Source organism: Shewanella sp. SR44-4, from assembly GCF_014163715.1.
Lineage (GTDB): Bacteria > Pseudomonadota > Gammaproteobacteria > Enterobacterales > Shewanellaceae > Shewanella.
This window is the reverse complement of the sequence record NZ_JACJDU010000013.1, coordinates 1-57,671: the sequence shown is the minus strand read 5'-3', so window position 1 is coordinate 57,671 and position 57,671 is coordinate 1. Positions and strand designations below refer to the sequence as shown.

The window sequence follows — 57,671 nt, the reverse complement described above, 5'->3', positions numbered from 1 at the left end:
TATTACAACGTATTACCGCTAAGCAATTATTAGACAATGCGCATCTATTTGGCACCTTACTTGATGTCGGTGCCGGTCCTGGTACGAGTTTTCATGCCTTTGATGTTAAGCAGGTCGTTGCGGTTGATATCGCTCATGGCATGCTTAAGCAATTAACCAAACAACACCCTGATTATTTACCGATATGCAGCGACGCACAGGCGCTTGGATTACAGAGTGCTTCCATTGACAGTATCTATTCTAATTTAGCCTTGCAATGGTGCCAAACGTTACCACAAGCATTTGCTGAGTTTCATCGAGTATTGCGACAAAATGGTGAGTGTCATCTTAGTGTAGTTGTTGATGGCAGTTTGGCTGAATTACAAACATTAGGCTTTAGAGTTAACCCATTTTATTCCGTATCGGCACTTAATGCCGCATTGAGTGCATCTCATACGACTGTGGATGATTGGCACAGCATTGATATCCATGTTGAGAGTATTAGCGTGTATTTTGATGATTTGCGCAGCTTGCTGTACTCAATAAAGGGTGTGGGTGCGTCGTTTGCTCAACAAGACGAAAACAATGCAACACAACATCAGCCACTCACAAAGCAACAATGGCAGCAACGCATCGTACTTGCAGAAACAATGCGTACCGATAAAGGCTTGCCATTAACTTATCAAATTGCGTATATCCGCGCCAAGCGAGGTTGAAACGATGTTGTACTTTGTGACAGGAACCGATACCGACAGCGGTAAAACCTTAGTTTCGGCTGCATTATTATCCAAGGCTCAAGGCCATAAATGCGGCTTTAAACCGATAGCATCAGGATGTATATCCACCGACGTGGGCTTACGCAACAGTGATGCCTTAATGCTAATAGCTCAGTCGAATATGGATTTACCGTATCAAGTGGTGAATCCTATTTGTTTTGAACCCGCTATAGCGCCGCACATTGCTGCCAAACAAACTAATCAAACATTAACGGCTCAACGTGTACTTGATACTATGTACCATCCCGCGATGTTAGATGCAGATTTTGCCTTGATAGAAGGTGCTGGTGGCTGGCGTTTACCACTAGGTAATGGTGAGTATTTATCTGAGACTGTTAAATTATTGCACGCCAAGCTACAACAAATTCAGCTGGTTCAAGGTCAACAGGCGATATCTCAGGTTGAGGTTATTTTAGTTGTAGGCATGAAACTAGGCTGTTTAAACCATGCGTTATTAACTCAAGAGGCTGTGTTGGCCGACGGATTGTCGATAGCGGGGTGGGTTGCTAATCAAGTGGACCCTGATATGGCTTTTATTGACGATAACCTCAACAGTTTACAGCAGATGATGCAGGGACCATTTTTAGGTTATGTGCCTCATTTAGCCAATGCAACAGCTGAACATGCCGCGAGTTATCTGCAATTACCGAAGTAATTCGTAGTCGAAAATATTAAGCCCAACTTTGCCCGCAGTTAGCTTTTCAGTATGAGCAGGCAAAAGCGGGCGATCAATCAATTGATATTACCAGAATGATTAGTTTGCGATTGGCATCACTCTATTACGACCTAAGCGTTTTGCTTCGTACAGTAACTTATCGGTTACTTCAATTAATTGCGATACATTTTGCTTAGGTTTCCATTCAGCAACACCAAAAGATGCGGTTATCGAATCAATAACCTTGTCACTGCGTCTGTCTTTGACACTGAGTTTTTCGAGCGCTCTGCGAATGCCTTCAGCTAATTGTCTAGCAACTCTAAACTGACTACTTGGCACAATAATGGCGAACTCTTCACCACCAAAACGGTACAATTTAATTCCGTCACGGCAGGCTTCTTGGATCCGTTTCGCAACGGTTTTTAGGACTAAATCACCAAGTTGATGACCAAAATTATCGTTGAAGGTTTTAAAGTGATCAATATCAATTAAAATCATGCAGGTACCCGCAGGGGCTGAACTTATTTGCGCTTCAATGTCAGTGTTAAATGCACGGCGATTTAACACATTGGTTAGGGCGTCAAATAGCATGTCTTTTTCAGATTCAGCTAAACGAGTTTTGAGAGTATCAATCTCTGATTGAGCTTTTTGGAGTTGTTCGGTAAAACTCACGGTACTAGAACGGATGCTGGAAGATTCTTTAACGATATTTCTAATAATACCAATCACTTGCTCGAGAGAGAAACCTTGATTTTCAAGATCGCTTAATTTTTTAAAATCTTTATCAATTTGATTTTGAAATGTCTCAGTGTCCAAATTAGTATCTTTGAGTGACTGAGATAATTCACATACCATAGCATCAAGGTTCTTACGCATGTCGCGCACATCTAGCTCAACCGGATCAGCCACATGTTTACGATATAACAATTCGCTGGTCACTGGTGAACAGGTTTGATTTTGTTTTACTGCAGTATCTAACTCTTGATTAAGTAACGGGTTTTGTTCTCCCACGTAAGCATACCAAAGCGCGTAGTTTGTTGGTGTTGTGGGTATTCTATATTTTAACATTAACGGAACAGCTTTTTTCAAATTGGCTGCAGCGGTTTGCAGTAGAGTGTTCGACATTAAGTGCCTCATGATCCGGGCTAAGGAAAGACTTTAAAAAATCTACAATTGAAGTAAATATAACAATAATAGCAGAGTTTGTACCATGATATTATAGTGATACAAATAACAAAAAAGCATCCGAAGATGCTTTTTTAGTGACTTGAATCATATTAAAAAACGTAAGAGACAGCAAACATTGGGCCAGTAAAGCTGTAGTTTATATTGTAATCAAAAGTACGCTGTTCAATATTACCGACATTACGTGTTTTTTCGATTGTGACATCAACATCATAATAGTTGTAAGCCAGTTTTAATGACCAATTATCGCAAACCTTAGCTTCAACACCTAAACGGATATCGATAAGTGATCCATCTACATCATCATATTTGATAGCAAAATATTGGGCGTGAGCATCAAATGTCCAACCAGGATAAAATTCGTAAGAGCCGTAAAGGCCAATGTCTGGTAGAGGCGCCGTTAGAGTATCGTCTATCACTTCAGGTGTTGCTACTGCATCGTTGCATAAACTGGTTAAGGTTGAGTCTGGCACGCAAATACCGATAGTGCCTTTAAAAGCGGTTTCGATAAACATGGTATGTATACCAACGGATACTCCAACAGCGTAATGAGTTCCTTGCCATATGTCATAACCATAGCCAATTCGCAGAATATCAATATTGAGTTCGGTATTCAGCTTGGCGCCAGTTTCAATCAGGTAGTCTTTTCCATCAATATCTTCAAGAATAAAATCTTCTGATACCGTTTCAGTGTCTGCTTTGCGATCCAACGACTTCCAATCAATATAAATACTATGGCGTTGGTTGAAAGAGAATGTGAATTCAAAGTAGGGTAAGTATTGCTCTTCAGCAAGTAGCAGTTCATCTTCAAAGTCTACCGGGAATGTTCCGCCTGTTTTAGGGTTTGTAGCGATGAAGTTTGAATCTGAATTAGCATAAAACATACCGATATCAAGGGTATATTTGTCGGTAACTGTTGAGTTGTTAGTTGATAGCTCCGTTTCTGCCGCAGCAGTTCGAGTACCTAATATCAACAACACTATACAAATAAAAGATCTTATCATTGAAACTCCGCATTTATTATTTTTTCTATATCACAGGATATGCGTCTTCATATGATGCTTTTGTCGAATTTAATACCTAACCTATTCAGCGCTGATATCCCAAATAAGGATTATCAAAATGCGCAGCCATAAACATTAAGTTAAAATAAAAACGACAAACTGTTCAGTGCATATACTAGCATCTTGCTACTAAATGTGAAGTATTTGTATAGAATTATTGCGCTAAATCAAGTTTTCGTTAATAGCTTGAACTCAACGGTGTAAAAACAACCATTCCAGCGAAAAGTCAACACGGATAAAGGCGCCAGAGCATTGGCGTAGCTGCGGTGGGTGACAAAAATGTGACAGAACAAGAAAAGTAGAGCAGGATGTTGACTCTACTTTTACTACTCGTGTAACAAATATGTTACATGTGGCGACTTTAGCCGTTGAAAGATAGTTTATTCTGACTCATCGGTGTCAGAAGCATCTTCTTCTACATCGTCAAATTCAATTTCAACTTTAGAGCTTGCTGGCGCGTGAATTGTCCCAACAACAGCATAAAATGGTTTGCCTTTTGCTAGACGACAATATTTAGACCACAATAGCTCCATTGGTGTTGTTGCAGGTTTTTTACCCTGTAAAACGTTAACAAATTGGTCTTCGTCAACATGACAAGGTAACTGCGAGCCATCGGCTAAATTTTTCATTGCTTGACCGTGTTGTTCAAGCAACTCAGCTTCCTTATTGGTAAAATCACCACAACGTTTAAATCCTTTTGGGAAATTCACGTCATCATAGAAGCGTTTAGTAGATTGAAAACTGTTGCTATGACCATTGGTGTTAGCATCAATACCTTGTTTTGCATTGATAAATGATTGCTGAGACATGGCTAATACCTTCTAGATTATGAGATATAAAGATTTGCAACTGGAGTATTGGCTAGTATTATCATTTTTTAAATCAAAATATTTTGTCCTTAATGGTAAAGAATTTTTATGGATACAGATTTATTAAAAACCTTCTTAGAAGTGTCCCGTACTCGACACTTTGGTAAAGCGGCTGAAAATCTATACCTCACTCGAAGTGCTGTCAGTTTTAGGATAAAGCAATTAGAAAATATTCTGGGTATAGAGTTATTTGAACGCTTACGTAACAACATTCAACCAACTCCGGCAGGTGAAAGAATGCTCGGCCATGCTGAGGCCGTGCTTAACGCCTGGGAAAGAGCAAAACAAGATATTATTTTAAATCAGCAGCACAGTGCTCAGTTAGCGTTGTCGGCTGGCGATAATATTTGGGATGCTTTTTTACAAGGTTTTTTACAGCCATTACATTTAGGCTTGGAAGGAGTGGCTTTAAGAACGGATGTGTTACCTGCAGTAGTAATGACTCGTCAACTTATTGAACGAACCTTAGATATTGCGATTACGTTTGATCCTCCAAAGCTTGATGGCGTTATATTAGTTAAGCTTGCTGAAGTAAAATTGTATTTAGTCTGCAAACAAGCAGGCGTTAAGCTTACTCAAACACCTACTTTACCTTATATAAAAGTAGATTGGGGGACTGCCTTTAATATCACTCATGCTCAGGATTTTACCATGTTACCTTTGCCGGTATTACATACAAGTTCTGCTCGTATGGCGTTGGACTTTATACTTAATAACGGCGGATGTGCATTTTTGCCTGAGGCACTCATACAGCCTTATTTAGATAACGGGACTCTGTATGTTGTCGATGATGCAAAATGTATCCATCGGCATGTGTATGCTGCTTATTGGGCTGAAAATGAAAGACTTGCTTATATTGAACAAGCCATTTCAATTTTGACTACCGCTAAGCACACTAAATGATATTCGTCTGGCTGTTATTAAAACAGTAATGGCCAAATAACGATGCCCCAAGTGATGGCACATAATACTAAACTGATAAAGACTGCTGCAGAAGCAATGTCTTTTGCCTGACCACTGAGTGGATGGATCTCATCACCAATCCGATCAACTACCGCTTCAATAGCGGAGTTCAACAATTCTACAATCAATACAATTAACACAGTCATGATAAGCAAAATACGATCAGTACTACTGATATTGAGTAGTAGTGCAATAGGTAGCATTAGGCAAGCAAGCACGGTTTCTTGTCTGAATGCCGCTTCATTTTTCCACGCTGACTTTAGCCCTAGCATTGAAAATCCTGTCGCTCGAAATACGCGTTTTAGACCATGATTGTTCTCTGGTTTCATTTTGCTCATTATCTTTTTGATGTTCATTCCGTAGATTGTAACATTCTGTTCATATGCATCCAGCGGTTATTTCGGTCTTATGATGTGCTGTAGAGCAGAAAAAACATTTATCGTTGTGCTGATATCTGCCCTCATCATGCATCGATTTATATCAAAATAAGCCCGACCAATGAATGGATAATTCTTCTGTTTGTACTAGGCTCACTTAACATTACAGATAATCATTTTAAACAGGCGTAAGTCTTTCGTCACGAATGGCAGGTGTTATAACAGTGTTTTGAGCGGTATTGCTCGGAAGTGACTTGATGCCCAATACAGTAAACACTTGAGGCATTGAAATAAACTTTTGAACAAAAACGAAAAGACACTAAATGGATTTTATTATTAGCAAGGATTGCACATGCGTAAGCTACCTTATATTTTAATTTTGGTCATTAGTTCACTGCATTGCTTTACGATAAAGAGTGAAGTGTTATCAATTCCTCTTATTCAGTTAGCAACAAAGTATCAACAAGATATCGACGTCACTGAATACTTAATCAGCGAGAAACTCGATGGCGTTCGAGGCTATTGGGATGGCAGTAATATGCTGACTCGCAGTGGCCGAAAAGTGACTCTACCTGCGTCGTTTACCCTTGGTTTTCCTAATACTGCTATTGACGGTGAACTTTGGTTAGGTCGTAATCGTTTCGAAGATATTTCTGCATTGGTTCGACGTCAGCAAGTACCTGATAAAGAGTGGCTGGAAGTCAAGTTTATGATGTTTGATTTACCACGTCATTCCGGCCCTTTTATTGATCGCTATTTAGCAATGAAAATGTTGGTAGAACAAACGGCCTCCATACATTTACAGGTCATTAAGCAGGGTCCAGTGGTTTCAACGGAAGCTCTGTTTACACTGCTTGATTCCGTCGTTAATGCTGGCGGTGAAGGATTGATGTTACATTATCAGCAAGCGCATTATACTGTCGGCCGCAGTGAGTATATTGTTAAGCTCAAACCCAAATATGACGCTGAAGCTGTAGTGATTGGTCATACAGAAGGTAAAGGTAAATATAGAGGTAAGCTAGGTGCGTTAATCGTAAAAACACCTGCAGGGATCGTGTTTAATATAGGCAGTGGTTTAAGCGATAAACAACGAGAAAATCCACCTTTAGTTGGTTCGATAATTACTTATCAATATTTAGGCTTAACTCAAAAAGGGACACCAAGATTTGCTACTTTTCTACGCCAAAGGCCATCACAATAACGCTCAAACTTGCTGACATGTTGCGTGGTGTATTATTAAATAATAATGGTAAAACTAAATGTAGAACTACAATTAGTAATGATCATAACCCCGGTTAAGGTATCGGCAACATGATTAAGTGATGATATAAAACTGGAGATAATGGCGGTTATCAATGATCGATGATAAATATCTTTTAAATGTTCGCTCGGTGTTGTTTGTCTGTATGGGCAATATTTGCCGTTCGCCGACTGCAGAGGCAGTGTTTAGGCAACAAATGAAACGTCACTCGCTTCAACTTGATATCGATTCTGCAGGGACTATTGCTTATCATCAAGGGCATGCTCCGGATAGTCGCAGTATTATTGCTGGCAACAAGCGCGGACTTGATTTTTCAGGAATGACAGCTCGGCAGGTTATCGATGCTGATTTTGAACGATTTGATTTGATTTTAGCGGCAGACTTTGCCAATTTAGCTGATTTGAAACAAAGGTGTCCTGTCCATTTACGATATAAATTACAGTTGATATTAAGCTATGGTGATTCGTTAGTCGAAGAAGTACCTGACCCATATTATGGTGGTGAGCGAGGATTTGAGATGGTTATCGATTTACTTGAAGCCAGTTTAATGGCATTGGCGGTTAAGTTAGCTAAACGTTGAAATATAATCAATTAACTAAGAAGACTTAACTAAGGCTACTTATCTAGGTTAATTAATTATGGTTACTTAATTCAGGCTACTTAAGCATGGTTACTTCATTCAAACTACTTAAGCATGGCTGTTCACTCTGAATGATAAGTGCTAGGCCGGCATTGATGTTGACGACCTAGACTTTGTTCGGCTTAATCGTTATAACGTTTACCGGAGCGTTTAAGTTTCTCTTGCTCTATTTTCTGCTGTTTAATGAGTTCTTTCTCAGCTAATTTACGTGCAACTTCCTCTTTTTCTACTTCAGCCATCGCTGGAGTTTCAAGGCTTAATAGTCCGATTTTCCCTGAGCGGTATTCATGTAGTAAGAGTTCAGATACTTTATGGTAATCAACTCGTGCGCCAGGGCGAAGTGCTCCGCGGGAACGACTGATAGCTTCGAGTAATTCGATATCGCTGGCGGGTAGCGATTGAAGCTTATAACGTTCGCAAATTTCGTCGGGATAGGCTTTAAGGAAATAGCCAGCAGCAAACATTGCCACATCTTCGTATTCCATAGCGGTATCTTTAATTGCACCAGTGACAGCAAGGCGATAGCTACTGGCTTCATTGTCTACCTTTGGCCATAAAATGCCCGGAGTATCCGATAGTACGATTCCGTTACGTAAGTTAATACGTTGCTGACGTCTTGTGACTGCAGGTTCATTACCTGTTTTGGCTATAGTGCGACCCGCTAAGGTATTAATAATTGTAGATTTACCAACATTAGGAATACCCATGATCATGGTGCGGATGTCTTTTTCCATAATGTCACGGTGTGGCACCAGTTTACGGCAAAGATCAGGAATGCTTTTTACCATACTGGGTTGTAAACTTGTGATTGCTGATGCCTGAACGCCTTGTTCACGTTCTAGGTATTCAATCCATTGGGCGGTAACCTTAGGATCGGCTAAATCAGATTTATTCAGTAATTTAATGCAGGGTTTATCACCACGTAGTTGTGACACCATCGGATTTTCACTGCTGTATGGAATACGTGCATCGAGCACTTCAATAACGAGATCCACTTGAGGCATTGCCTCCTCGATCTCTTTACGTGCTTTGTGCATGTGTCCTGGATACCACTGAATTGCCATGATGTTGCCTTATAAACCGGAGAGTAAATACAATAAATACAAAAGTGATATTCTACCTCGTTAGCAGATTAAATGCATAAAAAAAGCGCCCGAAGGCGCTTAGTATCATTGCTAAATGAAGCATTAATGCTTAAATAACGCCTAATTCACGTAATCTTTCCTGTAAATAGCTGTCAGCGGTATAACGCTCTGATAACACGACTTCTGGATTCGGATGCAAAAACAGCGGTAATGAAATCCGTGATTTGGTTTTGTCTGCCCCTTCAGGGTTGATTACCCTATGTGATGTCGAAGGGAAATAGCCACCCGATGCTTCTTGCAACATGTCACCGATGTTAATAATGATGCTGCCAAAATCGCTAGGTACGTCAATCCATTCACCGGTTTTGGTTTTCACTTGTAATCCAGGTTCATTTGCTGCAGGTAATATAGTGATGAGGTTAATGTCCTCATGCGCTGCAGCGCGGATAGCGCCCATTTCTTCATCACCTTTCATTGGTGGATAATGTAAAATCCGCAACAAGGTTTGTTGGCTTTGTGCAATCATGTCTGGTAGTGGAATCGTATATTTTGCCGCAACATCTGCAGGTGTGTATTTTTCAATCCAACTGAGTAATTCCGCAGCTAGGGTGTTGGCATGTTCATAATATGCAAGAATATTGGATCTAAGTGAATCAGGAATACGGCCCCAAGGATACACATGATAATATTCTTTGATATCTTTTACATTGTTACCTTTGGCTGTTTCAGAAATCGATGCAGGAAAAAATCCATCGTGTGTTTCTGACTTGAACAAAAAGTCATGTTTTTGTTCAGATTGGAAAAAGTTGTACCACTCTTTATAAATGTCTTCGACAAGTTGCTTTTGAATAGGGTGATTCGATAGTACCCCAAAACCTGTTTGTTGAAGCGATTCAACAAAGCGCTCAGCGCTATCTGGTGCTAAGTAATCAATTGTATTTAGTTTCATTATATTTTCTTATTAGTGTGTTGACCCACTGCTAATGGTAACCTTAGTCACACTTTGTCGCAATTCTTTGCGTGTCTTCATGTTGTATTGGTTGAACTGATACTGCGGATCTCACGTATCCTTTGTTAATATTTGCGACAAACAACTCAATGAGAGCCGACAATGAATAATTTAACCGAATTTGAAAAATATGTAATTGAACAAAAAGGTACAGAACGGCCTTTCAGCGGTGAATATGTTGATCATGATGCGCAAGGCGTTTATTTATGTAAAAAGTGCCATGCACCTCTTTATAACAGTGAACATAAATTTAATGCACATTGTGGCTGGCCTGCATTTGATGATGAAATCGAGGGCGCAGTAGAACATACTCCTGATGCTGATGGTCATCGAACCGAAATCACCTGTGCACAATGTGGCGGTCATTTAGGTCATGTGTTTGAAGGCGAGCATTTAACGGATAATAATGTTCGTCATTGTGTTAATTCAGTATCGATGATTTTTAAATCCCGTGATGAGTTAGCGCAATCAAGTTCGGCGGTAGCTTCTTTCCAAAAGGCCACTTTTGGCGCTGGGTGTTTTTGGTGTGTTGAGGCTATTTTTGCTCAACTTAATGGCGTGCTAAGTGTTAAATCAGGTTATTGTGGCGGTGAAGCAAAAGATGCAAATTATGACGCAGTGTGTTCTGGTAAAACAGCTCATGCAGAAGTGGTTCATATTGAATTTGACCCTGCGGTTATTCAATTTGACATCTTACTTAGCGTACTATTTGAAAGCCACGATCCGACCACACTTAATCAACAGGGTAATGATAAAGGGCCACAGTATCGTTCAGCTATTTTTGCCCATAATAGTGAACAAGTAGATGCTGCAAACCGATTTATTCATGCGTTAACTGAACAACAACTTTGGCCTAGGCCGATAGTGACCGAAATCAGTGCGTTTGACACATTTTATCCTGCTGAAAATTATCATGATGACTACTTTGCAAAGCATGGTGAACAACCTTATTGCCAATTAGTGGTTAAGCCTAAATTTGATAAAGTCATGAGTAAGTTTGCAGATAAGCGTAAAGTGTAAACTAAAATTTTTGCTCTTGTATTAGGGCTAATCATAATAAAAAAGGGGTGATTGAATATTCAATCACCCCTTTTTTTATATCAATTCCATTAATTATGTGCTCAATCAGAGCCTCTCAGGTTTTCCAGTTTGAGGCGCATTGTTGAAAGAATGGTTGTTCCCTTGTAAAACAATGCAACAAAGAAATGGAAAGCCTGAGTAGCTCCCGCTGAATGACCAGATAATTATTGGCATTGGTATTATGTCCGTTTAGTCTAATTTATCGTCGGCCACTTTGTTGTGCAGATCTTCAATAAGGTAAATTTCAACCAAATCAAGTGCTTTAGGAGTAGGGCTTTACAATCTTGGCTTAAGTAACGTAAAGGCAGACGTTTCCCCGCAACCACATAACGTTTAGCTAAGGTATCGATAGCCTCTAACGCTGAATGATCTGCCACTCGTGAATTTTGAAAATCAATAATCACATCTTGGTTATCGTTTTCAGCATCAAATACTTCAAGGAAATTAACCTCTGAGCCAAAGAATAATGGCCCATTTAAGCGATATATTTTCCAGCCATTTGTGTCTTCACTTATGTCAATGTTGATGTGTTTTGCGTGTTGCCATGCAAACACCAAAGCAGATACGATAACACCAACAAACACAGCAAAAAGCCAGATCGGTAAATGCCCCTATACCTTGTTCAATCACTAATGACACCATGACTACTGCCATAGCACCTGTAGCGCCGGAAATCATACCTGATCGCCCGCCAATTAATGCGGTGATTAAACCCATAATGAAGGCAGCGTATATTCCTACCATAGGTTCAACATGGGCGACGAACGCAAAGGCAACTGCTTCTGGGATTAGGCTAACGCCACGGTTAATCCTGACAAAATATCGGCTTTACTACTACTTGTTTATGGCGAATGAGATCGAATATTTAACCTCTGGTTTTGTTTGTAAGTTAATAAAAAGGGGGATTATTTCAACAAAAAACACTTGATTTTTGAACTGTGATGATATCAATTCAATGAGGCTGTTTTTTGAGTTTTCTATTAATATTGTCAATAAAAAAGCCATGCTAAGCATGGCTTTATAAATAATGGGGGCTAGTTAGCCCCTTATTATCGTTACTCTCCAGGGCGAGTCATATCAGCAGATGCACTGTTATTCTTTGCTACTTTGGGAGTGTTGCTTTCAGTTGCTTGCGCTTCATAAGTACGCCCTTGAGGTACAGCTTTCTGCTCACGTACATCGACCGTAGGTTTAGTCGTGTCAGATGACACCATAGAACCAAAGCGACTTGTTTTTACAGGTGCTTTTATCGACGGTGCAACTTCAGCAGCAACCGTGGCTGCTATTGCCGCCGTGACGTCTTTTACCACTTCAGGTTTAGCTTGGCGCACAATTGCAGCAGGCTTAGCCATTGGCGCAGAGGAATTGGCCGCAACCGATTTATCTTGCTTGCTAGTTAACGCTGCGGTTTTTTCAGTTTCAATAGATGTTGTTTCAGTCACTGTCGCTACCGGTGCTTGTTTAGCTTCAACATCAACCGTTGTTTTAGCAACTTCTACTTCAGCTTTAAGTTCAGGGGCCTCAGGTGCTTTTACTGCTTGAGGTGCCACCTTTATTTCTACTGGCGTTTCAGTTGTTTCAACATTAACCGCTACAGCATCAGCTTTGTTAGCTTCTGTCTCTACGGCTTCAACTGGCTTAGTAACGGGTTCAACAGGTGTATTAACGACTTCAGCAATTGCTTCACCTTCAATATCTGGAGTCTTCGCTTGAGCTCTAGCTTGTTCAGCGTCTAATTGCTTTTCTAGCTCATCATTAGGTGTGAAAACGGCTGGTTGAGTAGAGCCCGTTTCATCATCACGACGACGGCGTTGACCTGCTGCACGTAAGTGGCGAGGGCTACGACGACTACGACGTTGACCTTCGCGGCCTTCAGCTTCGCTGTCTGTTGTAATATCTTCTGCGCTCGTGTTTGACTCATCAGTTTCAGCTGCAACGTCAGTGCTAGCAACTACCGTTTCAGTGACAGTATCAACATCTGCTTGAGTTGTTTCTGTTTTTACTTCAACCACGGCAGTAGCGTCAGTTTCAACTGGAGCAGCAGTACTGGTAACATTTGCTACTTCAGTAACTGGATCAGTTGTTTGCTCTGTTCCATTTTCTGCTGGTGCTTCAACCGCCTGTTCAGTCTTCTCTTTACGAGGTTGACGACGACTGCGTGGCGCTCTAGTTTCTGATGTTTTTTCTTCAGCTACTTTTGACTCTACCGCTTTAGGTTCTGATGTCATTACCTCAACTGATTGCTCAGTTGATTTATTATCATTAACATCGGTTGTTGGTAATGTTTCACTCTGTTCGCTTTCAATACGCACTTTACGACGTAAATTACGACGCTGGCGACGCTCACGAGCAGCTTCTTGTTTTGGAGATTTTTCCGTAGCAACTTTAGGCTCTGTTACTTTAACCTCTGTTGCTTTTGTTTCATTGACAGGCAATGGCTTGTCAACTTTCTCAGTTCTCGGTTTGTTTTTGGCGTTGTCATCTTGAACCGTATTTCTGCTATTACGTTCATTACGCTTATTCTGAGGACGAGCTTCTGTGCTGTCTTTTGATTTATCGCTGTCATTTCGCTGACGACGACTATCATTGCGTTTGTCATTACGGTTAGTGCTGTCGTTACGAGTGTCATTACGACGGGTATTACGACGGGTGTTAGTTTGAGCCGTTTCTTTCGTTGGTTCAGCTGCTTTGGTATCTTTAGCCTCAGCTTCATTACCTGAAAATAAGGCGCTAATTGCTGAGATCATTCGAGTGAAGAATCCTGGCTGATTAGACGTTGCCACCGGAGCGACATTTGCAGGTATTGCTTTTACTGTATCTTCAGCTGCTTTTTGTGGAGCAGTAAAGCCTTTTAATGCAGGCTCAGGAGACGCTGCACGCTCAAGCTTACGAGGCTCATACAATTTGGCGACGGGTTGTTCTACTCGTTTATAGCTAGATTCACTGACTTCATCATCACTCTTACGACGTACAACGCGGTAATCAGGTGTTTGCATGTGTGCATCTGGGATGATGTAAACTTCAACTTCGTGACGTTCTTCGGTAATACGAATTGCTTTACGTTTCTCGTTTAATAAGAACGCAGCAACATCAACCGGTACAATCGCTTCGATTTGTGTAGTGTTCTCTTTAATGGCTTCTTCTTCCATTAAACGTAAAATCGATAGCGCTAATGATTCAGTACTGCGAATAGTGCCTTGGCCATGACAACGTGGACACAAGTGAGCTGCTGATTCTTCTAACGATGGACGCAGACGCTGACGCGACATTTCCATTAAACCAAAGCGAGAAATACGACCCAATTGCACTCGTGCACGGTCGTGATGTACTGCATCACGTAAACGATTTTCAACTTCACGCTGATGACGAACAGGTGTCATATCGATAAAGTCGATAACCACTAAACCGCCTAAGTCACGTAGACGTAATTGACGAGCAATTTCATCCGCAGCTTCAAGGTTAGTGTTGAGTGCTGTTTCTTCAATATCGCCGCCTTTAGTTGCACGGGCTGAGTTGATATCGATCGACGTTAATGCTTCTGTCGGGTCAATAACAATTGATCCGCCTGAAGGCAAACGCACTTCACGTTGGAACGCTGACTCGATTTGAGACTCAATTTGAAAGTGAGTAAACAACGGTACTTCAGAATCATATAGTTTTACACGTTCTACAAAATCGGGGCGAACTAAACCAATGTGCAATTTAGCTTCTTCGAAAATACGTGGGTGATCGATAAGGATCTCACCCACATCGCGACGTAAGTAGTCACGAATAGCGCGAACAATCACGTTGCTTTCTTGATGAATTAAGAATGGCGCGGCTTTACTTTGAGCAGCTTCTTGAATAGCGTCCCAATGATGTTGTAGTACTTTTAAGTCCCACTTTAGCTCTGTTGATTCTTTGCCTACACCAGCAGTTCGCACAATCAAGCCCATACCATTCGGTACTTCTAGCTCAGCCATTGCTTCTTTGAGTTCGGTACGTTCATCACCTTCGATACGACGAGAAATACCGCCAGCACGAGGGTTATTTGGCATTAATACTAAATAAGAGCCAGCAAGACTAATAAAGGTAGTTAGTGCAGCGCCTTTGTTGCCACGTTCTTCTTTATCGATTTGAACGATGACTTCTTGGCCTTCTTGTACCACTTCTTTAATGTTTGGGCGGCCTTGGAATGAATAACCTTTAGGGAAGTATTCGCGACCAATTTCTTTGAGGGGTAAAAAACCATGACGATCTGCACCGTAATCAACGAATGCGGCTTCAAGTGACGGTTCTACTCGAGTGATTTTACCTTTATAGATATTTGATTTTTTCTGTTCGTGACCTGGACTTTCAATGTCTAAATCATACAGTTCTTGCCCATCAACTAGGGCTACGCGCAACTCTTCTGATTGAGTTGCATTAATTAACATACGTTTCATGATGACGTGATTCTTCTAAATGAGGTCATCAAACAACACGATTTTTTCTGCATTACGGGCCTGAATTAATCGGTATAACCTCACGGCTAGATCCAGGCAATTAGGTGCTCATTACTGTAAAACGCAGTCACTGCGTGTCGCATCCTATTTATGGCTTATTTTCTAATGTTTACAAAAACAAGGAATTGGTTGACTAACAACCAACCCCATAAATTATGGTATTTTAATCCGTTAATGCCCAAGTCGAATCGGTTTGTTTGATAACAAGCTAAAATGTTGTTCGAATTTGGGGCGATTTACTACAGTTAAATTGAAATCTTTATTCAAAACTTACGGTTTAATTGCACAAACGGTTTTTGTCGTTTTTTAATTAATACAATTTGCAAATCAATGAGTTGCTACCGATTAGGTTCATTTTTTTAACTGCTAGTGTTTCGCATTTGGTCAAAGTTGTGAACACTTTATCCACTGTTTACTCTCAACCTGTGGGCAAATATAGCAACAAACGTTATTTTCAGCAATCAAAAGCCTATATTCTTTCATGTATTTATTTCAAGTCTGATGCGGCAATAGCCAATCATTTGCAAGATAAGGTACACTATTGGGGTTACCACTATATGGCGCATCATGAATACTGAAACTACCCCCCAAGTTGAATACGTGACTATCGACGAAGATCATTTTGAACAACGAATCGATAATTTTCTGCTAACTAAATTAAAAGGTGTTCCTAAAAGCATGATCTATCGGATTGTGCGCAAAGGGGAAGTGCGGGTAAATAAAAAACGCATCAAGCCTGAATACAAATTACAAATTGGTGACATCGTAAGAGTACCGCCTGTTCGTGTTGCCGAAAAAGACAATCGCAAGGCACCATCTCCTAATTTATCCAGAGTGTCACAGCTTGAAGATCGTATTATCCATGAAGATAATCATCTTATCGTGTTAAACAAGCCTGCTGGTATTGCTGTACATGGTGGCAGCGGTGTCGATTATGGTGTGATTGAAGGATTACGCTCACTGCGACCACAGCAAAAGTTTTTAGAGCTAGTGCATCGATTAGATAAAGATACCTCGGGTGTGCTGCTTGTGGCTAAGAAGCGAAGTGCACTAAAGCATTTACATGAGCAATTGCGCAGTAAAACCATGCAAAAAGATTATTTAGCGTTGGTGCGTGGTGAATGGCAAGCAAGTGATAAAGTGGTTAAAGCACCGCTATTAAAAATTACCTTAAAGTCGGGCGAGAGAATCGTTCGGGTTAACAAAGAGGGTAAAGAGTCAGAAACCCGCTATAAGATCATGCAGCGTTACCAAGGGTGTACTTTAGTTAAGGCGAGTCCTGTTACAGGGCGAACCCATCAAATACGAGTACATTGTCAGTATGCAGGCCATGCAATTGCTTGTGATGATAAATACAGCGAGCAACAATTTGACGACAGCATGCGTGCTTTAGGGTTAGACCGTCTGTTTTTACACGCGGCTGAACTTAAATTCACTCATCCAGAAAATGATGAAATCATGCAAGTTAAAGCGCCTTTAGACCCAGTGTTATTGAGCACTCTTGATAAATTGAAAAGAGTATAACACCCACAGATATGTGCAAATGAAGTAGGGCATGATATTGAACATTAAAGATAAAGCTTATGAACTAGTCATTTTCGATTGGGATGGCACACTAATGGATACCGTAGGTAAAATAGTGTCTTGTATGCAAGATGTAGCACAAGAATTAATTTTACCTATACCCACTGAGCAACAAATTAGAGATGTCATAGGCTTATCTTTACCTAAAATCATGCCGATTTTATTTGCTGGTCACCAAAACCATCAACAGATTATTGATTGTTATCGACGTCATCATTTTGCCAATGAGCAGCCTACACCTCTATTTGAGGGGGTAGAGTCGCTCATTATTAATCTACATGCGGCTGGTTATCAATTAGCTGTGGCGACGGGTAAAGGACGAGATGGTCTAGACAAGGTATTAGCATTAACAGGCTTAGGACAGTATTTTCATGCGACGCGTTGCGCTGATGACGCTAAGAGCAAGCCAGATCCTGAGATGCTGCATTCATTATTGAGATATTTTGATGTTGCTGCCGATAGAGCCGTCATGATTGGTGATTCGATTCATGATTTAACCATGGCCAATAATGCTGGCATGGCGAGTATCGGTGTGAGTTACGGCGCACATAATGAAGCTAGATTGAAAACGTTAAATCCACGCGCAATTGTCGACCAACCATCGGCGATACATGACTATGTTTAATTATTGTGGGTGATGTATTGCCAGATGTGTAATGCAGCATCGAATATAAGTGTTCGATGCTGCATAGCATACGCTTTATATGTTGCTTAGCTTATCTCGGTGTTACACCTGTTATCGTTCCCACATTAAGCGCAAACACCATTACCTTCATCAATGCACCTTTTTAGATTCGGTATCGACCTTATATTCGATATTAGTATTCGATATTAATATTCGTTGATTGAGCATTCTGCTGCTGTACTAAGAACATCTACACCGTGTTGTGAGAGTAAATCAATCAGCTTAATTAATGGTAGTCCAATTAAGCTATTTGGGTCGTCACCTTCTAAACGGCTAAATAAGGCAATGCCTAACCCTTCGCATTTAAAACTCCCCGCGCAATATAGTGGCTGCTCTGCATCGACGTAATAGCGAATTTGCGCAGCAGATAAGTGTTTAAAATGAACCGTAAACGGTTCAACACAAGATATCATTTGTTGATTGGCACTATTGAATACAGCAAGACCTGTATAAAAAGTAATTGCTTGACCAGATGCTGAGCTTAATTGAGCTATCGCATTGTCTACAGTATAAGGCTTACCGATAATTTGACCGTTAATCAGCGCGACTTGATCGGAACCAATAATTAATTGCGGCACAGATGTTTGATCAATTAAGTTCGCGCCTGCTAATGCTTTTTGCTCGGCTAAGCGCTTAACCAATGCTAATGCTGTCTCATCTTTTAATGGGGTTTCATCAATATCTGGGTTAACACAACTAAAAGGCAGCATTAATTTTTGCATTAGTTGTTGACGAAAAGGTGAGGTTGACGCAAGTACAAGATTGAATTTCATTGGTTTTGTTTCATTATTTATTGGCTAATAACAGAATATTAGTCAGTTTACTGTATTCATCTATGCAAATGGATCATTTTTCTCGAGTAATGCTTGTGTGATGGGGTTGGGTTCGGTAAAATTTACCAACTTTCAAATTCAATGCCGGATTTAAAGAGTACCTAAAGTTCCTTGTTAGGTGAGGTTACCGTATTTTTACGGAAATTTTCTTTGACTCCAGCGTTTTCAAACTATAATATGCGCGCCTTATGCAAACAGTAAAGATACCGGTTTCAATTGATCCTATACGCGCTGCCTCTAGCGGCCTTCGATATGAAGGTACCATTTTAGGTAAGCAACTTAAGCGATTAAGCGAGTTATGTGCCGGCGACTGTTCCGACGTAGTTGTGTCGTTGGAATGTGGCGTCGATTTACAGGGGATAGTCTACCTTCGCGGGAAGGCTGTGACGGAGCTCACTCTGCTATGTCAACGTTGCATGACACAATTTACTACTGAGGTTACGGTCGACTTTTGTTTTAGTCCTTGTAAGACTGAGGCAGAAATCGATGAGCTCCCGGATGCGTATGATCCAATTGAGTGTAATGAGATTGGTGAAGTACGTCTGCATCAATTGATTGAAGATGAATTGATAGTCGCTATGCCTATCATCCCGATGCACGATGATAATAGTTGTAAGTCTGGATCGAAAGATATAGTTGTAGGCGAGATCGAACCCGCTCATGAGGAGCGTCCAAATCCGTTTGCAGTGTTAGAAAAACTGAAGAGCAAGTAATCGTAGGAGACAGGTCCAATGGCTGTACAACAGAATAAAAAATCACGTTCAAAGCGCGGCATGCGTCGTTCACATGATTCATTGAGCACTGCTCAATTATCAGTAGACGCAACTAGCGGTGAATTACATCTACGTCACAACGTGACTGCTGATGGTTTTTACCGCGGTAAAAAGGTTATCAACAAGTAATTTGTTGATTATCTGATGACAAATCTGACGCTTGCGTTAGATGCGATGGGGGGCGATCACGGTCCCCACGTGACAGTGCCTGCAGCGATGCAGGCACTGAAATTTCATACCTCTTTAAATATTATTTTGGTTGGTAATAAAACCGAAATAGAAAAATACCTCCCCCAAGCTCACTCAGCTGATTTATCCAGAATTGAAATAATCCACACTACTGAAGTCGTGACAATGTGCGATAGGCCCATTCATGCTTTGCGTTCGCGTAAAAACAGTTCTATGAGAATAGCGCTTGAACTGGTACGTGACGGAAAAGCCGAGGCCTGCGTTAGCGCTGGTAATACTGGTGCGTTGATGGCGATGGCTAAGGTGCTATTAAAAACATTACCGGGTATTGATAGACCCGCACTGGTTTCTTGTTTACCTGCAATGACTGGCAAGCCCGTTTATCTGCTGGATTTAGGGGCTAATGTATCTTGTGATTCCGAGACCTTATTCCAGTTTGCTATTATGGGGTCTGTCTTATGTGAAGCTGTCCATAAGAAATCCCGTCCCAAAGTCGCTTTGCTTAATGTCGGTATTGAAGCCATTAAAGGTAACGACCAGGTTCAACAGGCCGGACAAATTTTACAACACACCGAACAAGTTAATTATATCGGCTTTGTTGAAGGCGATGAAATTTACACTGGTAATGTGGATGTCATTGTTTGTGATGGCTTTGTCGGTAATATCACCTTAAAGACTTCTGAAGGCATCGCAAAACTGTTAGTACATCAATTAAAACGCGGCTTAAATGACGGTTTTTTTGTTCGTTTACTCTCCAAACTCATCGCTCCACGCATACAAGCAGTACTCAGTAAGATGAACCCCGACCACTATAACGGTGCAAGTCTGATAGGATTGCGCGGAATAGTAGTAAAGAGTCATGGTAACGCGGATGAAGCTGCATTTTTACAAGCATTAAATTTAGCAGCAACAGAAGCAAAACGTCGTCTTCCTGAAATGATTAAAGATCGTTTGGAGTCGATTCTTTTAGACATCAATAGCTGATCTCATATATGCACACAAAAATTCTCGGAACAGGTAGCTATCTACCTGTGCAAGTTCGTAGCAATCAAGATCTCGAAAAAATGGTTGAAACCAGTGACCAATGGATTGTTGACCGAACCGGTATTTCTGAGCGGCGCATTGCTGCATCAGATGAATCGGTTTCAACAATGGGTTATCAAGCGGCACTAAAAGCGCTTGAAATGGCAGGGATCGAAGCAAGCGATCTTGATATGATTGTTTGTGGAACCACCAGTGCATCAAACGCATTTCCTGCAGCTGCATGCGAAATTCAAGCCTTATTAGGCGTCAAAAATATCCCTGCCTTTGATATTGCTGCCGCGTGTTCTGGATTTATTTATGCACTATCGGTTGCGGATCAATTCGTAAAAACGGGTTCTGCTAAAAAAGTACTGGTTATAGGTTCTGACGTATTGTCACGGATGTGCGATCCTGCTGATCGCTCTACCGTCATTTTATTTGGCGATGGTGCCGGCGCCGCGATTATTGGTGTTAGTGATACTCCAGGTATCATTGCGACGCATATCTATGCTGATGGCAGCCAAGGGGATTTATTAAAATGCTCTTTCCCTCCTCGTGCTAATGAAAGTTCTGAAGCCGTTGGTTTTATGACGATGAAAGGCAACGATGTGTTTAAAGTTGCGGTTACGCAGTTGTCTAATGTGGTCACCGAAACTTTGCGTCTTAATAATGTCGATAAATCAGAAATTGATTGGCTAGTGCCGCATCAGGCTAATTTCCGCATTATTAATGCCACAGCTAAAAAGTTGCACATGAGTCTTGATAAAGTCGTGTTGACATTGGCTAAACACGGTAATACTTCAGCGGCCTCAGTGCCTATTGCATTAGATGAAGCGGTACGCGATGGTCGAATTCAGCGTGGACATTTATTACTACTCGAAGCATTTGGCGGTGGTTTTGCTTGGGGCAGTGCTTTAGTTCGTTTTTAATTTTCAAATTAATTTTTTATACAGGTAAGCGTTTATGGAAAATGTTGCTTTTGTATTTCCTGGCCAAGGTTCACAGGCTGTAGGAATGTTAGCGGAATTGGCTCAAACTCATGTCATTATTGGACAAACCTTTGCTGAAGCGAGTGAAGCGTTAGGTTATGATTTATGGGATCTTGTTGCCAATGGTCCAGCTGAGACCTTGAATGAAACAGATAAAACCCAGCCTGCATTGCTTACGGCAAGCGTAGCTATTTGGCGTGCATATCAAGCATCTAACAAGCCCATGCCTTCTTTATTAGCAGGTCACAGCCTTGGAGAGTATTCTGCTTTAGTTTGCGCAGGTGTGATTGAATTTATTGATGCAGTTAAATTAGTTGAACTACGCGGAAAGTTAATGCAACAAGCTGTGCCAGCGGGCTCAGGTGCCATGTTTGCCATTATTGGTCTTGATGATGCTGCTATTGCTAAAGCATGCGCAGAGTCTGCTGAAGGTAGCGTGGTAAGCCCTGTTAACTACAACAGCCCAGGTCAAGTTGTGATAGCCGGTGAGAAAGCGGCTGTTGAACGCGCTGCAGCTGCATGTAAAGCTGCAGGGGCAAAAATGACAGTAGCATTACCTGTGAGTGTACCGTCACATTGTGCACTAATGAAGCCAGCCGCTGATGAACTCGCTAAAGCGTTAATTGAAGTGACATTCTCAGAGCCTACCATTAATGTCGTCAACAATGTTGATGTGGCCATGCCGACAGATTCACAGGCAATTAAAGATGCATTAGTGCGTCAGTTATATTGCCCAGTGCGTTGGAGCGAGTCTGTTGAATTTATGGCGACACAAGGTGTTACAAAATTAATAGAGTGTGGACCGGGTAAAGTATTAACCGGTTTAACAAAAAGAATTAATAAATCGATATCCGCTCAAGCGGTCAATGATGTTGCTTCATTTGCAGCATTAGTCGAATAAAGGAGTTGATATGAGCTTTAGCATTAATTTAGACGGTAAAGTTGCTTTAGTGACAGGCGCTAGTCGCGGTATTGGGCGTGCGATTGCTGAATCATTGGTACAAGCTGGCGCGATGGTTATCGGTACGGCAACCAGTGAAAAAGGTGCAGCGGCGATTCAAGCATACCTAGGTGACAAAGGCTTTGGGATGGTGTTAAATGTCACTGACTCTCAATCTGTTGCTGATTTATATAGCCAGATCAAAGAAAAAGCAGGTGAAGTTGATATTCTTATCAACAATGCGGGTATTACCCGTGATAATTTATTAATGCGGATGAAAGATGATGAGTGGCAAGATATTATTGACACTAATTTGACTTCATTATTTAAATTGTCTAAACCAGTAATGCGATCTATGATGAAAAAACGTTTCGGACGTATTATCAGTATCGGTTCTGTAGTAGGTACAATGGGCAACGCTGGCCAAGTAAATTACTCGGCTGCTAAAGCTGGTTTGATCGGATTTACAAAATCTCTTGCAAGAGAGGTTGCATCTCGTCAAATAACAGTGAATGCTATTGCACCTGGATTTATTCAGACAGACATGACAGATGAGCTGACAGTTGAGCAGCAACAAGCTATTATGTCGCAAGTTCCGATGGAACGATTAGGGCAAGCACAAGAAATTGCCAATGCAGTATTGTTTTTGGCCTCGGATTCAGCCGCTTACATCACAGGCGAAACATTGCATGTGAATGGCGGTATGTACATGGTTTAAGGGCGATAGGTAGGTAACTACCTTCATTTGAGTCAGTGTTAGTGACAATTCAATGTTAATTTTTGTGGTTAGACCACAAAATCTAAGCTTGCATTGTTATCTAATTCGAATAAACTACTCGCAATCTTACGCAAGTGCGTAATTTGAATAGGAAAGAAAACTAATGAGCAACATCGAAGAACGTGTAAAGAAAATCATCATCGAACAACTTGGCGTTAAAGAAGAAGACGTTAAATCAGCTGCTTCTTTTGTAGACGATTTAGGCGCTGATTCTCTAGACACTGTTGAATTGGTTATGGCTCTAGAAGAAGAGTTTGATACCGAGATCCCTGACGAAGAAGCTGAAAAGATCACTACTGTTCAAGCAGCGATCGATTACGTTTCTAAGAATCAGTAATCAAGAATTCACAAAAACAGGCGGCATTTATGCCGCCTGTTTTTGTTTAAAGCATTTGTAAACGCTCGTTCCATTTAATTGCATTAGAACATCCCTCCTTATACTTCTTTAGCTAAATCGCAATAATGGCATCGTGGCAGATTTTATTTAAAGGTGAATATCATGTCTAAACGTCGTGTCGTCATCACAGGTCTTGGTCTTGTGACTCCTGTGGGTAATGATGTCGAGTCTACTTGGAATGCCTTATTGGCTGGTAAGAGTGGTATAGCTCCAATCACTAAGTTTGATGCTAGTGAATTTGGTACTCGTTTCAGTGGCTCTGTGAAAGATTTTGACGTCGAACAATACCTAACCAAAAAAGAAGCTCGTAAAATGGATTTATTTATCCAATACGGCATGGCTGCGGGTATTCAAGCAGTAAAAGATTCAGGCTTAGATATGAGCCAAGAAAATCCAGCTCGAATAGGTACTGCTATTGGTTCTGGTATGGGTGGTATGTGGTTGATTGAACAAGGCCATTCTGCATTATTAAATGGTGGACCACGTAAAGTGTCGCCATTTTTTGTGCCAAGCACCATTATCAATATGATAGCCGGAAACTTGTCGATTATGTATGGCATGACAGGTCCTAATTTTGCTGTGACTACAGCCTGTACAACGGGTGTACACAATATTGGTTTTGCAGCACGTACCATTGCTTACGGTGATGCTGATGTGATGGTAGCTGGTGGCGCAGAAGATGTTACTAGCCCATTAGGCGTTGCAGGTTTTAGTGCTGCTAAAGCATTATCGACTCGTAATGACAATCCAACAGCAGCAAGTCGCCCTTGGGACAAAGACCGTGATGGCTTTGTTATTGGCGATGGCGCCGGGGTTATTGTGATGGAAGAGTATGAACGAGCTAAAGCTCGTGGTGCTAAAATTTACGGTGAGTTAGTTGGTTTTGGTATGAGCGGCGATGCATTTCACATGACATCACCTCCAAGTGATGGTGCTGGTGCCGCAGCTGCAATGGTTAACGCCATTAATGATGCCCAAATTGACAAAGAGCTTGTGGGTTACATCAATGCACATGGCACCTCAACTCATGCGGGTGATAAAGCAGAAGCTGCAGCAGTTAAATCGGTGTTTGGACCACATGCCTACGAGGTACTTGTAAGTTCAACTAAATCAATGACTGGACATTTGTTGGGCGCAGCTGGCGCTGTTGAAGCCATTATTACTTTGCTTGCACTGCGTGATCAGCACGTACCGCCAACAATCAACTTAGATAACCCAGACGAAGGTTGCGACTTAGATTTTGTTGCTCATACCTCACGTCGTCATCAGTTTGACTATGCCTTATGTAATTCATTTGGTTTTGGTGGCACAAACGGTTCGTTACTGTTTAAGAGAATTTAATCGAGTTAATGCCAATAAGGGAAGATGAAAATCTTCCCTTTTTTATTTATTTGGTTTGTTTTTTTGTCACATTAGTACTTATCAGTCTACGCTAAATGATGATTTAGCGTAGACTGATAAGTAATGACATTTATCTAATAGGATCTATTATGGCCGGTAAAGATAGACAACTTACATTACGTTTTTTGGCCGAACCTGCAGACGTCAATTTTGGCGGTAAGGTTCACGGCGGTGCAGTAATGAAATGGATCGATTTAGCCGCTTATGCAGCAGCAGCAGGCTGGAGCGGTAAATATTGTATTACTGTGTATGCAGGCGGCATTCGATTTGTTAAGCCTATCCATGTGGGTAATATTGTTGAAGTGACTGGTAAAGTTATTTATACCGGTACAACGTCTATGCATATTGCGATTGATGTAAAGGCGGGCGATCCTAAAGAGTCTGAACGTCATCTGACGACACACTGTATCGTTATCATGGTAGCCGTTGATGATGAAGGTCATCCCACATCGGTTCCTGAGTGGATACCAGCTACTGCCGATGATGTTCGCTTACGTGATAGTGCATTGAGACTAATGGATATGCGTAAGCGTATCGGTGCCGAAATGGAAGCTCACGTTAAACCTTCAGTTGAATAAATAAGGGGAAATCATGGCCAAGGTAGCATTTATTGGTTTAGGCGTTATGGGGTTCCCGATGGCGGGACATTTGGTTAAACAGGGTCATGACGTTACTGTGTATAACCGTACAGGGGCTAAAGCGGCTCAGTGGGTTGAACAATATGGTGGTAAGAAGGCCGATACACCAAAAGATGCCGCCAAAGGCCAAGACATTGTTTTTACCTGTGTGGGTAATGATGATGACTTACGTCAGGTCGTACTAGGTGAGCAAGGTGTTGTTCATGGTATGCATGCAGGTGCTATTTTGGTTGATCATACTACGGCTTCTGCTGATGTCGCGCGTGAAATTGCTGCGCACATAGAGCCACTTCAGATTGCCTTTTTAGATGCGCCTGTATCTGGTGGTCAAGCTGGAGCAGAAAATGGTGCGTTAACAGTGATGATGGGTGGCGAACAGACTCATTTTGATACCGTTAAACCTGTTATTGCGGCATACAGCCGCTGCGCTGAACTGTTAGGGCCAGTTGGTTCTGGGCAGTTGACTAAAATGGTTAATCAAATTTGTATTGCTGGTGTAGTGCAAGGTCTAGCTGAGGGACTTCATTTTGCTAAGAGTGCGGGCTTAGATGGCTTAAAAGTGATTGAAGTGATCAGCAAAGGTGCGGCACAAAGCTGGCAGATGGAAAATCGCTATCAAACTATGTGGCAAGGTCAATATGATTTCGGGTTTGCTATCGATTGGATGCGCAAAGATTTGGGTATTGCATTAGACGAAGCTCGTCGTAATGGTAGCCATTTACCGGTGGCAGCATTAGTTGATCAGTTTTATTCAGAAGTTCAAGCAATGAAAGGTAATCGCTGGGATACCTCTAGCTTACTTGCCCGCTTAGAAAAGTCGCGCAGTTAATATCAACACACAGTGCTTGTAACATATTATTGCGAGAATGTAGCCCCAATATAGATTGGGGCTTTTTTATTGGCTATAAACCTACAAACATTAGCCTTTGCTTTATTAGCTGCTTTCTGATCTTAAGTTGATTTATTGACTAAAAACCATCGAGTTACATGATATAGCGCACATCTTCATCTAATTATCGCTGCTATTATTGTTTAATCTAAATTAATTTTGCTTAAAGTGGATTGATTAACTACGTTTATATTGTCAGTCAATTTGAGATTGTTTATAAATTTTTTGATAAACGGTCTATAAACAAAGTTGTTAAATAACCCTTAAGCAAAGTGTCGTGCTGCAGTGTGATGATCCGTGTCAGATAAAAGAATGCGGACACACACTAAAATTGGAGGAATGAATAGTGAGCAATAAACTACTGAGTGCATTGTTTGCGGCTGGTTTCGCGGTAATGATGATGTCTTCTGCATCATTTGCTGCTGATGAGACCCTCGCAGAGTTTCACGTTGAAATGGGTGGCTGTGAAAACTGTCACGCTGATGGCGAACCATCAAAAGATGGCGCTTATGAATTTGAACAATGTCAAAGTTGCCATGGTACACTTGCCGAAATGGATGATAACCATAAGCCGCATGATGGTATTTTAATGTGCGCAGATTGTCATGCACCACATGAAGCTAAAGTAGGCGAAATGCCAACATGTGATACATGCCACGATGATGGCCGTGTTGCTAAATAAAGTATTTTAGTAGCTGAAAAATACCGACGTAATGTCGGTATTTTGTTTTAATATCCCCATCATTCTTTACGATCTTCCGCATAAAGTGCACTAGTCAATTGAATCAATTTGTATACAAACTTGCTCTTATTAGATGATGCAGCGAATTTTAGTCAGTCTAATAAAATATCTCACCCTCGTGTATTAATTGTCTCACCTCAACCTTTAACATGCTTTGAAGAAATTCATCATTTAACGTTAATTCGTCAAGTTAGAAAATCATGAGGCTGAGTGAAACAGATATATAAAACGTTTTCACTTGCAGTGGCATACCTCTTTTTAGGTATTTAAATTCTTTTATTTTCAAGTAGATGCGCAACATAAGGGCGCAGGCTGCGCACTTTTGTTGCACAAATGTTGTTTTAAAATACCTAGGTATTTTCTATTTCTATTGTAAATCAGTAAGTTATTTTTTTGGCACATCTTTCGCAGTATTTCAATTATGTAATCGTTAATGTGAAAGGGTAGATGTATGTCAGCAATCCAATCTAGTTGTGCTTATTGTGGTGTCGGATGCGGCATTAGCGTGTCTTCAAATAAAGCGGATTGGACCGATATCGATGCTGTAGATTTAGAATTAGTCGGCGATAACATGCATCCGGCTAACTATGGTCATTTATGTGCCAAAGGCGAACGCTTACTCGACAGTTTAGCCCAACCGAATGTACTGCGTTACCCTAAACTACGATCTGGTATGCCACTTGATTGGGACCGTGCTAGCACCTTGATTGCCGATACATTTGCGCAAACCATTGCTGAGCACGGCCCAGACTCTGTTGCGCTTTATCTATCAGGGCAATTACTCACTGAAGATTATTATGTAGCCAACAAGTTTGCCAAAGGCTTTTTAAAGACAGCCAACGTCGATACTAATTCACGGTTATGCATGTCGTCAGCGGTGAGTGCGATGCAACGCGCCTTTGGTGAAGATGTTGTACCTGGTTGTTACGACGACCTAGAGCAAGCTGATGTGATTGTGCTTGTAGGGGCCAATACTGCTTGGACTCATCCCGTTCTTTTTCAACGGATTTTAGCCGCAAAAAAAATCAATAATGCTCGTTTAGTGGTAATCGACCCGTTATCAACAGCCACAGCAAAACAAGCAGATTTACATTTAGCCATTAAACCGGGCGTTGATTTAACATTATTTCATGGCTTACTCGGTTATTTAGCCGATCAAAATTGTGTCGACCATGCGTACATTGCCACACACACAGAAGGCTTCGATACCGTGGTTTTGCAGGCGCAACAATTAAGTGTCAATTTAGCCGATCTTGCCACACAAGTCGGTGTTTCAGTCACTCAGCTAACGCAATTCTATCAACTTGTAGCCAACAATAAAAAAGTACTTACGGCATCTTGTCAGGGGGTTAATCAGTCAACCATTGGCACCGATGCAACCAATGCGATGATTAATTGTCACCTCGCGTTAGGACACATCGGTCAAGCTGGCTGTGGATTCTTTTCGTTAACAGGGCAGCCCAATGCCATGGGCGGCCGTGAGGTCGGTGGGTTAGCCACTCAGTTAGCGTGTCATATGGGGTTTTCACAATCGGAGCAGCAGTTATTAGCTGATTTTTGGCAAGTTGACAGTGTTGCAGATCAAAAAGGTTTAGCAGCAGTTGAGATGTTTGATGCCCTTGCCGAAGGTAAAATCAAAGCGATTTGGATTATGGGCACCAATCCTGTGGTGTCTTTGCCCAACAGTGAAAAAGTAGCACAAGCATTAGCCGATTGTCCTTTTGTGGTGGTGTCTGAAATCAGCCCTGATTCTGATACCGCCAAACTTGCTGATGTATTACTCCCAGCTCAAGGCTGGTCAGAAAAGTGCGGTACCGTCACTAATAGTGAGCGCACTATTACGCGTCAACGTGGCTTTATCACAGCTAAAGGCCAAGCTAAACCTGATTGGTGGGCGGTTAGCCAAGTCGCGAACAAAATGGGCTTTGATGGTTTTAATTTTGATGACAATGCCAGTGTTTTTAGCGAGTTTGCAGCTTTATCCGCTAGAGTTAAACAAGCTTTTCCGACTAAGGTGTTTGATCTCACTGGGCTAACAGATTTATCCAAAGCGCAATATGATGCACTAGCACCGACACAATGGCCTATTGCTTCTGCGACACAAATTGGTCAACAAAACGTGCGAGTTTTTAGCCAGGGAGAGTTTGCTACCGCGACGGGTAAAGCTCAGTTTGTTGCGCCTGCCGCTAATGTATCGCAGCAATCATTACCGAGTAACACCTTGTTATTAAACACTGGCCGCAGCCGAGATCAGTGGCATACCATGACTCGCACCGGACATATTGCTAGCTTACGAGCCAGTATTCCTGAGCCTGTCGTTCACCTGCATTCATCACAACTCAGTGCATTCTCGTTAACCGAAGGTGGCTTGGTCCGCATTGAAGCTATTCAAAATCAAATTGAACAATACTCCACAGAGACCGCTAACCCCGACCTTTTTCCCCATGCCTCATTCACGATGGCTCGCGCTGTTGTCGATGATGACATACCGACAAATATGGCTTTGATGTCAATGCATTGGTCTGCGCAGTTTTCGCTGACCAAAGGCGTGAATCAGGCATTAGATGCTCGCGTCGACCCAATATCAAAACAACCAGGGTTTAAGTGTCAACCTGTGACATTAAGCTCTGTTGAACTGGCGCTGCAAGGGGTGGTTTTTGGTCAACACGACTCTTCTGCTCACGGGCTATGTTGGCAAGTTGCACAAACACTAGAGAACGGAGTGTGTCATCACATCGGTTTTACTGATACCGACGACGGCTTTGCGTATCAAGCGACTGTGCATTCACTTAAGTGGACTTTAACGGTAGATGGCCAGCCTTTATATATCCAATGCAATATGGATAAAGGATTACTTAAAGCATTAAAAGTCTTGTCTCATACTCAAGTCAATGTGGCCCTATATCAGATGAATGATTTTATTGGTAAGCCTGTCGATAAACAGTTAATTAAGCAGCTACATCAGCAAATAAAAGCCGGAAATAGTCCGTTAATCTGCGCTTGTACAGGGGTAACCGAAGCGAACATTAACGACGAAATCAATCAACAATTTAACGACCAAGTGATGAGTGACGGTTTAGCTAATATCAGTTTTGAGCAGGCGTTAGATAGCACCCAGTTATTACTCGGTTGCGGCCGTCAATGTGGCAGTTGTCATAGTGAAGTTAAGCAGTGTGCCAAGCAAAGTTGGCAAGACGCCTTATCTTATTCCGGCATTGACCATCAACCATCAGTAGCAGAGGACGTAGCCTAATGAATACCGTAGAAGCAATGATAAAAGGTCGTCAACCCTAATGAATACCGTAGAAGCAATGATAAAAGGTCGTCAACCTATAAGTACTTTAGGACATGCGGCGAATGAATTACACGCGGGTGATGTGGCTATTGTCGGTGCGGGTTGTGGTCAATTAGAGTTAATGACGCTCAAGGCCGCTAGAATTGTTGCACAAGCTGAGGCGTTGGTGTTCGACAGTCTGGTCAGTAGTGACATTTTGACGTTAGTGACGCCAACTTGTCAGCGTCATTTTGTGGGTAAACGCTGTGGTCAGCCGAGTAAAAAGCAAGACGACATTAATGCCTTATTGCTGACATTAGCGCAGCAAGGATTAAAAGTGGTGCGATTAAAGGGCGGCGATCCGCATATTTTTGGTAGAGGTGCAGAAGAAGCACTTTACCTTGCACAAAATGGTATCCGTTCGCAATTTATTGCTGGTGTTACCGCGGCGTTAGGTTGTGCATCAAGTACCGGAATTCCATTAACGTATCGTGGTATGGCTCGCAGTGTTACGCTGATCACCGGCACCAAAATGACCGATGCCGATAATGCAAATGCACCTACGCAGTGGCAAGCATTGTTAGCAGCGCAATCAACCTTGGTGTTTTATATGGGTAAAGAACAAGCGGCAAGCATTTCAATTGGGTTACTCGATGCTCAAAGTGCCGCTAATCTGCCGGTAGCATTTGTTACCAATGGTGGAAGACCGAATCAAATTGTTACTTATGCCACAGTCGCTTCTATGGCCGATGCCGCGTTAACCATTAAAGACTCTGGGCCGACGTTAATCATCATTGGTGAAGTGGTGTCTGTTGGTCAACAGCTGAATGCTTTGCTTGCCGATATTGATGTCGCTGCAACACAAACCTCATTTGAATATGGGCGTGAGGCTTTATATGCCTAAAATTGGTGAGTTAACGCTGACATCCGTGGATGAGTTTGACTTTCGTTTGCTGATAAAAGCATTAGGTAAGGGCGAAAAAGGCTCACGTGCATTAACGTTTGATGAGGCTTGCTTGCTGCTTGAAGGTTTTGCCAAAGGAAAAGTATCGCGTGTGCAAATGGCCAGTGCCATGATGCTCATGCGCGTGCGCGGTGAAACGACTGAAGAAATAGCAGGGATGGTGGCGGGCTTACGTCGCACTGTCGATAAAGGTTGGCATTCGCTTGAGGTTGATATCGATTGGCCTGTGTATGCGGGCAAGCGCGAACAGTTACCTTGGCTTTTACTGGTTGCTAAGTTATTGGCGAAACAAGGTATTCGGGTGATGTTACACGGTGACAGCCAAGCGTTACCTCATCGCCGTCATGTTGAATCATGTTTAGCATCACTTAATATTGCGTGTTGTACATCATCACAAATGGCCAAAGTGGCATTGCAGTCAGATAATATTGTTTATGTTCGAGCGGGTGACTTAGCACCAGTGTTAGATGAGTGTCGTCAATTACATCAAGAATTAGGTCTACGCAGTTTGATTCAAACCGCAGCGCGTTGCATGAACCCAACTAATGCACCAATAAGCCTTCGCAGTTATTTTCACCCTGGGTTAGATGCGGTACACCAAGGAATATGCGAAATTTTATTTGAGAAAAGCGAATATCACGCCGGCAGTGTGGCTATTTTTAAAGGCTTACAAGGTGAAACCGAGTGTAATCCAAGAGTGGCTACCACGATAACTGTCGTCAACGGACAGACAGATAATATAGCGGTATCGAGCTTATCTATCCCTACGTTATTAGAAGGCTTTTCTGGTGCAAAAGTGGGTCAAGCTGAATTATCTAGCGACATTCTTGCGCTGTTATGGCGCGAAAAAGAGCCTTTTTCTGCTGATGCGCTGACATCATTAATGTCGCGCACCATGATTGAGCAGGCGCTTAGCAGTATGACGGCAACGTTGGCTGCAGTATTGTTATTACTTAACCACAAATTAAATACAGCGATTATTCCACCGGAAGCAATTTCACCAGAATCCATTTCACAAAAATCAAATTCACAGAAGATTATGGCAGCGGAGCAAGCCGTTTACTTGAGTCAACAATGTTGGGCAAACCGCTTCAGTTCAACAGACAATCCATTAGCCAAATGGCTGAACGAGGAGTGGTTATGCGCAGTTTAATTTTTTGTGACCTGAGTTTTTCAGCTGTGCCAGTGGTCGATTGTGAAGTTGTAAAGTACCAAGCTTGTTTGGCAGCGTTTGGACATGTCACTGTGTTAACTTCTGTGAGCCAAATTGAGCAACGATTACATCAACAAACATTTGATACCTTGTTGATATTAACCGACACATTGCACGCTCAAATCCAAGGACTTATTCAGCGTACATTAACCAATAAGCCAATGGTGATAGTTGTCAATGCCAAAACATGGCAGCAGACAGCATTAACCGAGTTACTTGATTGCGGTCGCATCACTTTTATTCCTGAGGTGTTAAGTGTTAATCGTTTAACCAGTGTCATTAGTTTGGCCCAAGCACGTTTTAATGCAGCGAGTAAAACACTCGCCGAATTTAAGAAACTGGATGATGAAATCCGCAGTATAAAACTACTTAGTCAGGCCAAGCTTATCGTTATGCAGCAAGGGTTCGATGAAACCAAAGCGCACCAGATTATTCAACAACAAGCGATGCAAAAAGGTTTGTCATTAGCTCAAATGTCAGCGCAAATTATTGCTATTGTTACTCAGCATCATGGTAAGTCAAAATCACTAAACACCGCAGTGAACAACGATGGTGCGCCTCACTTTGGTGCGGTTGTGACCAAGATGGACAACAGTAGAGCGTTTAGTAAAGGCTGTTGATTTTTTAAGGCTAATAAATCAATGGTTTAAGTCTTTTTTGTAGTTGGCATAGAGCCTGCAAACAATACATATAATGAATAAAGTATCAGATTGACGATAGTGTGAATGGCAGCAATTAACGGGGTCGTTTACCTCAACAATTTATTTTAAAAATTTGGATCTCAACAGGCAATGGCGCCAACTCCTTAAGCGGAGTTGGCGCCATTTTGCTTTTTACGGTCCAAGGCATGAAGGAGTTGGATATGGCAGTCTCAAAACCCAAGTTAGTGGTCGTTGGTAATGGCATGGTTGGTCATCATTTTATTGAGCAAGTGTGCAGTTTAGGTCTCAATAAAACGTTTGATGTGCACGTGTTTGGTGAAGAGCCGCGTCCAGCTTATGACCGAGTGCAGCTGTCAAAATATTTCGAGACCGGTAGCGCCGATCCACTGATGTTAACCAGCGCGCAAGATTATCAAGATTGGGGCATTACGCTTCACTTAAACACACCTATTACGGCAATTGATATTGCCGCCAAAACGGTGACTAGCGCGCAAGGTGATCATTATTCTTACACCCGCTTAGTGCTTGCAACGGGATCATTTCCATTTGTGCCACCGATACAAGGTAACGATCGTGCTCAATGCTTAGTGTATCGCACCATTGAAGATCTTGAATCGATTCAGGCCGCAGCTCAAAACAGTCAAGTTGGGGTGGTTGTTGGTGGTGGACTATTAGGTTTAGAAGCCGCCAATGCCATGATGCAGCTCGGGGTAAAAACCCACGTTGTTGAGTTTGCACCACAATTGATGCCCGTTCAGCTAAATGATAAAGCGGGTGAATTACTGTGCAGTAAAATTGAACAGCTCGGCGTGAGTGTACATACTTCAAAAGCCACCACTGCGATTATTGACGGTGAAACGGCAATGCACCGAATGACCTTTAATGATGAGTCTTATCTTGAAACTGACATGATTGTGTTTTCTGCCGGTATTCGTCCACAAGATTCATTAGCTCGAGTTTCAAATATCTGTATCGGTGAACGTGGCGGCATTGAAATTGACGATTACTGTTTAACCTCAGCGCCCGATGTTTATGCCATCGGTGAGTGTGCGTTATGGCAACAAAAAATATTTGGTTTAGTTGCACCTGGTTACCAAATGGCCCGAGTGGTCGCTTCGCATATTGCTTCATTAACATCTAATAGCGTGTCGCAGTCATTTACCGGCGCAGACATGAGTACCAAACTTAAATTATTGGGTGTTGATGTGGCCGCTATTGGTGCTAGCCGTGGTTTTGATAACGCACAGTTTGTTGAGTTATCTGATAACCAAGCGGGTATTTATAAAAAATTATGGTTAGACGAAACCGGTAAATTTTTAAAAGGTGCAGTGCTGATTGGTGATAACAGCGATTACAGCCGCTTGCTTGATAGCTATTTGTCTCAAGACGAGATTGAAGGTTCCGCAGTTGAGTTATTGCTAGCCGGTGCAGAAAACGAAGCCGATTTAAAAGACACTTCTATAGTGTGTTCTTGTCATCAAGTAACCAAGGGCGACATTGTTGAGGCCGTGACCGCCGGCAACCATAAAATAGCTGAGATTAAAGTATGTACTCGTGCGGCATCGGGTTGTGGTGGTTGTGCGCCGTTAGTTCAAAAAATTATTGATCAAACCTTGCAAGCTGCAGGGCTCGATTTTAATGCCGGAATTTGCGCCCATTTTGATCATGACCGACAAGCCTTGTATCACTTATGTCAAGTCGAAGGCATTAATGATTTTAATACCTTAATCACTCAGCATGGAAAACCTTCAGCTAGTGGTCATACATATGGCTGTGATATTTGTAAACCTGCCGCCGCATCAATATTTGCTAGCTTACAAAACCAATATGTGTTGAATCAAGATAGCAGTCATGTGCAATTGCAAGACACCAATGATGCTTACTTAGGCAACATCCAAAAAGACGGCACTTACTCTATTGTGCCGCGAGTCGCTGGTGGTGAAATTACCCCAACTAAGCTGATAGCCATGGGCCAAATTGCCCAAGAATATGACCTCTATACCAAAATAACCGGTGGCCAACGTATTGATATGTTTGGCGCAACGTTATCGCAGCTACCCGAAATTTGGAAAAAACTCATTGATGCTGGTTTTGAAACAGGCCATGCCTACGGTAAATCATTGCGCACGGTAAAATCCTGTGTTGGCAGCACTTGGTGTCGTTACGGGGTGCAAGACGCCGTTGGTTTCGCGATTGATTTAGAAAACCGTTACAAGGGCTTACGCAGTCCACATAAATTAAAATTTGCTGTTTCTGGATGTACTCGTGAATGTGCTGAAGCACAAAGCAAAGATATTGGCATTATCGCAACCGACAAAGGTTGGAACTTGTATGTTGCTGGCAATGGCGGTATGCGCCCCCGTCATGGTGATTTGTTTGCCACTGATTTATCCACTGAAGATCTCTATAAATATATCGATCGCATTTTGATGTTCTATGTCAAAACTGCAGACAAATTACAACGAACCTCGACTTGGATGGATTCATTAGAAGGTGGTCTAGCGTATTTAAAATCAGTTGTTATTGACGATGCGTTGGGGATTAACTCGACCTTAGAGCAGCAGATGGACCATATTGCCGCGACATACCAATGTGAGTGGAAAACCAGCCTTGAACAACCGGCCTTTTTGGCGCGCTTTAATGAGTTTGTTAATCCAAATGATGCGCCAGAAGCAGATACCAGTGCTTACCAACGAATTCGTGAGCAGCGTTTCCCGAGTATTAAAGACGCAGGGGCAGGAACGATAGCTATTAACGATATTACAGACGATGCAGCACAACTCGCTGTGGAGGAATTAGCATGATTTGGGTCAATGTGTGTAGCGAAGCAAGCATGCCAAAAGGCACCGGAATAGCGGCTTGGGTTGCAGGACGTGCGGTTGCCATTTTCAATTTAGGGGATGACGGTTTATTTGCCCTTGATAATGTAGATCCTGCCAGTGGTGTGAGTTTATTGTCCCGAGGACTTATTTGTGAAATCGATGGTGAGCTTTGTGTTGCTTCGCCGCTTTATAAACAACATTACCGCTTGGATAGTGGACGTTGTATTGAAAATGTTGATTTAGTGGTTAAACCATTCGAAATTAAAACTGAACAAGGCAATGTTTTTGTCTTGGCTCAGTCATAAAGGGGTGCAATATGAGTGCTGAAAAATTTAATATTTTCTGTTTCCACGGCAAGATGAAAATCATGCATTTAAGTTGGATGGCGTTTTTTATCACCTTTGTTGTGTGGTTTAACGCAGCGCCACTTGTTAGCGTGATCGCCGACAGTTTAGGGCTGACTAAATCACAAATTAAGACCTTGTTGATCCTCAATGTGGCATTAACAATCCCGGCGCGGATTATCATTGGTATGGTAACCGACAAATATGGTCCAAGGATCACCTATTCTGCCTTATTGGGTATCTGTTCAATCCCTTGTTTTATGTTTGCGGTAGCCGACACTTTTGAGCAGTTAGCCTTAGCCCGATTTCTGATTGGCTTTATTGGTGCTGGTTTTGTGGTTGGTATCCGTATGGTGAGTGAATGGTTTCCGGCAAAAGAGTTAGGTACAGCAGAAGGCATTTATGGCGGATGGGGTAACTTTGGTTCAGCTGCAGCAGCCTTTACGTTACCTGCCGTTGCACTTGCTTTTGGTGGCCCAGACGGATGGCGTTATGCCATTGGCATTACCGGCTTAATGAGTTTGTTGTTTGCATTTGTTTATTACTTCAATGTGACCGATACCCCAAAAGGTTCGACTTACTTTAAGCCCAAAAAGGGCGGCGGCTTAGAAGTGACCAGTAAAAGTGACTATGTGTTACTGATCATTATGAAGGTGCCAATGTATGCCACGCTAGCGCTGTTAGGTTGGAAACTGTCTCCAGCAGGTGTGAGTATGTTTACTCAAGATGCAACCTACCTTATTTATCTTGGGTTGGTGGTGGTGTTCTTGTTCGATTTTTACCAAACATACCAAGTGAATAAACATTTGTTTTCAATGGAAGTACCTGAGTTTGAACGCTATCAATTTAAGCAAGTTGCTGTATTGAATGTGCTGTATTTCACTACATTTGGCTCTGAGCTTGCCGTGGTATCGATGTTGCCACTCTTTTTTGCAGAAACGTTCGAGCTTGGCATGGCACAAGCGGGTATGTTGGCATCAAGCTATGCCTTTATGAATTTAATGTCTCGTCCTGGCGGTGGCTGGTTAAGTGATAAGTTTGGTCGTAAAACCACCCTGTTAATATTAACTGCAGGGTTAGCGATTGGTTATTTGTCGGTAGCACAAATCGACTCGTCATGGTCATTACCTTTGGCTGTCGCAGTCGTTATGGCATGTTCATTCTTTGTTCAAGGTGGCGAAGGGGCTGTGTTTGCTGCTGTGCCGCTGATTAAGCGTCGCTTAACAGGGCAAATAGCGGGTATGACAGGGGCTTATGGTAACGTCGGTGCAGTGTTTTTCTTAACCGTATATTCTATCGTATCCACTCAAATTTTCTTTTATGTGATTGCGATAAGTGCCGTATTTGGTTTTGTGACATTATTTTTTATGAAAGAACCCAAAGGTCATATTGCTGAAGTAAACGATCAAGGCGAAGTCACTTTAATCAGCGTAAGTTAGTGCTCGAGTAAAGTAGCCAGAGCAACATAGTGCCATAAAAACTCAAATTGTTTATGTTTAAGCAATTTGAGTTTTTATATTGATAAAGCAGCTTAATCTTAGAGTGAGAGGTTTTATGGCTTCAGAGTCATTAGAACAAACGATGGATAGTGTAGATGCCATGCTTCCTTTTGCTGCAACTTTGCAGCTTGTTGTAGGCCAAGCTTCTGAAAAAGGACGTAAACTGCAAAATGAAGATGCCATAGGTATTCGTATTCCTTCAGGGATACCACTTACGTCGAAAGGTGTTGTTAGTGTTATCAGTGATGGTGTCAGTACCGCTGAAGGTGGGGCTCATGCGTCTGCCATTAGTGTCAGTAATTTTCTTGCGGATTATTATTCCACCCCAGAAACTTGGAGTGTGCAAACATCGAGTACCAAAGTATTAACAGCATTAAACCGTTGGTTGTATGGATTGGGGCAAGACTATCGTGATGCCAGACGTGGCTTTGTATGTACCTTTAGTGCATTGGTATTTAAGTCTTGTTCAGTGCACATGTTGCATGTGGGCGACTCACGTATTTATCGTTTTCGCCGAGGCGAATTACTGCAATTAACTCATGATCACAGTACTAATATTAACTCATCAAACCAATATCTTACTCGTGCATTGGGGATGGACGTTAAATTAGATGTGGACTATAAAAGCTTGTCAGTTGAAGTTGACGACCTCTATTTACTGACAACGGATGGAGTTCATGACGTACTCACTGAATTTGAAATACACCGAAAGTTGACGGCTCTTTGTCAGCAACATCCAACGCTTAGCGATGATTTGTGTGAACAATTCTGCTTAGCGTTGAATAAAAAGGCGTTCGATTTAGGCAGTAAAGATAATCTCAGTGCGCAGTTATTAAGTGTCAGACAATTACCTAAACAAGCTATCGATGATGTGTACCAAAGCTTGTCGCGTCAACCATTCCCCCCCCCACTTAGCGTTGGAATGAAGCTTGATGGATATCAGGTAACTCATATACTTCATCAATCACAACGCAGCCAAGTGTATAGAGTCGTCAATGGGCAAAACCAAGTCTTTTGCATGAAAACACCTTCCGTCAATTACATAGATGATGCCGCTTACATAGAGCGCTTTATGTTAGAGAGCTGGGTAGGGCAGCGTATTAGCAGTGCTCATGTCGTTAAGGTTGTAGAGCAACATAACATAAAGTCCGCTTTGTATTATGTCACCGAGTTTTTATCGGGGATAAGCTTAGGTGAATGGTTAACTCAACATAAAAAGGCCCCAGTAGAAGAGGTGTTACTGTTGCTAAAACAAATCGAATTAGGGATAAGAGCATTTCACCGTCGCGAAACGCTGCATCAAGATTTAAAACCGGATAATATTTTTATCACCCGAGAAGGGGTAGTTAAAATCATCGATTTTGGTTCTTGTTATATCAAAGGAGTGGCAGAAATTAGTAGTCCGTTAACTCGAGATCGTATTTTGGGTACGGCTGATTACACCGCCCCTGAAGTTATACTGGGTTATAAGGCCGATGGTCGTGCCGATTTATTTTCGCTTGCAGTGATTGCTTTTGAGATGTTGGCTGGGCAATTGCCTTTTAAAGGCAAACTCGAGAAATGCCGAACGCGGCAGGATTATCAACGTTTAGAATATATTAGTGTACATAAATTAAACCCAATGGTGCCAGAGTGGATTGACGTAGCATTAAAAAAAGCACTCAATGTAGAACCTAATTTACGCCAAGCGGATACCTGTGAGCTTATTCATCAATTAACCACTGCCAAAGCGAATCATACAGTAAATGATTATGTGCCCATTATAACTCGCAACCCAGTACGTTTTTGGCAAGTGATTTCAATCGTGTTGTTTATATGTTTAGTGGCTTCTTTGCTGAATAATTGATTATGAGGAGCTTTCTCAAATATATATTACTTAAAATATACAGACTATAAATATTTTCTGTTTATTATCAATAATTTATTTTTTTTAATTAGTAACTAATTAGTAACTAATTAGTAATATCTACTTTTGAATTTTTTTCATCATCTTACTCTTTCAAAATACATACTTTAAGGGAAACTCTAATTTTTTTATTATTTGTATATATTTAATTTCTTGTTCTTTGGGAGAATCGGCTCTTCCTATAATTCTCATATTAATGTCTCACTAATTTATAGCTAGGTTAGAATTGCATATTTAAAAATATAAATATAAATCATCATCTTATATGTTTGTGTAGTAATAAAGTAGGGGGCTGAAATTAATATAACCTATAGGTCTATGTTGGTTTAATACTCGAGGATGATTCAAATACCATTTGACAGCGCCATAATATTGACACTATCAATAGAAACGTTATTAAGCCGATTGAATGTTATGACGTGAAATAACCAAGGGGCAGGGAGCATGATCTTTAACAAGCGTACTCATAAACTTCGCTTTAATGTAAGAACTGGAATTCTTGCTTTTTTATTATGTCTAATATCTTTTTCTAGCTTAGGACAACAAGATCTAAGCGACATAGATGAGCTCAATATTGGCATTAATAATAGAGCTAATGTGAGTCAAAATGGTGATGAGTTATCAATCAACGTAAATCAAAATGGATTCAATAATCGCTTCAATTCCATTCAATTAGGCAATAACAATCAAATATCTTCCACTCAACAAGGCATTCTCAATGGTGCTGCTGTACTCCAGTCTGGAAGTGATATTGAAGCCAATATTTACCAATCAGGGTTTAATAACCAAGTGATTGCAAGTCAGGTTGGTTTCAATTTATTGATGGACGTTAGCCAAATTGGAATTAGTAACTTAGCTATCATTAATCAGACTGGTAATGATAATACCATTCGGATCCAACAATACGGTTTTGGAAATGCTGTCGGTGTCACTCAATGGGGGACAACACAGAATGTGAACGTAACTCAAAGGAATTAATCTATTCAATAAAATGAAGGGAATACAAAGATGAAATATTCTAAATTAGCTTTATTAATATCTGCTGTTTTATTAACTTCAGTAAGTGCGTATGCAAGTAACAACGAAGCCGATGTTAGTCAAGAAGGAGATCTAAATACTGCAGTGGTTGTTCAACAAAATAATAGTGTTGCTAATGACGCAACTATTGTCCAAATTGGAGATAGTAATCTCTCAACGATTTCACAAGCTGAAACGTCAAATTCAAAAGCTATATCCTATCAAGAGGGGGATGGAAATACCTCTTTGATTGATCAACATAATGCAACAAGCACAGCTAATGCATCTGTTGAATCTATTGGTAATGATAACCAAGCAAATGTCGTACAGGAATTTTTTAACGGTGAGAATGCTCAAGCAACTGTTAACCAAAATGGCAATGGAAACATAGCAACCGTCACTCAAAATGACGGTGACGGTGCACAGTCTTCGATTAATCAAACCGGAAGTGAAGATACCGCCGAAATTTATAATCATTGGTCAGATTTTGCTGATGCAACCATTAATCAATCTGGAAACTCTAACAATAATGCTTATATTCAGCAGGAATCATCAGATGCTGCTAGTGCCACATTAACTCAAACTGGTTCAAATAATATTGGTGATATATTACAAAACACTCAAAATTATGGTGGAGCAACCAGTGACGATACCGTTGCAATATTAGAGCAGGAAGGTAATGACAACATTGGTTTAGTTGAACAAGTTGGTTTGTCTAACATGGCAAATGTATATCAAAATGGTGAATCTCATGATGCACATGTGACTCAAAGTGGCGGTAATCATGAAGCTCAAGTTAACCAATACGGTTTGAATCAAACCGCAACGGTAATGCAAATGGACTTTGATCATGTTGCAATCGTCAATCAGTCGAATGAAGGCAACACTGCAACAGTGACTCAAAGTGCGTTAACTCTTGGGAATGGTAACGGTAATTCAGGTTCTGGTAACAATGCTACTGTTGACCAAGAAGGTATGGGTGATACCGCTACGATTGCGCAAGCGGGTTTCTCAAACGAAGCAATAGTGTTCCAAGGGGAGTTCAGTTATGACAACACGATTGCGATTAACCAATCAGGTCATCATAACTATGCGGGTGCATCAACTGACTCTGGTGGATTCAGTACCGTTACAGTGAATCAAACTGGCCATCATAATGAAGTTAATAGCCGACCAAATGGTAGTAATTTTTATGGTGAAGGGATCGGTGCTGGTTCATGGGGTACGGATAACGTTGTTACCGTTGATCAGAATGGCCATCATAACAAAGCCTATGCCGATGCGGCTGATGTTTCAACAATCATTGATATAGATCAGACTGGTCATCATAACGAGGCCTATGCTGAATCTTGGTGGGGTGATACTAACGAAATTGTTATTAGTCAAACAGATGCTATGAACTTCGCAGATGTATACGTTGAAGGGCTAGGTAACAATACTGTTCATGTTACTCAAGCGGATATGCATAATTCAGCGATCGCTACCAGCACGGGTTATGGTAACACAGTGACGATAACTCAAGGTTTGTAGTACATAAGTATAATAAAGGGTGTGTAAGCACCCTTTTGACTAATTGTTAAATGATAAAAGCCTTGCTAATCTTGTTTCACATTGATGCAAATTCTGTTTAAAGAGCATCTAGTTCATCTTCACATGGAGTGTAAATGATGTTTAAAGTCGTAAATTGGATGATTGTTTCTCGGTCACAGTTATTGATCGATTTACTTGATTGCCGCTGGCCACAAGAGTTTTTAATCAAATTGACTAAAGCTCAGCCCAATGGAATGGCAAAAATGTTAGCAAGTGAGCCTATTTCAGTTGTTGTATTTGACTTGTCGACTATTGATTTACAACAAACTTACCAATTACAACGCCTCATTGAACGCGAATATTGCGCGATTCACACAGTGTTTTTAAATTTTCCTAAGCAGCTTGATACTAAATTTTTAATTCATCCTTCAACAACAATAGGTGTATTTTATTCTGATGCTAATTTAGCGGAAATAAGCCAAGGTTTGAATGAAATACTCAAAGGTCGAAGTGTTATGCCGCAAGGCTTGCAACGTTCAATATTAAACGATGAGCATGACGATGACAGTGAACAACTGACCATTCGTGAACGTGAGGTATTACAAACGTTGTTGTCTGGTAGTACTAATCTCGATATCGCTAATCAACTATTTGTCAGTGAATCTACCATTAAAACGCATCTCTATCGTGCGTTTCGAAAAATTGGTGTGTCTAGTCGTGGTCAAGCCATTGCTTGGGCACAAACTCACATGCATGAGGTGAGAGTGTGAAATATCCATCAGTGATACTCATTTGCTTGATTGCTAGTCAGGCAGTCTTATTAAGTGATGCTATGGCTGATGATCGTAAAGATGTTGACGTTAATGTTCCAGAGTTTACAAAAGCTAACATTGCCCCCACCACAGATGAAGTTATTCCAGAATCTTCCGCTTCCAAAGCTCAAGAGAATTTATTGCATTCAACTGAACCTGTAGTGAGTGTCAGTGATGCAAAACCTAAGCGTGAAGCTGATTTAATTGATGGGTTAATCTTAAATAGAGCCATGACAAGATTTGGCCACCGTTTTTATCGAGAATTTGTTAGCGCTTATCGTGATATCAATGGCATGAGCAACCATTCGGGGCTCACTGTTGTAGAGCAAGCCACAGCAAGAAGTGGTAGTAAAATTTTAGTGTTGCATAATCGAAAGCCGGTTTTTGTGACGTTTTTATCCCCAGCATCGCGAAATATTGATGCACAAGCGAACATGGCAGCAAAGCGGGTCAATGCTTCCTTGTTGCAATATCAACAACAGGCAAAATGGGCGGCATTTTCAGACCCCGATCTTGCTCCTGATGAGTTTTAGCAGGGAATGCATATGAAAAAATTATTACTAATCTTATCAATAACATCATTTAGTTTTCCCTTAGCCGCGACGCAACTGGTATATACCCCAGTTAACCCTGCGTTTGGGGGCAGTTACCTTAATGGTAGTTATTTATTGGCAAATGCGTCAGCGCAAAATGAACATCAAGGTGGCTCCTCCTATGTAGCTCCTACAGCGCTGGACAGGCTTGCTAGTTCATTACAGTCACGCTTAATGAGTCAACTGTTTAATGATGCGGCAAATGGTGGTGAAGGTTATTTAAAAACCGATGACTTTGAGATAAATGTGGTCAATGAAGATGGATCGTTACTGGTTCACATTACTGACTTATTAACCGGCGAGACGACCATCATCGAAGTTGGTGGTATTGTCGGCGCATCAACAGGGGGCTAATCATGAAAAGACTACTGCTTAGCTTATTTATTCTATCTTTGAGCGCGTGTTCTTCGATAAAAAGTGAATTCGACGGTATTGAAGCAACCACAAGTTTAATGCCAAAGGGCGAGACATATTATGATTTAGTCAGTTTGCCATCCCCCCAAGGAAGTATGGTGGCAGCAGTGTATGATTTTCGTGATCAAACGGGTCAATACAAGCCGATACCTTCGAGTAACTTTTCAACTGCAGTACCTCAGTCTGGAACGGCTTTCTTAGCTCAGGCGCTCAATGATTCTGCTTGGTTTGTGCCTGTTGAGCGTGAAGGGTTACAAAATTTACTGACAGAACGAAAAATTGTTCGTGCAGGACTCAATGGTGATGCCAGTAAGTTGCCACAATTAAACAGTGCCCAAATTTTAATGGAAGGTGGCATAGTGGCTTACGACACCAATATTAAAACCGGTGGCGCAGGCGCTCGTTATTTGGGAATCGGCGTATCGGGTCAATACCGTGTCGATAGCATCACGGTTAATTTACGTGCGGTCGACATCCGTACAGGTCGATTATTAAGCAGTGTTACAACCACTAAGGCCGTTATTTCAAAAGAAATTACTGCTGGCGTATTTAAATTTATTGATGCGCAAGAATTATTAGAGTCTGAGGCGGGTTATACCTCAAACGAACCAGTGAGTTTATGTATTGCAGCTGCTATTGAAAGTGCGGTCGTACATATGATTGCCGACGGTATTTGGAAACGAGCTTGGAATTTACTTGATCCTGTATCAGGAGTAAAAAACCCAACATTACAAAAATACTGGTTAGAAGCACATACTGAAAATCAAGTATTAGAACGGATTAAGCAGAGCTAGTCATATTGGTACATTTGTATAGTAATAGAGAAGATTTATAAAAAAGGATATCAAATTGATATCCTTTTTTAATTCAAATTTTCGATTAATATTGATGGTACTCAGTAAATCAATTTTCAAACTTGATAATCGTTTCTTAGTCTTAACCAAGCCACAATTGTGTTTTAGTCGCATCAATGATGCTAAGCGAAATCGTGTCTAAAGCAGCTTCACTGATCGTTAATGTTCCTTGCATCAATTCATCACGTCTAAACCAATGCAAAGTGATTTGTTCGCCAAGGGTTCGACTTTGCAGTTGCTGTTCTAATTGACTGGTTACTTGCAAGTGGTCTGCTGCAATCAATAAATCACCCGCACTTAATCCCGCTTGATGTGCTGGACTGTGTTGGCTAACCGTTAGAATTTTTAACCCTAATGATTCCGCTTTTGTTTTTGCGCCAAAACCAATGTTATAACCTGTAGCTCCAGCACCACCCAAATCAGTTGCACCTTCACTGGCCCGTAAACTCATATTCACGCCCACTTGAGCCAGTAATTCTTTTAGTGGCAAATCGTCTGTGTTGTCGAGATAAGTAAAGATATCGTCACAAGGACGATTTAATAGCGCTTCAACAATCTGTTGATGGCTTGACGATTCTGTACCTACACCCGTTAAACCATATTGTTGCCAAAGTGTACGCATAACATCATCAAGGCTGTATTTACCTTGGGTTTCAATACGGATAGTTAAGTCTACATACAAGGCAAATAGTGCGCCTTTAGTGTAATAACTGACAATTGCATTAGCGGCATTTTCATCTTGCTTATAAAACTTAGTCCAAGCATTAAAACTTGATTGCTTTAAGGTTTGTTTGAAGCGACCCTCGCCTCGGTATACTCGAGTCATAATTTGACTGAGTAAAGTAAGGTAACCTTTCTCATCAATACACTGAGATTTAAAGGTAATTAAATCATCGTAATATGACGTGATACCTTCGTACGCCCACAATTGAGAAGTATAAGACTCTTGTGATAAATCAAATGGCGTAAACTCAGCAGGTTTAATCCGTTTAACGTTCCATGAGTGGAAATATTCATGGCTGCACAGTGATAAATAAGTGCGATAACCTTTATCTACTGGCGCATCGAGTGACAAAGGTAAGTCGTTGCGAGAGCACATTAACGCTGTTGATGCTTTATGTTCTAAACCGCCAAAACCATTGTCCAAAACGGTGGTCATGAATACATAACGCTTAAAGGGTGCTGGAGTGCCAAATAAATTAATTTGATATTCGCAAATCGCTTGTAAATCTTTGGCTAATCGAGCCATATTTGCCCTGTGTTTGCCACTGAGTACGATATCGTGTGGCACACCAGCAGCGAAAAAGGTTTCGATGGCCAGTTCACCCATTTCAACGGGATGGTCAATTAAGTCATCGTAGTTTTCAGCGCTAAAATCACCAAAGCTAAATTGTTCACCTGATGCTCTAGTCATGCTGGTGGCTAGCGTCCAATGAGCTAATTCTGCAAGTGCAGGTTTGGCAATGGTGACGGTATGTGGTTGAGACTCAAGACCATTAGCCGCTAGAAACACGCTACTGCCATTAAAAAACCCATGATTAGTATCAAGGTGTGCAGTGCGAACAGACAAATCCCATGCATAAATTTGATAACACAGAGTGATATCACTGCCTTGGTTATTCAATTGCCATGTTTGTTTATCTAATTGAGTGACTGCAAGCGATTGTAGATTCTCTTTGGCATCAATTTCAATGATATTTTTGGCAAAATCTCGGATCATGTAGCTGCCAGGTAACCATGCTGGTAATGAAAAAATCTGAGATGGATTGGCGTTTTTTAGCGTAAAAGTCACTTCAAATAAATGAGCTTTTGGGTCGACCGCATGAATATGATAATGCATAAAGAATTCCGAATGAGTGGCAAGTCGCAATCAAAACGATTGAGCTATAATAACCAATGCTGCCAAAATTGACTCACTTAAGCAAACGAATCCCATTTTAGGCAAAATATTACCCATAAAAAGCGTTTTTACTGGAGTGATAGTTCAAAGAGTTGATAGTATTATCAATAGCATCAATGCAGTTATCTAATGAGGGCATCCAAATGGCCGAAGAAACCATATTTAGCAAAATTATCCGCCGTGAAATTCCAGCGGATATTTTATACCAAGATGAATTAGTCACCGCATTTCGGGATATTGCTCCGCAAGCTCCTACGCATATTCTGATTATTCCCAATCATTTAATCGCGACAGCAAATGATGTTAAAGCGTCTGATGAATTAGCATTAGGGCGGATGATAACAGTAGCGGCCAAACTTGCCGATGAAGCCGGTATAGCTGAAGATGGTTATCGCTTAATCATGAATTGCAATAAGCATGGTGGTCAAGAGGTGTACCATATTCATATGCATCTTTTAGGGGGTAAACCATTAGGCCCAATGCTGAGTCGTGGATAATGAAAATTAACAGTGATTTTTTCCCGTTAACTGAAGTCGCCACCCGTTTTGTCAACCAGTTAGCTCAGTGCCGTCGTTTAGGGCTTTCAGTGCAAGAAGCCAGTGAGCATCATGTGTTAATTGAGTTACCTTACAGTCAAGATATTATTGGTTACCCCGACACCGGAGTCATTCATGGTGGGGTGATCACAACCTTGATAGATACCGCTTGTGGCACAGCCGTGGTATGCGCCATTTTGAAGAAGTACCAATCGTTAGAGTTGTCTCCAACATTGGATTTACGTGTCGACTACATGAAACCCGCAGAGCCTCATAAGTCGGTTTATGCCTTTGCTGAATGCTATCGTTTATCGTCAAGCGTTGCTTTTACCCGTGCGATAGCATATCAAGACAGTATTGATGAACCTATCGCTCACGCGGTGGGTTCTTTTATGCGAATTAGTCCAGAAATGGTCGGCGAAGAGTTTCGTCAAGTGTTAATGGGGAATTTACCGGGGGCGAAATCATGAGTGAGCCAACCCAAATAGAGACACAAAAGGGTTTAGATGTTCAAGATGTGGTTAAACGTGCCATTGAACTGAATGATTATAGTTACCTACTTGAGAAAGTACCTTACTCACAATTTATTGGCATGTCAGTGGCCCGTTTTGGTGATGAAATGGTATTTAGACTGCCGGCTAAAGATGACAACATTGGTAATCCGATTTTACCTGCAATACATGGCGGAGTGATTGCTGGGTTTATGGAAATGTCGGCAATTGTACAATTAATGGTATTTATGCAAGCCAAGAAAGTGCCTAAAATTGTTGATTTCTCAATTGACTATTTACGCGCAGGTTTACATCAAGATACCTTTGCAGAATGTAAAATTACTCGCCAAGGCCGCCGTGTGGCTAACGTCAGTATGAACTGTTGGCAAACCAACCGTAAACAATTGATAGCCACTGCCAGAGCACATTTTTTGATAGATTAAGTCAACGCTTTACATTAACAGCAAATAAGGAGATAGCATGAAAATAACGTCAATATTTGTGTTCGCATTAGCATTGTTGCTTAGCGCCTGTGCGCATAACACGGCAGGTATTTCGGTAGACTCAAGCGGGCAGGTTAGAGTCGATAGCAGCTCTTTTGCCAGTGATGTCAATGTTGTGGATATTTCATCTGTCATGGTTGCTGACTTAATCAAAGCATCGGCGCTAATTCAAAGCAAATCGAGCACTGACTTACGTCTGCAATATAAATTCACTTGGTACGATGCTAGCGGATTTACAGTTGAGGATGAAGCAAGCAGTTGGAAGTCGGTTAAATTACATGGTAAACAGCAGTTGCAAGTGGGTGCGGTAGCGCCCAATACACAAGCTATTCGATTTGAGATTTATGTGCGCGAAGCTTTCTCAAATTAAGCCACGCTACAGAGAACTTGAAGAGACATGATTACTGAGATTTAATATAAAGTTAATCAATTATATTTTTGCGTTATCAAATTGTATCGCTGCTCGTGTATTCATGGTGAAGTTAGTTTATAATCGTGATCGCCAAGGGGTGTTCAGTAAAACCTGAACTGAGATGTCTGTATGACGAACCCTTAGAACCTGATCCGGCTTATACCGGCGTAGGAATGGGCCACACTATTTATGTGCACCTCTTATTCGCTACTCTTGCCGGATCTCAAAATCACTATTTGAGGTCCTATGTTCACGAAAAACTCTACTAGGTTACACCAAACACCTATTGCCTTAGCGGTAATGGTGGCATTAAGCTCGCCTGTGGTTATGGCTAAAACGGCCGATGTTGAAAATGTCACTCCCGAATATGAAAAAATGGAAGTGATTGTTGTTAATGCTGATTTTAGTAATATCAGCCTTGATAAAATGCCGTCAAGCGTGACGGTTATTGATGCCCAGCAATTAGAAGACGAAGGGGCGCAACATTTTGAAGATGTGCTCAATTCTATTGCCAACTTTAACTGGTCTGGTGGCAGTTCTCGTCCTAAATTTTTCCAAATTCGTGGTGTCGGCGAACAAGAACAATATCAAGGTGCACCTAACTCATCGGTTGGCTTTGTGGTCGACGACATCGACCTATCAGGCCTTGGCATGGTGTCGAGTATGTACGACATGCAGCAAGTTGAAGTCTTGCGCGGTCCACAAGGTACTCAATATGGTGCTAATGCACTAGCTGGATTAATTTACTTAAAAAGTAATGACCCTACCGAATCATTTGAACATGGCGCAAAAGTCAGTTTAGGTGATGACAATCTTCGTACTCTTTCTGGTTTTAGCTCTGGTCCACTCAATGACTCAGGTAAATTGCTCTACCGTGTATCACTAGAACAGCACAATCAAAATGGTTACCGTGACAACCTTTATCTTAACCGTGATGATACCAATGAACGTGATGAATTAACGGCTAGGGCTAAGTTCCGTTGGTACGCTACTGACGATCTTCAAGTTGATTTAACCTTATTGCATGCCAATTTTGATAATGGTTACGATGTGTGGACATTAGATAATAATCGCAGTAATACCTTAACTGACCAACCCGGTGTTGATACACAAAAAACGACTGGAGCAGGGGTTAAGTTCATATACACGGGTATGCAAGCATTTGACTTCACATCATTAACATCATTTGCGCAAACTGATCATCATAATGGATATGATGGTGATTGGGCCAATTCGGATTATTGGGCGAGTAAAGCATGTACTGTGTATGACGACGCAGGAGCGGCCTCAGGTACTGAACCTTGTGTTTATGATTACACCTGGGACAAAAAGGGCGATCGTAAAACCTTTACCCAAGAGTTCCGTTTATCATCCAAAGATGCAGGACGCATCTTCGCCGGTAGTACCGACTGGTTATTGGGTGTATACGCGATGAATTTAAAAGAAGATAACGACTTATACTCGGAATACAACACCTGGCCAGATGAAGTGTTGCAGTCAAACTATGAGGCGACAAACTATGCCATATTTGGTCAATTAGACAGCCATTTAGGTGATGATTACTTATTGTCGACTGGGTTGCGTTTCGAGCGCCGCGATAGTGATTATAGTGACAGCAATAAAGATGATTTTGCCCCATCAGAAGATATGTGGGGCGGCCATATTGCGTTGTCAAAAGCCATTAATGCTAATCACAATGCTTATGCTCGTGTCGCCCGCGGTTATAAGGCGGGTGGTTTTAATATGACACTGCCTGCTGAATTGTCTGACAAGAAACAGTTCGACACTGAGATTTTATATAACTATGAAGTTGGCTTAAAATCGAGCTGGTTTGATGGAGAAGTGGATTCTACCTTGGCGCTATTTTATATGGACCGCCAAGACCAACAAGTTGCCGCCTCTTTACAAGACCCAGATAGCCCGCAGCGTTTTATTCTATTTACCGAAAATGCTGGCAGTTCAAGTAACTATGGCGCGGAACTCGATGCAAAATGGTATTTAACAGAAAATATTGAATTCTATGGTAGTTTCGGTTGGTTAGAAACTGAATATGGCCAATATCAATACAGTGACAAATACGGTTCTACCGTCGATTTATCTGGGCGCGACTTAGCGCATTCACCTAAATTTACTTACAGTGCTGGTATGACTTATGTTGCTGATTCTGGTTGGTTTGCAAACGTGAATGCCAGTGGTAAAAGCCAGTTTTATTATTCTGACAGCAATGAATCTCAGTCAGAAGCCTATACCATTTATAACGCCCGTTTAGGCTATGAAACGCCAACATGGTCGGCATATTTATGGGGCCGCAATTTGTTTGATGAACAATATGGTGTGCGAGGCTTTTACTTTGGCAACGAACCAGATCAAGATTGGGTCGATAAACAATATATTCGTTACGGTGATCCGCGCCAAATGGGTGTGACATTAGAAGTTCAATTTATGTAATGACATAAAATCGCTGTAGCCTTTGTTGCAGCGATTTTTATTAAGGAATAGAAATGAAGTTAACTGCAGAAATCAGTATGTATCCGTTCAATGAAAACTATCTCGATCCTATCCAATGGTTTATCGGCAGAGTGGATAGTTATGACAATATTCAACGAGTGACTAACGCGATGGCAACCCAAGTCTGTGGCGAGTATGCTGATGTAATGTCGATGCTAGCCGTTGAAATGCAAGCCGCACATCAAAAGTGGGGTAAAGCTGTTTTTGTGTGTAAATTTATCGGTGGTGAGCTCAACCTAGCTCATAGCGAATAACCACAATGAATGATCTATTTATAACGCTACAACAAGCCTTTAGTGAAGCGTCATTAATGACGTTTTGGGAGGCTGTTGCCGTTATGCTAGCGCTTGCTTACTTAATTCTTGCTATGCGGACTAATATCTGGTGTTGGTCGGCAGCATTTATTAGTACCGCCATTTACACTGTACTATTTTGGAATGTATCGTTATTGATGGAGTCAGTCCTTAATATTTATTATATGGGGATGGCGGTATATGGTTATTGGCTGTGGTTGCACGTGCCACCTTCTCAGCAAAGCAATTTGCACAATTCTGAGCTGCATAATGGTACTCAGCACAACATAGAAACCAATCACCTTAATATTACCAGTTGGTCTTGGAGTACTCACGCTCGGCTTATCGGCGCGACATCATTAGTGTCTATGCTGGTGGGATATTTAATGGCTCATTACACGTCGGCCGCATTTCCCTATATCGATGCGGCAACCACTTGTTTTGCTATCGTTACAACCTATCTAGTAGCGAAAAAAGTGCTGGAAAATTGGCTCTATTGGGTCGTCATTGATTTTGTGTCTATTTACCTTTACTTCCAAAAAGGCTTAATGCTGACATCGGGTTTGTTTGTTTTATACGTCGCAATGGCAGTTGGCGGATACATGATGTGGCGTAAGAAATATCGTCATCATATAATAACGCAACACAATACGAGTCAAGAGGTGGTTGGTGCATAACCAACCATAATATCATTTTATTAGAGTAAATATTTGATGTCCCAGCCGTTGTTATCTCTACCTATCGATGTGCTTAATATAATCAACAAAGCCATGCCAACCACATTATTTCAGCAGCTTGCTACGCAATGTACTGCGGTGTCTTTTCTTAACACAGGGATCAGTAATGTTAATATTAAGTTATCTTGTGAAGATGGCGATAAGGTCTTACGAGTAAATCAGCCTCACAGTAATTGGTGCGATAGAGCGCTTGAAGTTGAATGTTGGCAAGCTGCAATTGTGGCTAACATTGCACCTGCATTGATTTGGGTCAGTGATGATAAGCAAGTGTATCTGAGTGAGTTTATTGATCAACCAGAGACAGACTGGTCGATATTTGCCTCAATGCGCAGTCACTTATCGATTGGGCAATCGACAAATCAATCCATTTCGGCTGTGGATGCCGTTCCTTTACTTAGTGCATTATTTTGTAAACTCAGTGTGTTGCCGGTGCCGGAGAAAAGCATTACCGTTAGTGAGCAATGGCAACAATATGCATACCAATTAGATTCATTAACGGGGTCGCAAAAAGATCCACAATGGCATGATGCGAGGCAGCAATTGTTACGCTTAAATGGGCTTGTTCGACATTGGTTATCGCAGTTAGAAGCCTGTGTGTTGCTGCCGACTTTTTGTCATCGAGATTTAACTCCACACAATTTACTGCTTAGCGGCAGTGCCCCTCAGCAACTGCTTTGTATAGACTATGAATATGCTGTGGCGAGCCATCCGTTGTTCGATTTAGCCAGCGTCGTGGCTAGTCATCAACTATCAACGATGCAAGCTAACCAATTAATCGATAACGTGATTATGCAATATTGTCAGGTTGCTAGCCTCACCGATGTGTCTGCGGCCAAAGCGGCATTACCCGCCGCAATAAATTGTTTTTGGTTATTCTCGGCAATGTGGGCGTTATTAATGGCAGCCAAAGAACCGCAAAAATCTACACAATACTTACAATACTTTACAAAGTATTTTACATTAATCACTTGCTAATATGCTCTGATAAAGTACAAGCTTCTGATAAAGTATAAGTGAAGTAATACCAGTTCTAATAAATATCTGGTCATTCAGCGCCTACTAGACAAGTAATAAGATTATAGACATAGTTTTTCTACGTCAAAATCATATTAAGCAGCATAGAAGGTTCTGAAACCCGTCCTGCGGGAGTCATTCAGACTTTCTATTTTTTGTTGCATTGTTTCATAAGGGAACAACCATTCTTTCAACAATGCGTCTCAAACTGAAAAATCTGAGTGACTCTGATTGATCACATCATTACTGGATTTGATATAAATTTTGATAAAGGAATTATCTGTGTCTAAAAAATTGATTATCCTACTGTTAAGTAGCTTATTTTTTGTCGGCTGCTCAACCAAAGTAAGCTATTTCTTTCTGGATTGGGCGATAGAGTGGGAAGTTGAAGAGTACGTAGAGTTAACCTCAGAACAACAAGATAAATTTGATATTATTATTGAATCGTTTTTAGTCTGGCATCGCCAACAAGAATTACCGCGTTATCGTGATCAACTGTCTTTATTATCGACATTGACTAATCAACAAACAATGACCCCAGAGCTATGGCTTAACCAAGTGTCAATGGCGAAGGCACATTGGTCCCGAATTTTCGATTTTGTTATGCCTGATCTGTTACCTATTATGGCGAGCTTATCTGATGGACAAGTTGATCAGATACTCGCGCAGCTAAAAAAAGAACAACAAGAATTAATCGAAGAATACGCCGGCAAAGATCAAGCTGAATTGATAAAAGACTCAGATAAAAGAATCGCCGAGCAATTATCTGAATGGACTGGCGATGCTACAGATGAACAAAAAAACATTATTCATCAAGCTAATACGCAGCGTTTAGCCACGTTAGATATGTGGCTTGAGTATCGCCATGAATGGCTAAGTCAATTTGAACAAGCACTGAAACGCCGTCAGCAAACTGATTATTTTACCCAACAAATGAAATTATTAATGATCTCGCCAGATGAACTGAAATCAGAGGTTTATCGCGATAATGTTACCGAAAATACCCGTAAGTTTGGCTCAATGTTGATTACGCTTAATCAAACATTTAGTCAAAAACAACGTAAGCACTTTGATAAAAAATTAGCTGAATTAGTAGAAGATTTAACTGAATTACACTTAGACAAATAATATCTATTTTTATCCGTTAGTCTCCAAAGCTGAAATATTTTTAATCTTCAGCGGGTCTATTACTACAACAACGATTTCAGCTAGGATTATTTATGCAGACACTAAGTGGATTTTATCAACAATTTTTAAATGTGATTAAACATACAGAAGGCTTAGCCGCCTTACTGCTAAGGCTTTATCTTGCGCCAGTGCTAATGCAGGCAGGATACAACAAATTGTCACATTTTGAAGACACCGCAGCATGGTTCGGCAATCCCGACTGGGGACTCGGTTTACCTATGCCAGAAGTCATGACTGCGTTAGCTGCAGGCACTGAATTGTTCGGTGGTTTTTTACTGTTGATCGGTTTAGCCACTCGAATCGTGGCATTGCCAATGATGGTCACAATGCTAGTTGCTGTTTTTGCGGTGCATTTACCCAATGGTTGGTTGGCTATTGCCGACCCAAGTTCGTGGTTGGCGAATGAGCAAGTGTTAGCTTCAGCGGAAAAGCTTTCTGCGGCGAAAGCTATTTTACAAGAGCACGGTAATTATGAATGGCTAACCAGTTCAGGTAATTTTGTTATTTTAAATAATGGTATTGAATTCGCGATGACGTATCTAATTATGTTATTGGCATTATTTGTGATTGGTGGCGGCCGTTACACCAGCGTTGATTACTTTATAGGACGCCGGTTGTTAAAGTAACCTTGTTTACATCACCTGATCTCAGTATAAAAAAGGGCTGTTTGAGAGGCGTTTGTTATTTCGAGTTTAGGTTACATAGAACAACCCTAAAAAATCCCACCTAATACGTGGGATTTTTGCTAATATCGGCAGCATAATTTACTCAAAAGGATTGTATCTTGGACGCTAAACAACTGTTATTGACTCGCCAATCGACGCCTCGCCTAGTTGCCCCAGCACCCAATGCCGAACAACTCACTTTTTTGCTTGATGCAGCGGCAAGAGTACCAGACCACGGTGCATTAACGCCTTGGGAATTTATTATTGCGGTAGATGATGGCTTAGCTAAGTTGGCAGATATTTTTGTTGATGCGGCTAAAAAAAATGGTGCAGATGATACTTTTCTCACAAAAGTGAGCAACATGCCTTACCGTGCTCCGATGGTTATTACGGTCGTCGCCAAAACACAAACGCATGATAAAGTACCCGTTTTAGAACAGCATATAGCAGCGGGTTGCGCCACGATGGCAATGCAGCAGGCGGCATTTGCGATTGGGCTAGGTGCGGTATGGCGTACAGGCGATTTTGCTTTTGATGCTAATGTGAATAACGCATTAGGATTAGCCGCAGACGATCAAATTGTTGGCTTTTTATATGTTGGCACCCCAGCAGTGCTCGCTCCCACTAAACCGCTTAAAAGTGGCCAGCAATTTGCGCGATATTTGTAAGCATTGCAAGGTTGGGGTTATGACCAATGGGCCACGACGTTGGTGGCCGCAGGCCATAAGTACAAAGCAAAACAAACACCAAGATCTCGGCTTAAAAGCATTAGCGGGACGACGAGAAGGGGGTTAAAAAGCTCTTGTTCAATAATATATTAAGAAACAATCAGACTTTATTCACTGAACTTCAAAGCAAAGCTCTAAAACAAATCTATTCGTAGAACTCGAGTGGGATCATGTTTTGATAGACATAATAACCTAATGGTCCCATTAACAAACTCAGCATAGACCACACTACACGTTGACCATGTTTGATATGTGCTTTCGAGGTATAGGCTCGATAGCAAAAGTGAATATGTAAAATCAGTAATGCAATGAGCATTAATACTAACGTAATATCCATATTATTCATGTCATGTTCCTTTGCGTTCCAGCAATGACTTATCTAAGTGTAAGCTTAAAATTAAAATCTGCAGTAAAAATAATAGAAATCCATGTTCTTAAACGGCTATTCACTGCTAACACCTTTAATTTACGTTAAAAATTATCCGATTAATAGCCCGTAAACCATTAAATATTCATAATTTTTTAATTTTTGCACAAAGGTATTACTTGTTCATCATTACGTACTGAATGTTTGAGGTCAATCATAGTTTTTTGTGGTAACCACAATGGATATTTGTACATGGTCACGTTAAATAGCGGGCTATTGATTAATGTGGTTAACCAAGCGTTAACTTTAGGGTATGGCATGGTGTTAAACCACGAAGGTTCAACATTAGCAAACTGTCGAATAAACGGAAAAATAGCAAAATCAGCTAGTGTTGGGCTGTCGGTACACAAATAGTTGTGTTGCAGCAACTGCCTTTCCAACAACTGAATAAACTGCTCTGCCTGTTGTCGATACCAAAGTTGACTGTATTCAGGGAACCTGTCGGCATACTTATATTTATCTAACCATGGTTTAAATTGATTATCATTGGCATTAATGAGCGATTCAGTCATTGATTTATCTAACCAGTATTGCAGGACTTGATACTCTTCTGTGGTTAAGTAATGGTTTTCTGGCGCTGGGTGTTCAGTTAATACAAAGCGCATAATATCTAGACTTTCACTGATCACTTGGCCGTTAGTAAACTCTAAAACCGGCACTGTGCCTTTGGCCGAAATGGCGATCAGCTCTGCGGGTTTATTCTTAAGCTCTATTTCACGCACTAACGGATTCAGTTGGCTCAAATGAAGACTAATACGTGCTCGCATAGCATAAGGGCAACGACGAAAGGTGTACAAAATGGCAGAATTCATTAGGTGTCTATAAAATGATGTCTTGCTAATAGAGTAACGTTTCTTGGCTGAAAACCCAAAATTAACCGCTACCAACATTGTAAAAAAGTACATCTGCTGGTTTTAGTATTTTTTTGACTGTGATTTAGGTATACTTTCGGCCGTTTTTTTGAGTCTGTGCACAGTGTGCAGACCTTATTTATATGCACAGTAATATGCACTGGAAATTAAGTTCCAGCCAGCGGAGACCTCATTTTTATGCAACAACCTAAACAAGCGTCTAAAC

55 protein-coding genes, 2 pseudogenes and 1 riboswitch (1 of these 58 running past the window's edge) are annotated in these 57,671 nt (G+C 41.3%); of the genes and pseudogenes, 44 read left to right on the top strand and 13 right to left on the bottom strand.

All coding sequences use genetic code 11. The features are described from left to right. Both H5125_RS08560 and bioD read left to right on the top strand, forming a co-directional pair. A protein-coding gene (locus H5125_RS08560) for a methyltransferase domain-containing protein (protein ID WP_182744021.1) crosses the window boundary here: on the top strand, positions 1-695 show its 3' portion. The gene continues 67 nt to the left of window position 1, outside the view; 695 of the gene's 762 nt are visible here — the last part of the coding sequence; the start codon falls outside the window, past its left edge; the stop codon is at positions 693-695. A 7-nt stretch (positions 696-702) separates the two neighbouring features. Further along, entirely contained in the window at positions 703-1,410 is a 708-nt protein-coding gene (gene bioD / locus H5125_RS08555) for a dethiobiotin synthase (protein ID WP_182744037.1), read from the top strand. Between the two features lie 99 nt (positions 1,411-1,509). Here bioD and H5125_RS08550 read toward each other — a convergent pair whose 3' ends face one another. The 3 genes from H5125_RS08550 to H5125_RS08540 all read right to left on the bottom strand — a co-directional run bounded on the left by H5125_RS08550 (position 1,510) and on the right by H5125_RS08540 (position 4,468). Then, positions 1,510-2,535 (bottom strand): GGDEF domain-containing protein, encoded by a 1,026-nt coding sequence (locus H5125_RS08550; protein WP_182744020.1) that lies wholly within the window; start codon positions 2,533-2,535, stop codon positions 1,510-1,512. Between the two features lie 152 nt (positions 2,536-2,687). After that, positions 2,688-3,599, bottom strand: coding sequence for a hypothetical protein (locus tag H5125_RS08545; RefSeq protein ID WP_101086798.1), 912 nt, complete (start codon positions 3,597-3,599; stop codon positions 2,688-2,690). Positions 3,600-4,039: 440 nt separating this feature from the next. Next, positions 4,040-4,468 (bottom strand): DUF413 domain-containing protein, encoded by a 429-nt coding sequence (locus H5125_RS08540; protein WP_101086799.1) that lies wholly within the window; start codon positions 4,466-4,468, stop codon positions 4,040-4,042. Positions 4,469-4,576: 108 nt separating this feature from the next. Here H5125_RS08540 and hdfR point away from each other — a divergent pair, with 108 nt between their 5' ends. Continuing rightward, positions 4,577-5,431 (top strand): HTH-type transcriptional regulator HdfR, encoded by an 855-nt coding sequence (gene hdfR, locus H5125_RS08535; RefSeq protein WP_182744019.1) that lies wholly within the window; start codon positions 4,577-4,579, stop codon positions 5,429-5,431. A gap of 17 nt (positions 5,432-5,448) precedes the next feature. Here hdfR and H5125_RS08530 read toward each other — a convergent pair whose 3' ends face one another. After that, positions 5,449-5,820 carry a diacylglycerol kinase gene (locus tag H5125_RS08530; RefSeq protein WP_101086801.1) on the bottom strand — a complete coding sequence of 124 codons (372 nt, stop codon included), beginning with the start codon at positions 5,818-5,820 and terminating at the stop codon, positions 5,449-5,451. 400 nt (positions 5,821-6,220) lie between these two features. Here H5125_RS08530 and H5125_RS08525 point away from each other — a divergent pair, with 400 nt between their 5' ends. Both H5125_RS08525 and H5125_RS08520 read left to right on the top strand, forming a co-directional pair. After that, complete coding sequence (locus tag H5125_RS08525) at positions 6,221-7,069, top strand: DNA ligase (RefSeq protein WP_182744018.1); 849 nt, start codon at positions 6,221-6,223, stop codon at positions 7,067-7,069. A gap of 154 nt (positions 7,070-7,223) precedes the next feature. Next, positions 7,224-7,709 (top strand): low molecular weight protein-tyrosine-phosphatase, encoded by a 486-nt coding sequence (locus H5125_RS08520; RefSeq protein ID WP_182744017.1) that lies wholly within the window; start codon positions 7,224-7,226, stop codon positions 7,707-7,709. A 182-nt stretch (positions 7,710-7,891) separates the two neighbouring features. Here the strand turns inward: H5125_RS08520 and ylqF are convergent, their stop codons facing one another. Together ylqF and H5125_RS08510 are read right to left on the bottom strand one after the other, a co-directional pair. Then, positions 7,892-8,833 carry a ribosome biogenesis GTPase YlqF gene (gene ylqF, locus H5125_RS08515; RefSeq protein WP_059745525.1) on the bottom strand — a complete coding sequence of 314 codons (942 nt, stop codon included), beginning with the start codon at positions 8,831-8,833 and terminating at the stop codon, positions 7,892-7,894. A gap of 130 nt (positions 8,834-8,963) precedes the next feature. Then, entirely contained in the window at positions 8,964-9,803 is an 840-nt protein-coding gene (locus tag H5125_RS08510) for an isopenicillin N synthase family oxygenase (protein ID WP_162023386.1), read from the bottom strand. A 162-nt stretch (positions 9,804-9,965) separates the two neighbouring features. Here H5125_RS08510 and H5125_RS08505 point away from each other — a divergent pair, with 162 nt between their 5' ends. Continuing rightward, positions 9,966-10,883 carry a bifunctional methionine sulfoxide reductase B/A protein gene (locus H5125_RS08505; RefSeq protein ID WP_182744016.1) on the top strand — a complete coding sequence of 306 codons (918 nt, stop codon included), beginning with the start codon at positions 9,966-9,968 and terminating at the stop codon, positions 10,881-10,883. A 249-nt stretch (positions 10,884-11,132) separates the two neighbouring features. Here H5125_RS08505 and H5125_RS08500 read toward each other — a convergent pair. The 3 genes and pseudogenes from H5125_RS08500 to rne form a co-directional block, all read right to left on the bottom strand. Further along, positions 11,133-11,552 (bottom strand): annotated as a pseudogene (locus H5125_RS08500) (STAS domain-containing protein); the annotation flags it as partial. A gap of 3 nt (positions 11,553-11,555) precedes the next feature. Continuing rightward, positions 11,556-11,764, bottom strand: a pseudogene (locus tag H5125_RS22455) (SulP family inorganic anion transporter); the annotation flags it as partial. Between the two features lie 234 nt (positions 11,765-11,998). Then, positions 11,999-15,367, bottom strand: a complete 3,369-nt coding sequence (gene rne, locus H5125_RS08495) for a ribonuclease E (protein ID WP_182744015.1) — start codon at positions 15,365-15,367, stop codon at positions 11,999-12,001. 627 nt (positions 15,368-15,994) lie between these two features. Between rne and rluC the strand changes: the two genes are divergently transcribed. Together rluC and H5125_RS08485 are read left to right on the top strand one after the other, a co-directional pair. Then, complete coding sequence (rluC, locus tag H5125_RS08490; protein WP_011636963.1) at positions 15,995-16,951, top strand: 23S rRNA pseudouridine(955/2504/2580) synthase RluC; 957 nt, start codon at positions 15,995-15,997, stop codon at positions 16,949-16,951. A gap of 31 nt (positions 16,952-16,982) precedes the next feature. Beyond that, positions 16,983-17,636, top strand: coding sequence for an HAD-IA family hydrolase (locus H5125_RS08485; protein WP_182744014.1), 654 nt, complete (start codon positions 16,983-16,985; stop codon positions 17,634-17,636). 206 nt (positions 17,637-17,842) lie between these two features. Here the strand turns inward: H5125_RS08485 and H5125_RS08480 are convergent, their stop codons facing one another. Next, positions 17,843-18,469 carry a nucleoside triphosphate pyrophosphatase gene (locus H5125_RS08480; protein ID WP_182744013.1) on the bottom strand — a complete coding sequence of 209 codons (627 nt, stop codon included), beginning with the start codon at positions 18,467-18,469 and terminating at the stop codon, positions 17,843-17,845. A gap of 248 nt (positions 18,470-18,717) precedes the next feature. Between H5125_RS08480 and yceD the strand changes: the two genes are divergently transcribed. From yceD to H5125_RS08355, 25 genes are all read left to right on the top strand, one after another. Further along, positions 18,718-19,242: a 23S rRNA accumulation protein YceD gene (gene yceD, locus H5125_RS08475; protein ID WP_101086810.1), complete on the top strand. Its 525-nt coding sequence runs from the start codon at positions 18,718-18,720 to the stop codon at positions 19,240-19,242. Between the two features lie 18 nt (positions 19,243-19,260). Next, positions 19,261-19,431 carry a 50S ribosomal protein L32 gene (gene rpmF, locus H5125_RS08470; protein ID WP_011636967.1) on the top strand — a complete coding sequence of 57 codons (171 nt, stop codon included), beginning with the start codon at positions 19,261-19,263 and terminating at the stop codon, positions 19,429-19,431. 15 nt (positions 19,432-19,446) lie between these two features. Next, the gene (plsX, locus tag H5125_RS08465) at positions 19,447-20,475 is read left to right on the top strand and encodes a phosphate acyltransferase PlsX (protein ID WP_101086811.1); all 1,029 of its coding nucleotides are present in this window, start codon (positions 19,447-19,449) and stop codon (positions 20,473-20,475) included. An 8-nt stretch (positions 20,476-20,483) separates the two neighbouring features. Further along, positions 20,484-21,443 carry a beta-ketoacyl-ACP synthase III gene (locus H5125_RS08460; RefSeq protein ID WP_182744012.1) on the top strand — a complete coding sequence of 320 codons (960 nt, stop codon included), beginning with the start codon at positions 20,484-20,486 and terminating at the stop codon, positions 21,441-21,443. A 34-nt stretch (positions 21,444-21,477) separates the two neighbouring features. Beyond that, complete coding sequence (fabD, locus tag H5125_RS08455) at positions 21,478-22,404, top strand: ACP S-malonyltransferase (RefSeq protein WP_182744011.1); 927 nt, start codon at positions 21,478-21,480, stop codon at positions 22,402-22,404. A gap of 10 nt (positions 22,405-22,414) precedes the next feature. Beyond that, positions 22,415-23,161 carry a 3-oxoacyl-ACP reductase FabG gene (gene fabG, locus H5125_RS08450; RefSeq protein ID WP_011636971.1) on the top strand — a complete coding sequence of 249 codons (747 nt, stop codon included), beginning with the start codon at positions 22,415-22,417 and terminating at the stop codon, positions 23,159-23,161. 163 nt (positions 23,162-23,324) lie between these two features. Continuing rightward, positions 23,325-23,558: an acyl carrier protein gene (acpP, locus tag H5125_RS08445; RefSeq protein ID WP_011496723.1), complete on the top strand. Its 234-nt coding sequence runs from the start codon at positions 23,325-23,327 to the stop codon at positions 23,556-23,558. A gap of 162 nt (positions 23,559-23,720) precedes the next feature. Further along, a complete protein-coding gene (gene fabF, locus H5125_RS08440; RefSeq protein WP_182744010.1) occupies positions 23,721-24,959 on the top strand; it encodes a beta-ketoacyl-ACP synthase II in 1,239 nt (412 codons plus the stop codon). A 149-nt stretch (positions 24,960-25,108) separates the two neighbouring features. After that, the gene (locus H5125_RS08435; RefSeq protein WP_011636973.1) at positions 25,109-25,597 is read left to right on the top strand and encodes an acyl-CoA thioesterase; all 489 of its coding nucleotides are present in this window, start codon (positions 25,109-25,111) and stop codon (positions 25,595-25,597) included. 13 nt (positions 25,598-25,610) lie between these two features. Next, positions 25,611-26,486 (top strand): NAD(P)-dependent oxidoreductase, encoded by an 876-nt coding sequence (locus H5125_RS08430; RefSeq protein ID WP_101086815.1) that lies wholly within the window; start codon positions 25,611-25,613, stop codon positions 26,484-26,486. 406 nt (positions 26,487-26,892) lie between these two features. Beyond that, positions 26,893-27,228, top strand: a complete 336-nt coding sequence (gene cctA, locus H5125_RS08425; protein WP_101086816.1) for a tetraheme c-type cytochrome CctA — start codon at positions 26,893-26,895, stop codon at positions 27,226-27,228. 511 nt (positions 27,229-27,739) lie between these two features. Then, positions 27,740-30,541 (top strand): molybdopterin-dependent oxidoreductase, encoded by a 2,802-nt coding sequence (locus tag H5125_RS08420; protein ID WP_182744009.1) that lies wholly within the window; start codon positions 27,740-27,742, stop codon positions 30,539-30,541. 40 nt (positions 30,542-30,581) lie between these two features. Next, positions 30,582-31,466, top strand: a complete 885-nt coding sequence (gene cobA / locus H5125_RS08415; RefSeq protein WP_101086818.1) for a uroporphyrinogen-III C-methyltransferase — start codon at positions 30,582-30,584, stop codon at positions 31,464-31,466. Continuing rightward, the gene (locus tag H5125_RS08410) at positions 31,459-32,679 is read left to right on the top strand and encodes a glycosyl transferase (RefSeq protein ID WP_182744008.1); all 1,221 of its coding nucleotides are present in this window, start codon (positions 31,459-31,461) and stop codon (positions 32,677-32,679) included. The genes cobA and H5125_RS08410 overlap by 8 nt, the downstream gene beginning before the upstream one ends. After that, entirely contained in the window at positions 32,667-33,359 is a 693-nt protein-coding gene (locus H5125_RS08405) for an ANTAR domain-containing response regulator (protein ID WP_182744007.1), read from the top strand. The genes H5125_RS08410 and H5125_RS08405 overlap by 13 nt, the downstream gene beginning before the upstream one ends. Positions 33,360-33,601: 242 nt before the next feature. Next, positions 33,602-36,205 carry a nitrite reductase large subunit NirB gene (nirB, locus tag H5125_RS08400; RefSeq protein WP_101086821.1) on the top strand — a complete coding sequence of 868 codons (2,604 nt, stop codon included), beginning with the start codon at positions 33,602-33,604 and terminating at the stop codon, positions 36,203-36,205. Then, positions 36,202-36,528: a nitrite reductase small subunit NirD gene (gene nirD, locus H5125_RS08395; protein ID WP_101086822.1), complete on the top strand. Its 327-nt coding sequence runs from the start codon at positions 36,202-36,204 to the stop codon at positions 36,526-36,528. Before nirB ends, nirD begins: the two co-directional genes overlap by 4 nt. 11 nt (positions 36,529-36,539) lie before the next feature. Continuing rightward, on the top strand, positions 36,540-38,006 hold the full coding sequence (locus tag H5125_RS08390; RefSeq protein ID WP_101086823.1) for a NarK family nitrate/nitrite MFS transporter: 1,467 nt from the start codon (positions 36,540-36,542) through the stop codon (positions 38,004-38,006). Between the two features lie 115 nt (positions 38,007-38,121). Next, positions 38,122-39,912, top strand: a complete 1,791-nt coding sequence (locus H5125_RS08385) for a bifunctional protein-serine/threonine kinase/phosphatase (RefSeq protein WP_259395419.1) — start codon at positions 38,122-38,124, stop codon at positions 39,910-39,912. A 504-nt stretch (positions 39,913-40,416) separates the two neighbouring features. Beyond that, positions 40,417-40,950 carry a curlin gene (locus H5125_RS08380; RefSeq protein ID WP_101086824.1) on the top strand — a complete coding sequence of 178 codons (534 nt, stop codon included), beginning with the start codon at positions 40,417-40,419 and terminating at the stop codon, positions 40,948-40,950. 30 nt (positions 40,951-40,980) lie between these two features. Continuing rightward, the gene (locus H5125_RS08375) at positions 40,981-42,519 is read left to right on the top strand and encodes a curlin (protein WP_101086825.1); all 1,539 of its coding nucleotides are present in this window, start codon (positions 40,981-40,983) and stop codon (positions 42,517-42,519) included. A gap of 137 nt (positions 42,520-42,656) precedes the next feature. Beyond that, on the top strand, positions 42,657-43,289 hold the full coding sequence (locus H5125_RS08370) for a response regulator transcription factor (protein ID WP_101087213.1): 633 nt from the start codon (positions 42,657-42,659) through the stop codon (positions 43,287-43,289). After that, positions 43,286-43,864 carry a curli production assembly/transport protein CsgE gene (locus H5125_RS08365; protein ID WP_310734191.1) on the top strand — a complete coding sequence of 193 codons (579 nt, stop codon included), beginning with the start codon at positions 43,286-43,288 and terminating at the stop codon, positions 43,862-43,864. Before H5125_RS08370 ends, H5125_RS08365 begins: the two co-directional genes overlap by 4 nt. Before the next feature lie 12 nt (positions 43,865-43,876). Then, positions 43,877-44,278, top strand: a complete 402-nt coding sequence (locus H5125_RS08360; RefSeq protein WP_123776865.1) for a curli assembly protein CsgF — start codon at positions 43,877-43,879, stop codon at positions 44,276-44,278. A 2-nt stretch (positions 44,279-44,280) separates the two neighbouring features. Further along, on the top strand, positions 44,281-45,132 hold the full coding sequence (locus tag H5125_RS08355) for a CsgG/HfaB family protein (RefSeq protein WP_162023372.1): 852 nt from the start codon (positions 44,281-44,283) through the stop codon (positions 45,130-45,132). Positions 45,133-45,274: 142 nt separating this feature from the next. Here the strand turns inward: H5125_RS08355 and H5125_RS08350 are convergent, their stop codons facing one another. After that, positions 45,275-47,032, bottom strand: a complete 1,758-nt coding sequence (locus H5125_RS08350) for a M61 family metallopeptidase (RefSeq protein ID WP_182744006.1) — start codon at positions 47,030-47,032, stop codon at positions 45,275-45,277. 203 nt (positions 47,033-47,235) lie between these two features. Between H5125_RS08350 and hinT the strand changes: the two genes are divergently transcribed. The 11 genes from hinT (at position 47,236) to H5125_RS08295 (ending at position 56,107) form a co-directional block, all read left to right on the top strand. Further along, positions 47,236-47,589: a purine nucleoside phosphoramidase gene (hinT, locus tag H5125_RS08345; RefSeq protein ID WP_162023370.1), complete on the top strand. Its 354-nt coding sequence runs from the start codon at positions 47,236-47,238 to the stop codon at positions 47,587-47,589. Next, entirely contained in the window at positions 47,589-48,098 is a 510-nt protein-coding gene (locus tag H5125_RS08340) for a PaaI family thioesterase (protein ID WP_101086829.1), read from the top strand. The genes hinT and H5125_RS08340 overlap by 1 nt, the downstream gene beginning before the upstream one ends. After that, entirely contained in the window at positions 48,095-48,562 is a 468-nt protein-coding gene (locus tag H5125_RS08335; RefSeq protein WP_101086830.1) for a PaaI family thioesterase, read from the top strand. Before H5125_RS08340 ends, H5125_RS08335 begins: the two co-directional genes overlap by 4 nt. Positions 48,563-48,599: 37 nt before the next feature. After that, the gene (locus H5125_RS08330; protein WP_101086831.1) at positions 48,600-48,992 is read left to right on the top strand and encodes a YcfL family protein; all 393 of its coding nucleotides are present in this window, start codon (positions 48,600-48,602) and stop codon (positions 48,990-48,992) included. A 125-nt stretch (positions 48,993-49,117) separates the two neighbouring features. Beyond that, positions 49,118-49,225: riboswitch (TPP riboswitch) on the top strand. Positions 49,226-49,280: 55 nt separating this feature from the next. Continuing rightward, positions 49,281-51,482 carry a TonB-dependent receptor gene (locus H5125_RS08325; protein ID WP_182744005.1) on the top strand — a complete coding sequence of 734 codons (2,202 nt, stop codon included), beginning with the start codon at positions 49,281-49,283 and terminating at the stop codon, positions 51,480-51,482. Between the two features lie 53 nt (positions 51,483-51,535). Continuing rightward, a complete protein-coding gene (locus H5125_RS08320) occupies positions 51,536-51,796 on the top strand; it encodes a hypothetical protein (protein ID WP_101086833.1) in 261 nt (86 codons plus the stop codon). Between the two features lie 5 nt (positions 51,797-51,801). Next, positions 51,802-52,512 (top strand): nicotinamide riboside transporter PnuC, encoded by a 711-nt coding sequence (pnuC, locus tag H5125_RS08315; RefSeq protein WP_101086834.1) that lies wholly within the window; start codon positions 51,802-51,804, stop codon positions 52,510-52,512. Between the two features lie 36 nt (positions 52,513-52,548). After that, positions 52,549-53,547 carry a phosphotransferase gene (locus tag H5125_RS08310; RefSeq protein ID WP_182744004.1) on the top strand — a complete coding sequence of 333 codons (999 nt, stop codon included), beginning with the start codon at positions 52,549-52,551 and terminating at the stop codon, positions 53,545-53,547. A 321-nt stretch (positions 53,548-53,868) separates the two neighbouring features. After that, the gene (locus H5125_RS08305; RefSeq protein WP_162023366.1) at positions 53,869-54,714 is read left to right on the top strand and encodes a DUF6279 family lipoprotein; all 846 of its coding nucleotides are present in this window, start codon (positions 53,869-53,871) and stop codon (positions 54,712-54,714) included. A gap of 92 nt (positions 54,715-54,806) precedes the next feature. Beyond that, positions 54,807-55,400: a DoxX family protein gene (locus H5125_RS08300; protein ID WP_162023365.1), complete on the top strand. Its 594-nt coding sequence runs from the start codon at positions 54,807-54,809 to the stop codon at positions 55,398-55,400. 158 nt (positions 55,401-55,558) lie between these two features. Beyond that, positions 55,559-56,107 carry an NAD(P)H nitroreductase gene (locus H5125_RS08295; protein WP_182744003.1) on the top strand — a complete coding sequence of 183 codons (549 nt, stop codon included), beginning with the start codon at positions 55,559-55,561 and terminating at the stop codon, positions 56,105-56,107. 205 nt (positions 56,108-56,312) lie between these two features. On the opposite strand, the gene H5125_RS08290 is transcribed toward H5125_RS08295, so the two are convergent. Together H5125_RS08290 and H5125_RS08285 are read right to left on the bottom strand one after the other, a co-directional pair. Further along, positions 56,313-56,513 (bottom strand): hypothetical protein, encoded by a 201-nt coding sequence (locus H5125_RS08290; RefSeq protein ID WP_101086839.1) that lies wholly within the window; start codon positions 56,511-56,513, stop codon positions 56,313-56,315. A 176-nt stretch (positions 56,514-56,689) separates the two neighbouring features. After that, complete coding sequence (locus tag H5125_RS08285) at positions 56,690-57,406, bottom strand: glutathione S-transferase (RefSeq protein ID WP_182744002.1); 717 nt, start codon at positions 57,404-57,406, stop codon at positions 56,690-56,692. Between the last annotated feature and the right edge of the window lie 265 nt (positions 57,407-57,671).

Bases quoted from the DNA above. Each gene is read 5' to 3' on its own strand.
- H5125_RS08550 (WP_182744020.1), bottom strand. From the start codon at position 2,535: ATGTCGAACACTCTACTGCAAACCGCTGCAGCCAATTTGAAAAAAGCT.
- H5125_RS08545 (WP_101086798.1), bottom strand. From the start codon at position 3,599: ATGATAAGATCTTTTATTTGTATAGTGTTGTTGATATTAGGTACTCGA.
- H5125_RS08540 (WP_101086799.1), bottom strand. From the start codon at position 4,468: ATGTCTCAGCAATCATTTATCAATGCAAAACAAGGTATTGATGCTAAC.
- hdfR (WP_182744019.1), top strand. From the start codon at position 4,577: ATGGATACAGATTTATTAAAAACCTTCTTAGAAGTGTCCCGTACTCGA.
- H5125_RS08530 (WP_101086801.1), bottom strand. From the start codon at position 5,820: ATGAAACCAGAGAACAATCATGGTCTAAAACGCGTATTTCGAGCGACA.
- H5125_RS08525 (WP_182744018.1), top strand. From the start codon at position 6,221: ATGCGTAAGCTACCTTATATTTTAATTTTGGTCATTAGTTCACTGCAT.
- H5125_RS08520 (WP_182744017.1), top strand. From the start codon at position 7,224: ATGATCGATGATAAATATCTTTTAAATGTTCGCTCGGTGTTGTTTGTC.
- ylqF (WP_059745525.1), bottom strand. From the start codon at position 8,833: ATGGCAATTCAGTGGTATCCAGGACACATGCACAAAGCACGTAAAGAG.
- H5125_RS08510 (WP_162023386.1), bottom strand. From the start codon at position 9,803: ATGAAACTAAATACAATTGATTACTTAGCACCAGATAGCGCTGAGCGC.
- H5125_RS08505 (WP_182744016.1), top strand. From the start codon at position 9,966: ATGAATAATTTAACCGAATTTGAAAAATATGTAATTGAACAAAAAGGT.
- rne (WP_182744015.1), bottom strand. From the start codon at position 15,367: ATGAAACGTATGTTAATTAATGCAACTCAATCAGAAGAGTTGCGCGTA.
- rluC (WP_011636963.1), top strand. From the start codon at position 15,995: ATGAATACTGAAACTACCCCCCAAGTTGAATACGTGACTATCGACGAA.
- H5125_RS08485 (WP_182744014.1), top strand. From the start codon at position 16,983: ATGATATTGAACATTAAAGATAAAGCTTATGAACTAGTCATTTTCGAT.
- H5125_RS08480 (WP_182744013.1), bottom strand. From the start codon at position 18,469: ATGAAATTCAATCTTGTACTTGCGTCAACCTCACCTTTTCGTCAACAA.
- yceD (WP_101086810.1), top strand. From the start codon at position 18,718: ATGCAAACAGTAAAGATACCGGTTTCAATTGATCCTATACGCGCTGCC.
- rpmF (WP_011636967.1), top strand. From the start codon at position 19,261: ATGGCTGTACAACAGAATAAAAAATCACGTTCAAAGCGCGGCATGCGT.
- plsX (WP_101086811.1), top strand. From the start codon at position 19,447: ATGACAAATCTGACGCTTGCGTTAGATGCGATGGGGGGCGATCACGGT.
- H5125_RS08460 (WP_182744012.1), top strand. From the start codon at position 20,484: ATGCACACAAAAATTCTCGGAACAGGTAGCTATCTACCTGTGCAAGTT.
- fabD (WP_182744011.1), top strand. From the start codon at position 21,478: ATGGAAAATGTTGCTTTTGTATTTCCTGGCCAAGGTTCACAGGCTGTA.
- fabG (WP_011636971.1), top strand. From the start codon at position 22,415: ATGAGCTTTAGCATTAATTTAGACGGTAAAGTTGCTTTAGTGACAGGC.
- acpP (WP_011496723.1), top strand. From the start codon at position 23,325: ATGAGCAACATCGAAGAACGTGTAAAGAAAATCATCATCGAACAACTT.
- fabF (WP_182744010.1), top strand. From the start codon at position 23,721: ATGTCTAAACGTCGTGTCGTCATCACAGGTCTTGGTCTTGTGACTCCT.
- H5125_RS08435 (WP_011636973.1), top strand. From the start codon at position 25,109: ATGGCCGGTAAAGATAGACAACTTACATTACGTTTTTTGGCCGAACCT.
- H5125_RS08430 (WP_101086815.1), top strand. From the start codon at position 25,611: ATGGCCAAGGTAGCATTTATTGGTTTAGGCGTTATGGGGTTCCCGATG.
- H5125_RS08420 (WP_182744009.1), top strand. From the start codon at position 27,740: ATGTCAGCAATCCAATCTAGTTGTGCTTATTGTGGTGTCGGATGCGGC.
- cobA (WP_101086818.1), top strand. From the start codon at position 30,582: ATGAATACCGTAGAAGCAATGATAAAAGGTCGTCAACCTATAAGTACT.
- H5125_RS08410 (WP_182744008.1), top strand. From the start codon at position 31,459: ATGCCTAAAATTGGTGAGTTAACGCTGACATCCGTGGATGAGTTTGAC.
- H5125_RS08405 (WP_182744007.1), top strand. From the start codon at position 32,667: ATGCGCAGTTTAATTTTTTGTGACCTGAGTTTTTCAGCTGTGCCAGTG.
- nirB (WP_101086821.1), top strand. From the start codon at position 33,602: ATGGCAGTCTCAAAACCCAAGTTAGTGGTCGTTGGTAATGGCATGGTT.
- nirD (WP_101086822.1), top strand. From the start codon at position 36,202: ATGATTTGGGTCAATGTGTGTAGCGAAGCAAGCATGCCAAAAGGCACC.
- H5125_RS08390 (WP_101086823.1), top strand. From the start codon at position 36,540: ATGAGTGCTGAAAAATTTAATATTTTCTGTTTCCACGGCAAGATGAAA.
- H5125_RS08385 (WP_259395419.1), top strand. From the start codon at position 38,122: ATGGCTTCAGAGTCATTAGAACAAACGATGGATAGTGTAGATGCCATG.
- H5125_RS08380 (WP_101086824.1), top strand. From the start codon at position 40,417: ATGATCTTTAACAAGCGTACTCATAAACTTCGCTTTAATGTAAGAACT.
- H5125_RS08375 (WP_101086825.1), top strand. From the start codon at position 40,981: ATGAAATATTCTAAATTAGCTTTATTAATATCTGCTGTTTTATTAACT.
- H5125_RS08370 (WP_101087213.1), top strand. From the start codon at position 42,657: ATGTTTAAAGTCGTAAATTGGATGATTGTTTCTCGGTCACAGTTATTG.
- H5125_RS08360 (WP_123776865.1), top strand. From the start codon at position 43,877: ATGAAAAAATTATTACTAATCTTATCAATAACATCATTTAGTTTTCCC.
- H5125_RS08355 (WP_162023372.1), top strand. From the start codon at position 44,281: ATGAAAAGACTACTGCTTAGCTTATTTATTCTATCTTTGAGCGCGTGT.
- H5125_RS08350 (WP_182744006.1), bottom strand. From the start codon at position 47,032: ATGCATTATCATATTCATGCGGTCGACCCAAAAGCTCATTTATTTGAA.
- hinT (WP_162023370.1), top strand. From the start codon at position 47,236: ATGGCCGAAGAAACCATATTTAGCAAAATTATCCGCCGTGAAATTCCA.
- H5125_RS08340 (WP_101086829.1), top strand. From the start codon at position 47,589: ATGAAAATTAACAGTGATTTTTTCCCGTTAACTGAAGTCGCCACCCGT.
- H5125_RS08335 (WP_101086830.1), top strand. From the start codon at position 48,095: ATGAGTGAGCCAACCCAAATAGAGACACAAAAGGGTTTAGATGTTCAA.
- H5125_RS08330 (WP_101086831.1), top strand. From the start codon at position 48,600: ATGAAAATAACGTCAATATTTGTGTTCGCATTAGCATTGTTGCTTAGC.
- H5125_RS08325 (WP_182744005.1), top strand. From the start codon at position 49,281: ATGTTCACGAAAAACTCTACTAGGTTACACCAAACACCTATTGCCTTA.
- H5125_RS08320 (WP_101086833.1), top strand. From the start codon at position 51,536: ATGAAGTTAACTGCAGAAATCAGTATGTATCCGTTCAATGAAAACTAT.
- pnuC (WP_101086834.1), top strand. From the start codon at position 51,802: ATGAATGATCTATTTATAACGCTACAACAAGCCTTTAGTGAAGCGTCA.
- H5125_RS08310 (WP_182744004.1), top strand. From the start codon at position 52,549: ATGTCCCAGCCGTTGTTATCTCTACCTATCGATGTGCTTAATATAATC.
- H5125_RS08300 (WP_162023365.1), top strand. From the start codon at position 54,807: ATGCAGACACTAAGTGGATTTTATCAACAATTTTTAAATGTGATTAAA.
- H5125_RS08290 (WP_101086839.1), bottom strand. From the start codon at position 56,513: ATGAATAATATGGATATTACGTTAGTATTAATGCTCATTGCATTACTG.
- H5125_RS08285 (WP_182744002.1), bottom strand. From the start codon at position 57,406: ATGAATTCTGCCATTTTGTACACCTTTCGTCGTTGCCCTTATGCTATG.